This window comes from Stenotrophomonas sp. Steno-Z2 (assembly GCF_056393235.1).
On the sequence record NZ_JBWJOY010000010.1, the window covers coordinates 1 to 57503 of the forward strand.

General features: G+C 70.4%; 46 protein-coding genes (1 of these 46 running past the window's edge). 21 read left to right on the forward strand and 25 right to left on the reverse strand.

Annotated elements, in window-relative coordinates; translation table 11 throughout:
* Positions 1-278: 278 nt before the first annotated feature.
* The gene (gene tyrS, locus AC06FP_RS15390) at positions 279-1490 is read right to left on the reverse strand and encodes a tyrosine--tRNA ligase (RefSeq protein WP_456117839.1); all 1212 of its coding nucleotides are present in this window, start codon (positions 1488-1490) and stop codon (positions 279-281) included.
* 163 nt (positions 1491-1653) lie between these two features.
* Here tyrS and AC06FP_RS15395 point away from each other — a divergent pair, with 163 nt between their 5' ends.
* Entirely contained in the window at positions 1654-3108 is a 1455-nt protein-coding gene (locus tag AC06FP_RS15395; protein ID WP_478076125.1) for a peptidoglycan DD-metalloendopeptidase family protein, read from the forward strand.
* Between the two features lie 75 nt (positions 3109-3183).
* Positions 3184-4308, forward strand: coding sequence for an anhydro-N-acetylmuramic acid kinase (locus AC06FP_RS15400; RefSeq protein ID WP_478076126.1), 1125 nt, complete (start codon positions 3184-3186; stop codon positions 4306-4308).
* Positions 4309-4480: 172 nt separating this feature from the next.
* Here the strand turns inward: AC06FP_RS15400 and AC06FP_RS15405 are convergent, their stop codons facing one another.
* From AC06FP_RS15405 to AC06FP_RS15415, 3 genes are all read right to left on the reverse strand, one after another.
* Entirely contained in the window at positions 4481-4711 is a 231-nt protein-coding gene (locus AC06FP_RS15405) for a hypothetical protein (RefSeq protein WP_478076127.1), read from the reverse strand.
* Positions 4712-4805: 94 nt separating this feature from the next.
* Positions 4806-6137, reverse strand: coding sequence for an AmpG family muropeptide MFS transporter (locus AC06FP_RS15410; RefSeq protein ID WP_478076195.1), 1332 nt, complete (start codon positions 6135-6137; stop codon positions 4806-4808).
* 41 nt (positions 6138-6178) lie between these two features.
* A complete protein-coding gene (locus AC06FP_RS15415; protein ID WP_478076128.1) occupies positions 6179-6979 on the reverse strand; it encodes an exodeoxyribonuclease III in 801 nt (266 codons plus the stop codon).
* Between the two features lie 109 nt (positions 6980-7088).
* On the opposite strand from AC06FP_RS15415, the gene pyrE reads away from it, so the two are divergent.
* The 8 genes from pyrE to AC06FP_RS15455 all read left to right on the forward strand — a co-directional run bounded on the left by pyrE (position 7089) and on the right by AC06FP_RS15455 (position 16678).
* A complete protein-coding gene (gene pyrE / locus AC06FP_RS15420) occupies positions 7089-7748 on the forward strand; it encodes an orotate phosphoribosyltransferase (protein ID WP_456117833.1) in 660 nt (219 codons plus the stop codon).
* Positions 7749-7763: 15 nt separating this feature from the next.
* Positions 7764-8459: a hypothetical protein gene (locus AC06FP_RS15425; protein ID WP_478076129.1), complete on the forward strand. Its 696-nt coding sequence runs from the start codon at positions 7764-7766 to the stop codon at positions 8457-8459.
* 350 nt (positions 8460-8809) lie between these two features.
* Entirely contained in the window at positions 8810-8902 is a 93-nt protein-coding gene (locus tag AC06FP_RS15430) for a potassium-transporting ATPase subunit F (RefSeq protein WP_456117832.1), read from the forward strand.
* Between the two features lie 10 nt (positions 8903-8912).
* Positions 8913-10628, forward strand: a complete 1716-nt coding sequence (kdpA, locus tag AC06FP_RS15435; protein WP_478076130.1) for a potassium-transporting ATPase subunit KdpA — start codon at positions 8913-8915, stop codon at positions 10626-10628.
* Positions 10629-10645: 17 nt separating this feature from the next.
* Positions 10646-12694, forward strand: a complete 2049-nt coding sequence (gene kdpB / locus AC06FP_RS15440) for a potassium-transporting ATPase subunit KdpB (RefSeq protein WP_478076131.1) — start codon at positions 10646-10648, stop codon at positions 12692-12694.
* Positions 12691-13281, forward strand: coding sequence for a potassium-transporting ATPase subunit KdpC (gene kdpC / locus AC06FP_RS15445; RefSeq protein WP_478076132.1), 591 nt, complete (start codon positions 12691-12693; stop codon positions 13279-13281). The genes kdpB and kdpC overlap by 4 nt, the downstream gene beginning before the upstream one ends.
* A 36-nt stretch (positions 13282-13317) precedes the next feature.
* Positions 13318-15978 (forward strand): ATP-binding protein, encoded by a 2661-nt coding sequence (locus AC06FP_RS15450; protein WP_478076133.1) that lies wholly within the window; start codon positions 13318-13320, stop codon positions 15976-15978.
* Positions 15971-16678, forward strand: a complete 708-nt coding sequence (locus AC06FP_RS15455) for a response regulator transcription factor (protein ID WP_478076134.1) — start codon at positions 15971-15973, stop codon at positions 16676-16678. The genes AC06FP_RS15450 and AC06FP_RS15455 overlap by 8 nt, the downstream gene beginning before the upstream one ends.
* 96 nt (positions 16679-16774) lie before the next feature.
* Here AC06FP_RS15455 and AC06FP_RS15460 read toward each other — a convergent pair whose 3' ends face one another.
* The 3 genes from AC06FP_RS15460 to coaBC are packed head-to-tail and all read right to left on the reverse strand — an operon-like array spanning position 16775 to position 20850.
* A complete protein-coding gene (locus AC06FP_RS15460; RefSeq protein WP_478076135.1) occupies positions 16775-19111 on the reverse strand; it encodes a phosphomannomutase/phosphoglucomutase in 2337 nt (778 codons plus the stop codon).
* Between the two features lie 15 nt (positions 19112-19126).
* Positions 19127-19600 carry a dUTP diphosphatase gene (gene dut, locus AC06FP_RS15465; protein WP_456117826.1) on the reverse strand — a complete coding sequence of 158 codons (474 nt, stop codon included), beginning with the start codon at positions 19598-19600 and terminating at the stop codon, positions 19127-19129.
* The gene (gene coaBC, locus AC06FP_RS15470; RefSeq protein ID WP_456117825.1) at positions 19597-20850 is read right to left on the reverse strand and encodes a bifunctional phosphopantothenoylcysteine decarboxylase/phosphopantothenate--cysteine ligase CoaBC; all 1254 of its coding nucleotides are present in this window, start codon (positions 20848-20850) and stop codon (positions 19597-19599) included. The genes dut and coaBC overlap by 4 nt, the downstream gene beginning before the upstream one ends.
* Before the next feature lie 94 nt (positions 20851-20944).
* On the opposite strand from coaBC, the gene radC reads away from it, so the two are divergent.
* The 4 genes from radC to AC06FP_RS15490 all read left to right on the forward strand — a co-directional run bounded on the left by radC (position 20945) and on the right by AC06FP_RS15490 (position 25423).
* Positions 20945-21619, forward strand: a complete 675-nt coding sequence (radC, locus tag AC06FP_RS15475) for a RadC family protein (protein ID WP_456117824.1) — start codon at positions 20945-20947, stop codon at positions 21617-21619.
* Positions 21620-21858: 239 nt separating this feature from the next.
* Positions 21859-23547, forward strand: coding sequence for an arginine--tRNA ligase (gene argS, locus AC06FP_RS15480; RefSeq protein ID WP_456117823.1), 1689 nt, complete (start codon positions 21859-21861; stop codon positions 23545-23547).
* Positions 23548-23566: 19 nt separating this feature from the next.
* On the forward strand, positions 23567-24421 hold the full coding sequence (locus AC06FP_RS15485) for an SPOR domain-containing protein (RefSeq protein WP_478076136.1): 855 nt from the start codon (positions 23567-23569) through the stop codon (positions 24419-24421).
* 249 nt (positions 24422-24670) lie between these two features.
* Positions 24671-25423 (forward strand): SDR family NAD(P)-dependent oxidoreductase, encoded by a 753-nt coding sequence (locus AC06FP_RS15490; RefSeq protein ID WP_478076137.1) that lies wholly within the window; start codon positions 24671-24673, stop codon positions 25421-25423.
* A 12-nt stretch (positions 25424-25435) separates the two neighbouring features.
* Here AC06FP_RS15490 and speA read toward each other — a convergent pair whose 3' ends face one another.
* A complete protein-coding gene (gene speA / locus AC06FP_RS15495) occupies positions 25436-27325 on the reverse strand; it encodes an arginine decarboxylase (protein WP_478076138.1) in 1890 nt (629 codons plus the stop codon).
* 246 nt (positions 27326-27571) lie between these two features.
* Here speA and speE point away from each other — a divergent pair, with 246 nt between their 5' ends.
* Positions 27572-28429, forward strand: coding sequence for a polyamine aminopropyltransferase (gene speE / locus AC06FP_RS15500; protein ID WP_478076139.1), 858 nt, complete (start codon positions 27572-27574; stop codon positions 28427-28429).
* A gap of 238 nt (positions 28430-28667) precedes the next feature.
* Positions 28668-30128 (forward strand): serine hydrolase, encoded by a 1461-nt coding sequence (locus AC06FP_RS15505; RefSeq protein ID WP_478076140.1) that lies wholly within the window; start codon positions 28668-28670, stop codon positions 30126-30128.
* Positions 30129-30467: 339 nt separating this feature from the next.
* Here the strand turns inward: AC06FP_RS15505 and AC06FP_RS15510 are convergent, their stop codons facing one another.
* Both AC06FP_RS15510 and AC06FP_RS15515 read right to left on the reverse strand, forming a co-directional pair.
* On the reverse strand, positions 30468-30827 hold the full coding sequence (locus tag AC06FP_RS15510; RefSeq protein WP_478076141.1) for a DUF6404 family protein: 360 nt from the start codon (positions 30825-30827) through the stop codon (positions 30468-30470).
* Between the two features lie 12 nt (positions 30828-30839).
* Positions 30840-31178: a P-II family nitrogen regulator gene (locus tag AC06FP_RS15515; RefSeq protein WP_054662546.1), complete on the reverse strand. Its 339-nt coding sequence runs from the start codon at positions 31176-31178 to the stop codon at positions 30840-30842.
* A gap of 180 nt (positions 31179-31358) precedes the next feature.
* On the opposite strand from AC06FP_RS15515, the gene ubiK reads away from it, so the two are divergent.
* The 3 genes from ubiK (at position 31359) to AC06FP_RS15530 (ending at position 35040) form a co-directional block, all read left to right on the forward strand.
* Entirely contained in the window at positions 31359-31613 is a 255-nt protein-coding gene (gene ubiK, locus AC06FP_RS15520; RefSeq protein ID WP_456117817.1) for a ubiquinone biosynthesis accessory factor UbiK, read from the forward strand.
* A 10-nt stretch (positions 31614-31623) separates the two neighbouring features.
* Positions 31624-33138, forward strand: coding sequence for a YifB family Mg chelatase-like AAA ATPase (locus AC06FP_RS15525; protein WP_478076142.1), 1515 nt, complete (start codon positions 31624-31626; stop codon positions 33136-33138).
* A 378-nt stretch (positions 33139-33516) separates the two neighbouring features.
* Entirely contained in the window at positions 33517-35040 is a 1524-nt protein-coding gene (locus AC06FP_RS15530) for a lipase family alpha/beta hydrolase (protein ID WP_478076143.1), read from the forward strand.
* Between the two features lie 467 nt (positions 35041-35507).
* Here the strand turns inward: AC06FP_RS15530 and AC06FP_RS15535 are convergent, their stop codons facing one another.
* The 5 genes from AC06FP_RS15535 to AC06FP_RS15555 all read right to left on the reverse strand — a co-directional run bounded on the left by AC06FP_RS15535 (position 35508) and on the right by AC06FP_RS15555 (position 42566).
* A complete protein-coding gene (locus tag AC06FP_RS15535; protein ID WP_478076144.1) occupies positions 35508-38750 on the reverse strand; it encodes an error-prone DNA polymerase in 3243 nt (1080 codons plus the stop codon).
* The gene (locus tag AC06FP_RS15540) at positions 38747-40168 is read right to left on the reverse strand and encodes a Y-family DNA polymerase (RefSeq protein WP_478076145.1); all 1422 of its coding nucleotides are present in this window, start codon (positions 40166-40168) and stop codon (positions 38747-38749) included. The genes AC06FP_RS15535 and AC06FP_RS15540 overlap by 4 nt, the downstream gene beginning before the upstream one ends.
* A 9-nt stretch (positions 40169-40177) precedes the next feature.
* Positions 40178-40801: a translesion DNA synthesis-associated protein ImuA gene (gene imuA, locus AC06FP_RS15545; RefSeq protein WP_478076146.1), complete on the reverse strand. Its 624-nt coding sequence runs from the start codon at positions 40799-40801 to the stop codon at positions 40178-40180.
* Entirely contained in the window at positions 40802-41407 is a 606-nt protein-coding gene (gene lexA, locus AC06FP_RS15550) for a transcriptional repressor LexA (protein WP_478076147.1), read from the reverse strand.
* 106 nt (positions 41408-41513) lie between these two features.
* Positions 41514-42566, reverse strand: a complete 1053-nt coding sequence (locus AC06FP_RS15555) for a YncE family protein (protein ID WP_478076148.1) — start codon at positions 42564-42566, stop codon at positions 41514-41516.
* 210 nt (positions 42567-42776) lie between these two features.
* Here AC06FP_RS15555 and AC06FP_RS15560 point away from each other — a divergent pair, with 210 nt between their 5' ends.
* The gene (locus AC06FP_RS15560) at positions 42777-43826 is read left to right on the forward strand and encodes a PstS family phosphate ABC transporter substrate-binding protein (RefSeq protein ID WP_478076149.1); all 1050 of its coding nucleotides are present in this window, start codon (positions 42777-42779) and stop codon (positions 43824-43826) included.
* A 97-nt stretch (positions 43827-43923) separates the two neighbouring features.
* Here the strand turns inward: AC06FP_RS15560 and AC06FP_RS15565 are convergent, their stop codons facing one another.
* From AC06FP_RS15565 to AC06FP_RS15610, 10 genes are all read right to left on the reverse strand, one after another.
* Positions 43924-44727, reverse strand: coding sequence for a hypothetical protein (locus tag AC06FP_RS15565; protein ID WP_478076150.1), 804 nt, complete (start codon positions 44725-44727; stop codon positions 43924-43926).
* 82 nt (positions 44728-44809) lie between these two features.
* Positions 44810-45529 (reverse strand): hypothetical protein, encoded by a 720-nt coding sequence (locus AC06FP_RS15570; protein WP_478076151.1) that lies wholly within the window; start codon positions 45527-45529, stop codon positions 44810-44812.
* A gap of 93 nt (positions 45530-45622) precedes the next feature.
* Positions 45623-47128, reverse strand: a complete 1506-nt coding sequence (locus tag AC06FP_RS15575; RefSeq protein WP_478076152.1) for a hypothetical protein — start codon at positions 47126-47128, stop codon at positions 45623-45625.
* A 20-nt stretch (positions 47129-47148) separates the two neighbouring features.
* Entirely contained in the window at positions 47149-48111 is a 963-nt protein-coding gene (locus AC06FP_RS15580; protein ID WP_478076153.1) for a YncE family protein, read from the reverse strand.
* Positions 48112-48155: 44 nt separating this feature from the next.
* The gene (locus AC06FP_RS15585; RefSeq protein ID WP_478076154.1) at positions 48156-49304 is read right to left on the reverse strand and encodes a PstS family phosphate ABC transporter substrate-binding protein; all 1149 of its coding nucleotides are present in this window, start codon (positions 49302-49304) and stop codon (positions 48156-48158) included.
* Positions 49301-51541, reverse strand: a complete 2241-nt coding sequence (locus AC06FP_RS15590; protein ID WP_478076196.1) for a TonB-dependent siderophore receptor — start codon at positions 51539-51541, stop codon at positions 49301-49303. Before AC06FP_RS15590 ends, AC06FP_RS15585 begins: the two co-directional genes overlap by 4 nt.
* Positions 51542-51641: 100 nt before the next feature.
* Positions 51642-52958 (reverse strand): CitMHS family transporter, encoded by a 1317-nt coding sequence (locus AC06FP_RS15595; protein ID WP_478076197.1) that lies wholly within the window; start codon positions 52956-52958, stop codon positions 51642-51644.
* A gap of 254 nt (positions 52959-53212) precedes the next feature.
* Positions 53213-54289, reverse strand: coding sequence for an ABC transporter substrate-binding protein (locus tag AC06FP_RS15600; protein ID WP_478076155.1), 1077 nt, complete (start codon positions 54287-54289; stop codon positions 53213-53215).
* On the reverse strand, positions 54286-55692 hold the full coding sequence (locus AC06FP_RS15605; protein ID WP_478076156.1) for a sensor histidine kinase: 1407 nt from the start codon (positions 55690-55692) through the stop codon (positions 54286-54288). Before AC06FP_RS15605 ends, AC06FP_RS15600 begins: the two co-directional genes overlap by 4 nt.
* Complete coding sequence (locus AC06FP_RS15610; protein ID WP_478076157.1) at positions 55685-56362, reverse strand: response regulator transcription factor; 678 nt, start codon at positions 56360-56362, stop codon at positions 55685-55687. Before AC06FP_RS15610 ends, AC06FP_RS15605 begins: the two co-directional genes overlap by 8 nt.
* Positions 56363-56696: 334 nt before the next feature.
* Here AC06FP_RS15610 and AC06FP_RS15615 point away from each other — a divergent pair, with 334 nt between their 5' ends.
* Positions 56697-57503 carry the 5' portion of a putative porin gene (locus AC06FP_RS15615; protein WP_478076158.1) on the forward strand. 525 nt of this gene lie beyond the right edge of the window, so 807 of the gene's 1332 nt are visible here — the first part of the coding sequence; its start codon is at positions 56697-56699; its stop codon lies off the right edge, out of view.

A 57503-nucleotide genomic window follows, 5' to 3' on the forward strand; every position in this document is an offset into this window, starting at 1 on the left:
TTCAACCCGACACCCGAAGGCGTTTCGTCGAAGCGAGCCGCCTATTATGGCAGCCTTTTTGTTGCCGTCAACACCTCGTCGAGGGCGACTTCAACTTCCTTCTTTCCTTCGCTGCCAGCCGCAAGGCCGGCGGCGAAGGAGCGAAAGTATGCGGCCTCTTCACGGTTTTGTGAAGAGGCCGCGAAGGAAATCCGGAAGGCGGACGCCCTCCATCCAGTCGGCCATCCGTCTCACGCCTGCCGACAACTTATGGAGGCGACTTTCTATTAAAGACGGCTTCAGGCTGCGACCAGCAGCACACGCGCGAAGGTGCGCTTGCCCACCTGCAGCAGGCCTTCGAAGCCCGGCTGCAGAACGGTCTGCGCATCCTCGACGACATTGCCGTCCACCTTCACCGCGCGCTCCTTGAGCTTGCGCGAGGCCTCGGAGTTGCTCGGGGTGAGGCCCGCGGCGGTCAGCAGCGCGCCGATGCGCAGCCCCTCGGCCGGCACCGCCACTTCCTGCAGCGGCAGCTGGGTGATGTCGCCCTGCCCGGTCACCGCGGCATTCCAGCCGGCGATGGCCTGCTCGGCGGCGGCGGCATCGTGGAAGCGGGTGGTCAGTTCGCGCGCCAGGCGCAGTTTGATCTCGCGCGGATTGAGGGCGCCGGCCTCGACGTCGGCGCGCAACTGCTTCGCCTCGGCGATGGAGATGTCGAAGCTCAGCAGGTCGATCCAGCGCCACATCAGCGTGTCGTCGATCTTCATGGTCTTGGTGACGATGTCGATCGCCGGCTCGCTGATGCCGATGTAATTGCCCAGCGACTTGGACATCTTGTTGACGCCGTCCAGGCCTTCCAGCAGCGGCATGGTCAGCACGATCTGCGGCTTCTGCCCGTAGTGTTCCTGCAGGCCGCGCCCCATCAGCAGGTTGAACTTCTGGTCGGTGCCGCCGAGCTCGACGTCCGCTTCCAGCGCCACCGAGTCGTAGCCCTGCACCAGCGGGTAGAGGAATTCGTGGATGGCGATGGACTGCTGGGCGGCGTAACGCTTGGCGAAGTCGTCGCGTTCGAGCATGCGCGCCACCGTGTGCTGGCCGGCCAGGCGGATCATGTCGGCCGCCCCCATTTTGCCGAACCATTCGGAATTGAAGCGGACCTCGGTGCGTTCGCGGTCGAGCACCTTGAACACCTGCTCCTCGTAGGTGCGGGCGTTGGCCAGCACGTCCTCGCGCGAGAGCGGCTTGCGGGTGACGTTCTTGCCCGAGGGGTCGCCGATCATGCCGGTGAAGTCGCCGATCAGGAAGATCACCTGGTGCCCGAGGTCCTGGAACTGGCGCAGCTTGTTGAGCAGCACGGTGTGGCCCAGGTGCAGGTCCGGGGCGGTGGGGTCGAAGCCGGCCTTGACCCGCAGCGGACGACCGCTCTCCAGACGCTGGCGCAGTTCGTCCAGCTTGAGGATTTCGTCGGCACCGCGGCCGATCAGGGCAAGGGCTTCATCAATCGAGGACACGCTAGAACTCCCGGCTTCGCCGTCAGACATGGGGGTGTTAAGTGGAGGTTAACCGCCCAATTCATCAAAAAGCCATGCGGCTCAATGGTTTGACGCGGTATTGAAGGGTGACTATGTTACCCGCGTTTGGGCCCGCGATCCGGGCCGGCCAGAGAACCGAGCGATGTCCCAACCCGATCACGGCCAGGCGCGCAAACAGCGCTTCCAGGAAAGACTCCACGTCCTGCACGACACCGCCCTGCATCGGAAGCTCAAGCAACATCTCCCGGCCGCGTTCAACGAACGCTGGACGAGGCGCCACTGGATCCACGCCAGCCTGTTCGCGACCATCGGCGCCCTGGCGGCGACCATCGTGCCGGGCTTCTCCAATGCCATCGACATGCCGCTGCCGTCGGCGCATTCGACCCTGGCCCTGCCACTGCCGCCGCTCTCGCTCGCCCGGCGCAGCGAAACCCCCGGCGACAGCTGGCAGATCCTGCGGGTGGAACGCGGCCAGACGCTGAGCGACCTGTTCGAGATCGCCGGCGTGCCGGCGACGGTGATGCACCAGGTGCTGGACCACCCGGGCACCCGCGAAGCGCTGACCCGGCTCCGCCCGGGCGCCGAGGTCGCCTTCGACCTGCCGGTGAACGGCCAGCTGCGCACCATCCGTTTCGACCGCGATCCCAGCCACCGCGTCGAGCTGTCGCTGCAGGGCGACCAGATCCGCGAGAAGGTGCTCGAGCGCGTCACCACCACCCGCACCGTGGTCGCTAGCGGGGAAATCCGCAGTTCGCTCTACGCGTCGGCGCTCAAGGCCGGCCTGTCGCCCTCGGCCATCAATACGATGACCGACGAGATCTTCAAGTACGACATCGACTTCTCCAAGGACGTGCAGCCGGGCGACCGCTTCAGCGTGGTCATGGACGAGACCTGGCGCGAAGGCGAGCGCATCGACACCAGCAAGATCCTGGCGGCCACCTTCAGTACCGGCGGCAAGACCTACACCGGGTTCCGCTTCGAACGCGGCGGCAAGTTCGAGTACTTCGACCTCAACGGCCGGCCGCTGAAGAAGAGCTTCATCCGCATGCCGATCCCGTTCGCGCGGCTCAGCTCCACCTTCGGTTCGCGCCGCCATCCGATCCTCGGCACCATGCGCATGCACAAGGGCGTGGACTACGCCGCCGGCACCGGCACGCCGATCATGGCCGCCGGCGATGCCCGCGTGCAGTTCGCCGGCACCCAGCGTGGCTATGGCAACGTGGTGATCCTCGACCACGGCCGCGGTTACACCACCCTGTACGGCCACATGTCGCGCTTCGGCAACATCCGCACCGGCCAGCGCGTGAACCAAGGCACGGTGATCGGCTACGTCGGCTCCACCGGCATGGCCACCGGCCCGCACCTGCACTACGAATTCCGGGTCAATGGCCAGCACCGCAACCCGCTGTCGGTGACCATGCCGCCGCCGGAGCCGCTCAAGGGCGCCGAGCTGGCCGCCTTCCGCGCGCAGACCGCGCCGGCGATGGCGCGCATCCAGGGCATGGAAGAACTGATGTACGCCGATGCCGGCAAGGACAAGCCCGCCACCACCACGGCCAGCGCCGCGACGCCTGCCGCCAGGAACAAGCGCGGCTGACCGGCTGCCGGGCGCATTGACGAGCAGGGCAGGGAGCCTTGAAGCTTCCCTGCCCTTCTTCTTTCCGGCCTCCGCATGGCGTCCATCGATCCGCAGCTGCCCCTGTTCGTCGGCCTGATGTCCGGCACCAGCGCCGACGGCATCGACGCCGCGCTGGTGCAGTTCCCGGCCGAAGGCGGCTGCCGGTTCGTGCATGGCCATACCTTCGACTGGAAGGCGGAAACCCGCGCCGCGCTGGTCGCGCTGGGCCAGGGTGCCGAACCCGCATCGCTGGACGCGCTCGGGCAGCTCGATGCCGAGGCCGGCGTGGCGTTCGCCACGGCCGCCAACGCCCTGCTCGCGCAGGCCGGCATCGACCGCGCGCAGGTGCGGGCGATCGGCTCGCATGGGCAGACCATCCGCCACCGCCCCACGTCCAGCCCCGGCTTCACCTGGCAGATCGGCGATGCCAACCGCATCGCCGAACTGACCTGCATCACCACGGTGGCCGACTTCCGCCGCCGCGACGTGGCCGCCGGCGGGCACGGCGCGCCGCTGATGCCGGCGTTCCACCTGGCGATGCTGGGCAGCAGCGGCGAAGACCGGGCGGTACTCAACCTGGGCGGCATCGCCAACCTGAGCCTGCTCGCGCGCGACGGCAGCCTGCGCGGTTTCGACACCGGCCCGGCCAATGCGCTGCTCGATGGCTGGTGCCAGCGCCACCTCGGCACTGCGTTCGATGCCGGCGGTGCGTTCGCCGCCCGCGGCCGGGTGGACGAGGCACTGCTGGCGCGGCTGCTGGACGATGCCTGGTTCGCGCTGCCGCCGCCCAAGAGCACCGGGCGCGAGCAGTTCCACCTGGACTGGGTGGAAGCGCGGATCGGCGGTGCGTCGTTGGCCCCGGCCGACGTGCAGGCCACGCTGCTGGAGCTCACCGCGGCCACCGTGGCGGACGCGCTGCTGGCGCACCTGCCTGGGGTGAAGCGGATGCTGGTCTGCGGCGGCGGCGTGCGCAACCCGCTGTTGCTGCAGCGCATCGCCGCGCGCCTGCCCGGCGTGGAGGTGATCTCCAGCGCCGCGTACGGGCTCGACCCGGATTACATGGAAGCGATGGGCTTCGCCTGGCTGGCGCGCGAGACCCTGGCCGGGCGGCCGGGCAACCTGCCCAGCGTCAGCGGCGCACGCGGGCCGCGGATCCTCGGCGCGATATATCCGGCGTGAGAACGCTGGGGCGCGGCCCTCGCGGCCGCCCACCTGCACGTTGAGGCATCGGCGCGTCGCCCGGGCCGGCTTGCTGCTGTAGATGCCGGGCTCGCCCCGCATCTACGGACGCCAGGCAGACCGCGAGACCGAGGCGTCGGACGCATCGCGGGGACCTGGGCTTGGCGTGCGATCAACCGAATTCGGTTCCGGCCGGCAGCGCCTGCAGGGCATGGATGGCTTCGGACAGCACGTCCACTTCCGGGTGTTCGAAGCCATGGCTCATTTCGTGCTCGCCAGCAAACAGCCCCTGCTCGAGCAGCACCAGGCAGGTGTGCTCACGGGTCCAGCCGCGCGCCACGCCAAGGCGGCGGATGCGTTCAAGCAGCAGCGGGTCGACATCCCGCAAGATCACGTCGGCCATGACATCCCGCCAGCAGTCCGGCGGATCCCCCCGCCGGCATCATCGGCGAGGCGACGGCCGGATTCAACGGCTGGCGGACAGGAACTCCCGCAGTTCAGCCGGATGCAGCCGTCCTGCGCGCCTGCATCGCCGCCAGCGCCAGGCACAGCAGCAGCACCGGAATCGCCAGCAGCGCCGTGCCGATGAAGAACAGCGCATACCCCTCCAGCAGGGTGCGCCCCTGCGCCAGGTACTGCACGGTCATGCCCGAAAAGCCCTTCAACGCCTTGCCCGGCATCGCGTAGAACGAGCTGAGCAGCGCGTACTGGGTGGCGGTGTAGCCGATGCTGGTCAGGCTGGACATGTAGGCGATCAGCGCGGTGCCGGCGAAGCCGCTGGACAGGTTGTCCACCGCCATGGCGATGGCGAACTCCAGCTTGCCCGGGCCGACGTAGGCCATCCATGCGAACGCCAGGTTCGAGCAGGGGCCGAGGATGGCGCCGACCAGCAGCGCGGCCATCACGCCCCAGCGCACCGAAATCACGCCGGCCAGGGCGATGCCGAAGAAGGTCGCGACCAGGCCGACCGAACCGCGCACCGCGCCCACCGTGTCCTCGTCCAGGCCGAGATCGACATAGAACGGGTTGGCCATCGGCCCCATCACGAAGTCGGCCATGCGGTAGATGCTGATCGCCGCCAGGATCAGCAGCGCGCCGCTGCGGTACTCGCGGAAGAACATCACGAACGGGCCGATCACCGCATCGAACAGGCCACGCGGCGTCCACAGCCGGGCCGCCTGGTCCTGCACGGCGATCACCGCCCGCGCCGGTTCGCACGCCAGCACCACTGCCGCCACGCCCAGGCCCATCAGCGCCGCCATGATCTCGTAGGACACCTGCCAGCCCACGCGCGCGGCGATGATCAGGATCAGCGCATCGGTGACCAGCAGCGCGGTGCGGTAGCCCAATGCCGAGGAAGCGGTCAGCAGGCCGAGCTGCTCGCTGCTGCTGGCGCTTTCGATGCGCCAGGCGTCGATGACGATGTCCTGGGTGGCCGAGGCGAAGGCCACCACGGTGGCCAGCACGCCGAACACCAGCAGGTGCTCCATGGACAGGCCCAGCACCACCAGGCTGCCGCCCTTGGGCTGCACCAGCGCCATGCCCACCAGCGCCAGCCCGGCGAACAGCTGCGACAGCAGCATCCAGCCGCGGCGGCGCCCGAACATGCGCCCCAGCACCGGCACGTCGGTCTTGTCGACAATCGGCGCCCACAGGAACTTCATCGAGTACGCCAGGCCGACCCAGGACAGGAAGCCGATGGTGTCCAGCTCGATGCCTTCCTTGCGCATCCAGAAGCCGAGCGTGTTGCCGACCAGGTAGATCGGCAGCCCGGAGCTGAATCCCAGCAGCAGCATCGCCAGCACCTTGCGCTGGCGCAGGTTGCCCATCACCTCCCGCCAGCCCTGGCGGCGCTTCGCGGCGGCCTCGCTCACAGGTCGTAGTCCACGGTGAAGGGGGCGTGGTCGGAGAAGCGCTGGCCGGTGTAGATCGAGCAGCCGCGCAGGCGCTCGCGCAGGCCGGGGGTGACGAGCTGGTAGTCGATGCGCCAGCCGACGTTGTTGGCGCGGGCGGCGCCACGGTTGCTCCACCAGGTGTAGTCCTGCCCTTCCGGATGCAGCACGCGGTAGGCGTCCACCCAGCCGCGGCCGCCGGCCGGGTCGTGCTGCTCGGGCAGGTCGGCGCACAGGCCGTTGAGCCAGTCGCGCTCCTCGGGCAGGCAGCCGGAGTTCTTCTGGTTGGACTTCCAGTTCCTGATGTCCAGGGCGGTGCGCACGATGTTCCAGTCGCCACACAGCACGTAGTCGCGGCCGCTGGCCAGCCACTGCGCCAGGATCGGGCGCAGCCAGTCCATCACCTCGAACTTGAAGCCCTGGCGCAGCTCGCCCGACGAACCGGAGGGAATATAGAAGGACACCACGCTCAGGTTGCCGAAACGCGCCTCGATATAGCGGCCTTCGTCGTCGAACGGCGCCCAGCCCAGCTCGGTGCGCACTTCGTCCGGCTCGCGCCGGCTCCAGATCGCCACCCCGCTGTAGCCCTTCTTGGTGACGGCGTCGCGGTAGAAGCAGTGGTGGCCGTCCGGGCGGAACAGCGGGTCGGACAGCTGCGACTCCTGCGCCTTGGTCTCCTGGATGCACAGCACGTCGGCCTGCTGGCCGGCGAACCATTGGCTGAAACCCTTGGTGGTGGCCGAACGGATGCCGTTGGCATTGAAGCTGATGATGCGCATGGAGAACCGCTGACAGGGCCGGGACGGCACAGCATACCGCCCGCGCCAGCATTCCCCGAAGCCATGCTTTACCCTAGGCGGCTTCTATAGACGACAAGAAAGCGCACCAATGAGTGACCACCGTTCCCGCTTCCTGCAGCTGGCGCTGAACGCCGACGCCCTGCGTTTCGGCCAGTTCACCCTCAAGTCCGGCCGGGTAAGCCCCTATTTCTTCAACGCCGGCCGCTTCGACACCGGCCTGGCGCTGGCCCAGTTGGGCAACTGCTATGCCGACGCCGTCGAATCCTCCGGCATCGCCTTCGACCAGCTGTTCGGCCCGGCCTACAAGGGCATCCCGCTGGCCACCGCCATCGCCTGCGAGTTCTCGCACCGCGGCCGCAACCTGCCGCTGACCTTCAACCGCAAGGAAGCCAAGGACCACGGCGAGGGCGGCACCCTGATCGGCGCCGACATGGCCGGCAAGCGCATCCTGATCGTTGACGACGTGATCACCGCCGGCACCGCCATCCGCGAGGCGCTGGCCATCATCCGCGCGGCCAATGGCATCCCGGCGGGCATCGTGGTGGCACTGGACCGCCAGGAGATCGCCTCGGAAGACGACCCCCGTTCGGCCGCCCAGGCCGTGGCCGCCGAGACCGGCATCCCGGTGATCGCCGTGGCCAACCTCGCCGACCTGCTTGCATTCGCCTCCGGGAACCCGGAACTTGTCGGTTACCGCGAACCGTTGCTGGCCTACCGGGCCCGTTACGGAAGCAATCCAACGGGCTGACCGCAGGGGGCTGTCATGAGGCCGAATCCGTCCACCGCAGGCGCGGGCGTGCTGCTGGTGCTGGCTGCGCTGGCCATGCCGGCGCTGGCGCAGAACAAGTCGGCCGACGCCGGCAAGAAGCTGTACTGCTGGGACAACGCCCGCGGCGAACGGATCTGCTCGGACACCCTGCCGCCGGAAGCGGTCAACAGCGCGCGCCAGGAGTTCAACGCGCGCAGCGGCCTGCGCAGCGCCGAGGTGCAGCGCGCGCTCACCGCCGAAGAGCGCGCCGACGCCGAGCTCGCCGCCGCGCAGGCGCAGGTGGACGCGGCGGCGGCGGAAACCCGCCGGCGCACCGAGCAGGCCATGCTGTCCACCTACGGCAGCGAGGACGCGCTGCGCCGCGTGTTCAACGAACGCGCGGCCATCGTCGACAACAACATCAAGACCGCCATCTACAACGTGGCCAGCCTGCGCGAGGCGCTGGCCACCCAGCTGTCCGTCGCCGGCGACCGCGAACTGGCCGGGCAGAAGGTGAGCGACAAGCAGGCCGGGGACATCCGCCAGCGCCACACCGAACTGCTCGCCCAGTTGCGGCTGCAGGCGGCCTTCGAACAGCAGCGCAAGGCGCTGGACGTGGAGATCGCCGAAACCCTGGCCCGCTACCGCGTGCTCAAGGGCATCGCCGCGCCGGCCGATGCGGGGGGCGCGCCGGTTTCGCCGCCGGGCTGAACGGCGCAACGGCCACCGGGAACATCCAGCGGCCCGCGGGCCGCTTTTTGTTTCCGCCCTTCATGGCGGAAAGCCTGCGCGCCACAGGCAGCCGACGTCGAAAACCACCCTCGAAAACCGCTCCCGGCGGGTTCTCCTGCCGCACTCACTGCCGGTTCCGGGGGCAGGTAGCCGCACCCGCTGTTTTTTATGGCGTTTTTACGCCAGCGCCGGCCCTGCGGCATCGAACGTTTACGCCCCCCGGGAGGACGATACCGCTCCCGATCGGGGCGGCCGCCAAGGCGACACCGCCGTCCCGCCCTTCCACGCGGCGGCGGCCTGCGGGCAGCCGCCCGGACCCGAGGTTTCCCATGCCCGGCTGGCTTTCCCTGTTGTGCGGACTGGTGGCGCTGCTCGCCGCCGCCTACCTGCTGTACGCGGTCCTGCGCCCCGAGGCGTTCTGAGGAGCGCGCCATGACCGAAGCCCTTGTCATCCTGCTGGCCGGCATCGCCCTGGCCTGGCCGCTGGGCCTGTACCTGGCGCGGCTGATGCGCGGTACGCCGATGCGCATCGATCCGTTGTTCCGCTGGATCGAACAGCCGCTGTACCGGCTGCTGGGCGTGGACCCGGACCGCGCCATGTCCTGGCGCGGCTATGCCGGCGCCTTCCTGCTCAGCAACCTGGTGCTGGCCGTGCCCACGCTGGCCGTGTTCATGACCCAGGCCTGGCTGCCGCTCAACCCGGACCATGTTCCCAACCTGCGCTGGGACACCGCGCTGCATACGATGGTGTCGTTCCTGACCAACACCAACCAGCAGCATTACAGCGGCCAGGCGCAGCTGTCCTACCTGTCGCAGATGACCGCCATCACCGGCCTGCAGGTGGTCACGCCGATGATGGGCCTGGCGCTGGCGGTGGCCACGCTGCGGGCGCTGTTCGCCGGGGCGCGGGACACCGCCGACGCCGCGCGCGTCGGTGTCGGTGTCGGTGTCGGCGTCGGCAACTACTACGCCGACGTGGTGCGCCTGTGCCTGCGCTTCCTGCTGCCGCTGTGCCTGGCCTGGACGCTGCTGCTGACCTGGCAGGGCGTGCCTTCGACCCTGGCCGGCGGCCCGCAGGCCGTGCCGATCGATGCCGGTGCCGGCATGCAGGCGCAGAAGATCCCGCTGGGGCCGGTAGCGGCGATGGTCGCGACCAAGCAGCTCGGCGCCAACGGCGGCGGCTGGTACGGGCCCAACAGCAGCTTTCCGCTGGAAAACCCGACGCCGCTGTCCAACGCGCTGGAACTGGTCGGCATCGTGCTGGTCCCGATGGCGGTGGTCTTCATGATCGGCGCGTTCACCGGCCGGCGCCGGTTCGGCGCGCTGGTGTTCGGCTGCATGCTCGGCATGTCGCTGCTGTCCACCTTCGCCACGGTGTGGCTGGAAGGCCATGGCGCCAGCGCCGCCAGCCCGCTGCTGATGGAGGGCAAGGAAGTCCGCTTCGGCGCGGACGGCACCGCGCTGTGGGCCACGCTCACCACCCAGGTGCAGAACGGCTCGGTCAACGGCATGCAGGATTCGATGAGTCCGCTGGCCGGCATGGCGTCGCTGGTCAACATGCTGGTCGGCGCCATCTGGGGCGGCATCGGCTGCGGCCTGCAGCAGTTCCTGGTGTACCTGATGCTGGCGGTGTTCCTGGCCGGGCTGATGACCGGGCGTACCCCCGAGCTGTTCGGCCGCAAGCTGGAGACGCCGCAGGTACGCCTGCTCGCGGTGCTGGTGCTGCTGCAACCCATCACCCTGCTCGGCCTGAGCGCGCTGACGCTGGCCGTGCCCGGCCTGGCCGGCACCTCCAACCCCGGCTTCCACGGCATCACCCAGGTGTTCTACGAGTTCACCTCGGCCTATGCCAACAATGGCTCGGGATTCGAGGGCCTGGCCGACAACACCGTGTGGTGGAACCTGAGCTGCGCGCTGGTGCTGGCGCTGGGCCGCTACCCGGTCCTGCTGGTCCCGCTGGTCATCGCCGCGCAGCTGGCCGGCAAGCGCCAGGCGCCGCAGAGCGCCGGCAGCCTGCAGATCGAAACCCCGACCTTCGCCCTGACCCTGGTCTGCGTGATCGTCGTCCTCACCGTGCTGCAGTTCATGCCGGCCCTGGTCCTTGGCCCGGTGGCCGACCACCTGGGCCTGGCGCTGCAGGGAGCCTGACCGCCATGAATGCTTCCATGACCCCCCGTGTTTCACCGGCCGCCGCGCGCCGCCCCGCCCTGCTCGACGCCGCCGGCTGGCGGCGTGCGCTGCTGGAATCGGTACGCAAGCTTGCGCCGCCGCACCTGCTGCGCAACCCGGTGATGGCCATCGTCATGGCCGGCACCGTGCTGGCGCTGCTGCTTACCCTCGGCGGCAGCGCACCGCTGGGCTTCGGCCTGGCGGTCACCGCGATCCTGCTGTCGACGGTGCTGTTCGGCAATTTCGCCGAAGCCGTGGCCGAGGCGCGTGGCCGCGGCCAGGCCGCCTCGCTGCGGCGCGCACGCAGGGACCTGGTGGCGCGCCGCCTGGAGGCGCCGCGGATCGGCGCCGCCGAAAGCACGGTCGCGGCCGCCGAACTGCGTCCGGGCGACCACGTGATCGTGGCCGCCGGCGAATTCGTGCCGGCCGACGGCGAGATCGTGCAGGGCCTGGCCACCATCAACGAGGCGGCCGTCACCGGCGAGTCGGCACCGGTGCTGCGCGAGGCCGGTACCGACCGCTCCGGCGTGATCGGCGGCACCAAGGTGCTGTCCGACCAGATCGTGGTGCGCGTCACCGCCGAGCCGGGCCACAGCTTCCTGGACCGCATGATCGCGCTGGTGGAAGGCGCCAGCCGGCAGAAGACGCCGAACGAGATCGCGCTGAACCTGCTGCTGGCGGCGATGTCGCTGACCTTCCTGGTGGTGGTGGCGACGCTGCCGGCGATCGCCGGTGCCGTGGGCGTGTACCTGGATCCGCTGCTGCTGATCGCGCTGCTGGTGTGCCTGATCCCGACCACCATCGGCGGGCTGCTGCCGGCCATCGGCATCGCCGGCATGAACCGCGCGTTGCAGGCCAACGTGCTGGCCAAGTCCGGCAAGGCCGTGGAGGTGGCCGGCGACGTGGACGTGCTGCTGCTCGACAAGACCGGCACCATCACCCATGGCGACCGCCAGGCGGCGGCCTTCCATGCGCTGGCCGGCATCAGCGGCGACCAGCTGCGCGAGGCGGCGCTGCTGTCCTCGCTGGCCGACCCGACCCCGGAAGGCAGATCCATCGTGCGGCTGGCGCGCGAGCAGGGCTGCGCCACCGCTGAACCGGAGACGGCCGACTACCTCGCCTTCTCCGCGCAGACCCGCATGTCCGGCGTGGACCTGGCCGGCGGCCGCAGCATCCGCAAGGGCGCGGCCGATGCGATCACCGCGCATGTCCTGGCGCTGGGCGGCAACGTGCCCAACGAGCTGCAGGCGCGCGTGGACCAGGTCGCGCGCAGCGGCGCCACGCCGCTGGTGGTGTGCGAAGGCCGGCACGTGCTGGGCGTGGTCGAGCTGGCCGACGTGGTCAAGCACGGCATGCGCGAGAAGTTCGCGCAGTTGCGGTCGATGGGCATCCGCACGGTGATGATCACCGGCGACAACCCATTGACCGCCGCGGCCATCGCCGCCGAAGCCGGCGTGGACGACTACATCGCCCAGGCCCGGCCCGAGGACAAGCTGGCGCGCATCCGCAGCGAGCAGGCCGGCGGGCGGCTGGTGGCGATGGTCGGCGACGGCACCAACGACGCCCCCGCGCTGGCCCAGGCCGACATCGGCCTGGCGATGAACTCCGGCACGCAGGCGGCCAAGGAGGCCGGCAACATGGTCGACCTGGATTCGGATCCGGCCAAACTGCTGGCGGTGGTGGAAGTGGGCAAGCAGCAGCTGATCACCCGCGGCGCGCTGACCACCTTTTCGCTGGCCAACGATGTCTCCAAGTATTTCGCGATCCTGCCGGCGCTGTTCGCCGCAGCCATCCCGTCGATGGCCACGCTGGACGTGATGCGGCTGTCCAGCCCGCGCAACGCGGTGCTGGCGGCGCTGATCTTCAACGCGCTGGTGATCCCGGCCCTGATCCCGCTGGCGCTGCGCGGCGTGCGCTTCCGTCCAGCCACCGCCACCGCCCTGCTGCGCCGGAACATGCTGGTGTACGGCGTCGGCGGCGTGCTGCTGCCCTTCGCGGCCATCAAGGCCATCGACCTGCTTCTTGCCATGGTGTCCGGCGCATGAAATCCACGACCTCCCCTTCCCTCTGGCGCCCGGCCATCGGGCTGTCGCTGTTCGGCCTGGTCGGCGCCGGGCTGGCCTACGCCATCGTCGCGACCGGCATCGCCGCCGCCCTGTTCCCGGTACAGGCCGAAGGCAGCCTGGTCCGCGACGCCGACGGCACGGTGCGCGGTTCGCTGCTGCTGGCCCAGCCCTTCACCGGCGACGGCTATTTCCAGGCGCGGCCATCGGCCGCCGGTTACGACCCGATGGCCGCCGCCGGCAGCAACCTGGCGCGCAGCAATCGGCAACTGGCCCGGCGCGTGGACGAGGCCACGGCCGCCGTGGCCGCACGCGAACGGGTCGCGCCGGCGCAGGTACCGGGCGAGCTGGTGACCACGTCGGCCAGCGGGCTCGACCCGGAACTCCCGCCGGCGGCGGCGCGGCTGCAGGTGGCCCGCGTGGCGCGGGCGCGTGGCTGGCCGCCGCAGCGCGTGCAGGCGCTGCTGGACAGCCACCTGCAGGAACGCCAATGGGGCGTGTTCGGGCAGCCGCGGGTCAACGTGGTCGCGCTGAACCGCGCCCTGGATGCCGCCGCGCATGCGCCTTGATGCCGCACATGCCGGCCGCGGCGCACAATCGCGGCCATGAACGATTCCCGCAGCCGCCAGGCCGACGCGCTGGCCGAAAGCCTGCAACGCGAAGCCGGCGGCAAGCTGACGGTGTTCCTCGGCGCCGCGCCGGGCGTCGGCAAGACCTTCGCCATGCTCACCCGCGCGCAGGAGCAGTTGCGCCGCGGCGTGGACGTGGTGGCGGCCGTGGTGGAAACGCACGGCCGCGACGACACCGCCGCGCTGTTGCGCGGGCTGCCGGCGACCGCGCTGTGCCAGGTCGACTACCGCGGCCACCACCTGCAGGAGATGGACCTGGACGCGGTGCTGGCGCGGCGCCCGGCGCTGGTCCTGGTCGACGAACTGGCCCACCGCAACGCGCCCGGCAGCCGCCATGAGCGGCGCTGGCAGGACGTGATGGAACTGCTCGATGCCGGCATCGACGTGTGGACGACCCTCAACATCCAGCACCTGGAAAGCCTCAACGACGTGGTGATGCGCATCACCGGCGTGCGCGTGGGCGAGACCGTGCCGGACGTGGTGTTCGACCGCCTGCACGACATCGTGCTGGTCGACCTGCCGCCCCGCGAGCTGATCGAGCGCCTGCGCCAGGGCAAGGTGTACGTGCCCGAACAGGCGGCGCAGGCCCTGCAGGCGTTTTTCTCGCCGGCCAACCTCACCGCGCTGCGCGAGCTGGCGATGCAGGAGGCCGCCGACCGCGTCGACAGCAGCCTGCGCGAGGCCCGCGCGGCGCGCGGCGAAGGCAACCTGCCGCTGCGGCGGCGCGTGCTGGTCGCCATCGACGGCGGCGGCCAGAGCGAATACCTGGTGCGCGTGGCGCGGCGCATCGCCGAACGCCGCGATGCGCCATGGACGGTGGTGACGGTCCAGCACCGCCGCCACGACGAGGCCACCCGCCGCGAGATCGACGCCGCGTTTGCGCTGGCGCGCCGGCTGGGCGGCGACGCCGAACTGCTGCATGGGCCGGGCATCGCCGACGCGCTGCTGGATTACGCCGCGCACAACGCCGTTTCCACCCTGGTGCTGGGCCGCACGCGCGAACGCCCGCTGGCGCGGCTGTTCAACCAGACCCTGACCCAGCAGTTGATCCAGCGCGGCGCGCACTATGAGATCACCATCATCAGCACGCCGCAGGCGCGGGCCAGCGCGCGCCGGGCGCGGTTGTCGCTGGACCCGGGAAACTGGGGCCGGGACGCGGGGCTGGCGCTGCTGGCCACCGCCGTGGCCTGCGCGGCGGCATGGCTGGGCGAGCGCTGGATCGGCCTGAGCGACCTGGCGATGGTGTTCATCGTCGCGGTGGTGCTGGTGGCCGCGCGCACGCGCATGGGCGCGGCGGTGCTGGCGGCCACGTTGTGTTTCCTGGCCTACAACTTCTTCTTCATCGCACCGCGCTTCACCTTCGCCATCAACGCGCGCCAGGGCGTGATCACCGTCTTCCTGTTCCTGGCCGCGGCGCTGGTGGCCGGGCGGCTGGCGTCGCGGCTGCGCATGCAGGTGGTGGCGCTGCGCGCGGCCAACCGCCACGCCAACGTGCGCCAGGCGCTGGGCCGGCGACTGGCCAGCGCGGTCGACAACGCGCAGGTGGCGCATGCCGGCCGGGTCGCGCTGGAGCAGGCGCTCGATGCGCCGGCCTGGGTACGGGTGGCGCACGACACCAGCACCGGCGGCAGCGCGGCGCCGGGCGATACCGACCTGGCCGCGGCCGACTGGGCGCTGCGCCACGGGCAGGCGGCCGGCCGCTTCACCGATACGCTGGCCGGCGCCGACTGGTGGTTCCTGCCGCTGCTGGACGGCGAAGGGCATGGCATCGGCGTGGCCGGCCTGCGCTTCGACCGCCAGTACCCACGGCTGGCGCCGGAGCAGCGGCAACTGGCCGAGGCCATGGCCGACGACATCGCCCAGGCGGCGCTGCGCACGCGGCTGGTCGCCGACCTGGAAACCGCGCACCTGCACAACGAGACCGAGCGCCTGCGCTCGGCCCTGCTGTCGTCGGTATCGCACGACCTGCGTTCGCCGCTGGCGGCGATGATCGGTTCGGCCGGCAGCCTGTCTAGCTATGCCGACGCCATGGACGCCGGCGACCGCCGCGCCCTGCTCGATACCATCGTGGTCGAAGGCGAACGCCTGGACCGCTACATCCAGAACCTGCTGGACATGACCCGGCTCGGCCACGACGGGCTCAAGCTGAGCCGCGACTGGATCGGCGTGGACGAGCTGATCGGTTCGGCGGCGCGGCGCCTGCAGCGCTACCAGCCGGAAACGGTGTTGAAGCTGGACATCCCGCACGACCTGCCGCCGATCTGGGTGCACCCGGCGCTGGTCGAGCAGGCGGTGTTCAACGTGATGGAAAACGCGGCCAGGTTCTCGCCGCCGGGCGTGGCGGTGGAAGTGCGCGCGCGCCTGCACGACGGCGAACTGTGCATCGAGGTGATCGACGAGGGACCGGGCATTCCCGATGCCGAGCGCACCCGCATCTTCGACATGTTCTACAGCGTGGAGCGCGGCGACCGCGGCCGCCAGGGCACCGGCCTGGGCCTGGCCATCTGCCAGGGCATGATCGGCGCGCACGGCGGCCACGTCGAAGCGCTGCCCGGCCGCGACGGACGCGGTACGCTGGTGCGCATGAGCCTGCCCCTGCTCCAGCCCCATCCGGAGAGCCCGCGCGACGATGGCTGATGCGCCCGCCATTCCGCCGGCGCGCGTGCTGGTGATCGACGACGAGGTGCAGATCCGCCGCTTCCTCGACATCTCGCTGCGCGCGCAGGGCTACGCCACCGGCCAGGCCGCCAGCGGCGGCGAGGGGCTGCGCAGGCTGGCCGAGGAAGGCGCCGACCTGGTGATCCTGGACATCGGCCTGCCCGACATGGAGGGCCACCAGGTGCTGGCCGAGCTGCGCCAGTGGAGCCAGATACCGGTGATCATGCTCAGCGTGCGCGCCGGCGAGGCGGAGAAGGTACGGGCGCTGGACAACGGCGCCAACGACTACGTCACCAAGCCGTTCGGCACCCAGGAACTGATGGCGCGCGTGCGCGCCCTGCTGCGCAGCCGCAGCGCCGATGGCGAAGGCCAGGTGCCGCTGTTCGACGACGGCCACCTGCGCATCGACCTGGCGCGCCGCGAGGTGCGCGTGGATGGTGCGGCGGTGGCGCTGACCCGCAAGGAGTACGCGCTGCTGGCGCTGTTGCTGCGCAACGCCGGGCGCGTGGTCACTCAGCCGCAGATCCTGCAGGAGGTCTGGGGCCCGAGCCATCGCCACGACACGCACTACCTGCGCATCCTGGTCGGCCGGCTGCGGCACAAGCTGGGCGACTCGGCGCTGGACTCGCGCTATCTGTTCACCGAACCCGGCGTCGGCCTGCGCTTCCACGCCACGTAGCGCCGGTCCGCGCGGCGGGGAAGCCGCGCCCCATCAAGGCGGAAGGCCGCCCGCGCATCGCACGGACGGCCTTCCACGGTGCGGTCATCGCCGCTGTCAGAAGCCCGGTTCGGTACCCACCGGCAGCACCTGCCGCAGCTGGTCGCGGAACAGGCCCTTGATCCTCTCCAGCGCGGCTTCGTCGTCCGCCTCGAAGCGCAGCACCAGCACCGGCGTGGTGTTGGACGCGCGCACCAGGCCCCAGCCGTCGGGGAAGTCGGCGCGCAGGCCGTCGATGGTGGAGATGCGGGCGCCGGCGAACGGCGAATCCTCGGCCTGCGCCGCGGCCACCACCAGCGCCACCTGCGCGTGCTGGGTGCCCTCGGCCACCGCCACCTTCAGCTCCGGCGTGGAGACCGCGTCGGGCAGTTCGTCGAACACTTCGGACGGGTCTTCCTCGCGCTGGGCCAGGATCTCCAGCAGGCGCGCGGCCGCGTACAGGCCGTCGTCGAAGCCGTACCAGCGTTCCTTGAAGAAGAAGTGGCCGCTCATCTCGCCGGCCAGTTCGGCGTCGGTCTCGCGCATGCGCGCCTTGATCAGCGAATGCCCGGTCTTCCACATCATCGGGCTGCCGCCGTTGCGCAGGATGTAGTCCGAGAGCCTGCCGGTGCACTTGACGTCGTAGATCACCATCGCGCCGGGGTTGCGCGCCAGCACGTCGGCGGCGAACAGCATCAGCAGGCGGTCGGCGAACACGATCCGGCCCTGCTTCGTCACCACGCCAAGGCGGTCGCCGTCGCCGTCGAAGGCGATGCCGAGGTCGGCGTCGAAACGCTGGACCATCTGCACCAGGTCCTCGAGGTTGTGCGGCTCGCTCGGGTCCGGGTGGTGGTTGGGGAACTGCCCGTCCACCTCGCAGTACAGCGGGATCACCTCGGCGCCGATGGCTTCCAGCAGCTGCGGCGCGACCGCGCCCGCCACGCCGTTGCCGGCATCGGCCACCACCTTGAGCGGGCGGTCCAGCTGCACGTCGTCGGCGATGCGCTGCACGTAGTCGGCGATGACCTCGCGCTGCTGCAGGCCGCCCGGCGCATCGGCGCGCTGCAGGCGGCCTTCGGCGATGCGCCGGTACAGGTCGGTGATGGCCTCGCCGGACAGCGTTTCGCCGCCGATGACGATCTTGAAGCCGTTGTAGTCCGGCGGGTTGTGGCTGCCGGTCACCGCCACGCAGCTGCCCGCGCGCAGGTGGTAGGCGGCGAAATACACCACCGGCGTCGGCGCCATGCCGATGTCGATGACGTCGCAGCCGGCGCGGCGCAGGCCGTCGACCAGCCCGGCCGCCAGCTCGGGGCCGGACAGGCGGCCGTCGCGGCCCACCACCACCTCGCGCAGGCCCTGCGCCTGCATCTGGCTGCCGATGGCCTGGCCGATCAGCGCAGCCACGGCCGGGGTCAGCTCGCTGCCCACCACGCCACGGATGTCGTAGGCGCGGAAAATGCCGGGCGCCACCGCGGCGATGTCCACCGCCGGCGCCGCCGGCTCGTCGCCGGCCTCGCGCCCGCGCGCGCTGGCCGCCACCGGCAGCGGTTCCTGCGCCAGCGCCTCGCTCAGGGTGACGCCATCGTCGGCGGCCGGCGCTTCGCCGCCGCGGCGCAGCGCCGGCAGGCGCAGGCGCTTGCGGCCGACCAGCAGCAGCACCGCCGTCGCCAGCATCAGCAGCGCGACGGTGGCGCTGGCCACCGTGCCCAGGCCCAGCGGGCCTTCGGAGGTATCGGGCAGTTCCGCCACCACGCGCAGGCCGGTGTCGGCCACGGGCCGCGCCAGCGCGTCGGCACCGTTGCCCAGCGCGGCGTTGCCGCGGCGCAGAACGGTGAAATTGCCCTGGCGCAGGCCAAGGAAGGCGGCATCGGGCGACTCCAGCGCATCGAACACCGCGCTCAGCCGGGTCAGCGGCTGCCGTACGTAGGCGACCGCCGGCCGGTCCTGCAACCGCACCGGCGCGGCCAGGCCCAGGCGCGGCCCGTTGCCGTCGCGCACCACGCGCGCGACCGGCCTGCCTTCGCTCATCGCCAGCTCCAGCAGCGCCAGCCGCGAATAGCCGAACGCGGCCGGGTCGGCGTAGGCGTCGGACAAGGCGCCGTCATGCACCTGCGCGTCGTCCACGCCGCTCCATTTCTCGCGCAGCGCCGATGCCGCGGCGGTGGCGTCGCCCTGGCCCAGGGCGGCCTTGACCGGTTCCAGCTCGAGCTGGCGGGAAAACTGCGCGGTCTGCGCGGTGATGGCCTTGTGCAGCTCGTCCACCCCCCGGTCGCGCGCCTGCTCCAGGCGGGCGCCGGTGCCGGCCTGCTGCCACTGCGCGAAGGCGCTCCAGCCGAACCAGCCGGCCAGCAGCACCGCCAGCAACGGTGTCGAACGGCCGAACGCCGGGCGCCGGCTTTCGTTCCCTTGGCTCATCGTGCGTTTCCCCTGTCAGCGCACTCCGGTGTGGCCGAATCCACCCGTTCCACGCGCACTGTCGACGAAAGTATCCACCACCTGCAAGCTCACGCGGGCGATGGGCAGGACAACCAGCTGGGCGATGCGGTCGCCCGGTTCGATGGTGAACGGCTCGCGGCCGCGGTTCCACACGCTGATCAGCAGCGGCCCCTGGTAATCGGCGTCGATCAGGCCGGTGCCGTTGCCCAGCACGATGCCGTGGCGGTGGCCCAGCCCGGAGCGCGGCAGCACCACCGCGCACAGGCCGGGGTCGGCGACATGGATGGCGATGCCGCTGGGCAGCAGCGCCGCATCGCCGGGTTCCAGCGTCATCGGCGCCTCGATCGCCGCGCGCAGGTCCATGCCGGCGCTGGCCTCGGTGGCATAGGCCGGCAGCGGCCAGACATCGCCGAAACGCGGGTCCAGCAGCTTCACCTGCAGCGGCTGCAGGGCGGTGTCCGTCTTCATGCGTCCAGTCTCTCCGCGATCAGGTCCAGCAGTTGTTCGGCCAGCTGCGTCTTGGCGGTGCCGGGGAACACGCGGTGGCCGTCGTTCCAGTAGGCGGTGGCCGCGTTCTGGTCGCTCTCGAAACCGCCGCCGGCGATGCCGACCTGGTTGGCGATGATCAGGTCCAGGTGCTTGTCGGCGAGCTTGCCGCGCGCGTACTTCTCCACGTCGTGGGTCTCGGCGGCGAAGCCGACCACCAGCTTCAGCATCTGCTCCTGCGCGGCCACCTCGGCCAGGATGTCCGGGGTGCGCACCAGTTCCAGGGTCAGGGTCTGGCTGCCGGCGGTCTTCTTCAGCTTCTGCTGCGCCACCTGGCGCGGCGTGTAGTCGGCCACCGCGGCGGCGCCGATGTAGATGTCGGCCGGCAGCGCGGCCAGCACCGCCTCGCGCATCTGCGCGGCCGAGCGCACGTCCACCCGCTGCACGCCGGGCGGCGTCGGCAGCTGCACCGGTCCGCTGACCAGCACCACCTGCGCGCCGCGGCGCGCCGCGGCCGCCGCCAGCGAATAGCCCATCTTGCCGCTGGAGCGGTTGCCGACGTAACGCACCGGGTCCAGGTCCTCATAGGTGGGGCCGGCGCTGATCAGCACGCGCATGCCCTGCAGCCGGCCGGGCGCGGCCGGCGCGCCGGGAGCGGCATTGCCGGCCAGCGCGGCGACGATGGCCTCCGGCTCGCTCAGCCGGCCGGGGCCGGATTCGCCCTCGGCCAGCGGGCCGTCCTCCGGCCCGACCACCTGCGCGCCGCGCTCGCGCAGCAACGCGATGTTGGCCTGGGTGGCCGGGTGCAGCCACATGCGGTGGTTCATCGCCGGGCACACGGTCAGCGGCGCGGTCGTGGCCAGGCACAGCGTGCTGACCAGGTCGTCGGCATGGCCGTGCGCCAGCCGCGCCAGCAGGTCGGCGGTGGCCGGCGCGATGACGACACGGTCGGCCCAGCGCGCCAGTTCGATATGGCCCATGGCCTGTTCGGCGGCGCTGTCCCACAGCGTGGTGCGGACCGGCTGGCCGGACAGGGCCTGGAAACTCAGCGGCGTGACGAACTGCTGGGCGCCATCGGTCATCGCCACCTGCACGCTGGCGCCGGCGTCGCGCAGACGGCGCACCAGTTCCAGCGATTTATAGGCGGCGATGCCGCCGCCGACGCACAGCAGCAGCTTCTGTCCGTCCAGCGGCCGGGACGGCGCATGGACACTGTGGGGAAGGCCGGTCACTTGGGAAATCCTAGCTGCACAAGAATCTTTAGCTTACCCGAAGGGTTGGTGACGACTTATTACCTTGCGCACTGTGCGCGGTCACCCTGTGGCCATGCACATCCGCCACTGGCCCCGCTCCGAACGCCCCCGCGAAAAGCTGCTGGCACGTGGTGCCCGCGGTCTTTCCGACGCGGAGTTGCTGGCGATCTTCCTGGGCTCGGGCCTGCGCGGCCACGATGCGATACGGACCGCCCGCGAGATGCTGCACGCACACGGCTCGCTGCGGCAGCTGATGGACCTCGGCCCACGCGAGCTGATGCGGGTGCCGGGGCTGGGCCTGGCCCGCGCCTGCCGGCTGGCCGCAGCGCTGGAACTGGGCCAGCGCCACCTGGCCGCCGACCTGGAACGGGGCACCCCCCTGACCGACCCGGACTCGGCCGGCCGCTATTTCGTCCAGCGGCTGCGGCCCCAGCCCCACGAGGTCTTCGCCGCCCTGTTCCTGGACACCCGGCACCGGGCGCTGGCCTTCGAGGAACTGTTCCACGGCACCATCGACAGCACCGAGGTCTACCCGCGCGAACTGGTGCGCAGGGGGCTGGCCCACAATGCCGCGGCGGTCATCGTGGGCCACAACCACCCTTCGGGCAGCGCCGAGCCCTCGGCGGCCGACCGCGCCGTCACGCTGCGCCTGCGCGATGCGCTGTCCCTGGTGCAGATCCGGCTGCTGGACCATTTCGTCATCGGCGACGGCCTGCCGGTGTCCCTGGCGGCCCGTGGCTGGATGTAGCGGCAGTGCGGCCCGCCTACCCCGGCCGGTCCCTGTCGCGAAGCAGCGGGCTGGGCCGGTGCCGGAGCGCGCCATGGCAGCAGGCGCAGGCCCGCCGACGCGCGCCCGCTTCGCCAGAGCGGCCCGCAGGCCGGTCCTGCACCCCGCGTTGACGTCGCTGACCGGCGCGCCGGCCCTGGAAGCAGCCACCCCGCCGGTCGGGTAAAATGCGCAGTTCCGCGCTCCAAGCAGACAGTCACGTGAAATCCCTACTCCGCGCCCTGATAGGCCAAGGCATCGAAGCCTTGCGCGCCAATGGCACCCTGCCTGCCGACACCCTGCCGCCGGATTTCGTGGTCGAACGGCCCAAGACCCGCGACCATGGCGACTTCGCCACCAACGCCGCGATGCTGCTGGCCAAGGCCGCGCGCAGCAATCCGCGCGCCGTGGCGCAGGCGCTGGTCGCGGCACTGCCGCCCAGCGACGACGTCGCCAGCGTCGAGATCGCCGGCCCGGGCTTCATCAACTTCAAGCTGGCGCCGGTGGCCTTCCAGCGCGAGGTGGCCAGCGTGCTGCGCGAAGGCGCCGACTACGGCCGCAACCTGGGCGGCAACGGCCGCAGCGTCGGCGTGGAATACGTCTCGGCCAACCCGACCGGCCCGCTGCATGTCGGCCACGGCCGCGCCGGCGCCATCGGCGACTGCATCGCCCGCGTGCTGGAAGCCAACGGCTGGAACGCCAAGCGCGAGTTCTACTACAACGACGCCGGCGTGCAGATCGAAAACCTGGCCCGCTCGGTGCAGGCCCGCGCGCGCGGCTTCAAGCCGGGCGACGAGCAGTGGCCCGCCGAGGCCTACAACGGCGAATACATCGCCGACGTCGCCAAGGCCTACCTGCTCGGCCAGACCGTCGAACTGGAAGGCAGCCAGGTGGTCGGTGCCGGCGATGCCGAGGACATCGAGGCCATCCGCCGCTTCGCCGTGGCCTACCTGCGCAACGAGCAGAACCAGGACCTGGCCGCGTTCGGCGTGGATTTCGACATCTACTTCCTGGAAAGCTCGCTGTACAAGGACGGCAAGGTCGCCGAGGCGGTGGACCAGCTGGTCGCCTCCGGCCACACCTACGAGGAAGGCGGCGCGCTGTGGCTGCGCTCGACCGATTTCGGTGACGACAAGGACCGCGTGATGCGCAAGTCCGACGGCACCTACACCTACTTCCTGCCGGACGTCGCCTACCACCTGAGCAAGTGGCAGCGCGGCTACGAACGCGCCATCACCGAACTGGGCGCCGACCACCACGGCTCGCTGGCGCGCGTGCGCGCCGGCCTGCAGGCGCTGGGCGTGGGCATTCCGCAGGGCTGGCCGGAATACGTGCTGCACCAGATGGTGACGGTGATGCGCGGCGGCGAGGAAGTGAAGCTGTCCAAGCGCGCCGGCAGCTACCTGACCCTGCGCGACCTGATCGACGAAGTCGGCAGCGATGCCGTGCGCTGGTTCCTGATCGCGCGCAAGCCCGATTCGCAGCTGACCTTCGACATCGACCTGGCCCGCCAGCAGAGCAACGACAACCCGGTGTTCTACGTGCAGTACGCGCATGCCCGCGTCTGCTCGCTGCTGCGCCAGGCGCAGGAAAAGGGCCTGGATTACGACCAGGCGCAGGGCCTGGCCGCACTGGCGCAGCTGGACGACGCCGCTTCGCTGGAGCTGATGAACGAAATCTCGCGTTACCCGGAAGTGGTCGAAGCCGCCGGCGCGTCGCTGGAACCGCACCTGGTCGCGCAGTACCTGCGTGAATTGGCGCACGCCTTCCACACGTGGTATCACGGGACGCCGGTGCTGGTGGACGATGCCGCCACCCGCAACGCCCGGCTCGCCCTCGCCGGCGCGGCGCGGCAGACGCTCGCCAACGGCCTGGGCCTGTTGGGCGTGAGCGCACCGGAAAAGATGTAAGCAAGGAGACGTTGCAGAAATGGCAGCACGACGCGGCAAGAGCCAGGCCAGGCGCAACAGCGGCAACGGAACGCCCGGCTGGGTATGGCTGGTCGCCGGCGCGGCGATCGCGGCCGTGGTGTTCCTGGCCGCCCCGAACCTGTTCAAGAAGGAGGGCGACGGCTTCCTGCGCGTAGGCCCGCAGCCCAACCCGGACGCGCAGCCGGCGCCGGTCGCCGATGCCGACCTCGATGCCGGCGCGGACCTGCCGCGCCCGGCCGCGCGCGAAGTTGCGCAACCGGCGGAAAAGCCGGCGCCGACCCAGTACGACTTCTACACCCTGCTGCCGGGCAAGGAAGTGCAGATGTCCGACGCCGAACTGGCCGCCAGCGCCCGCGCCGAGGAACAGCGCCGCGCCCAGGCCGCGCGTGCGGCGCAGACCAGCGAAGCCCAGCGCGCGCAGGCCGCCCTGGAAGGGCGCCCGGTTCCGGCCGCCGCCGCGCCGCTGCCCGCGCCGATCAGCGAGGCGCCGCGCCAGGCGGTGGCCGGCGAAAGCGCGCCCGCACGCACGGCTCCGGCCACCACGGCGCCCGCGGCCGCAGCGGACAGCGCGCCGAAGCGGCCGGAAGCGGCGGCACCGGCGACCGCCGCCACCAGCGACAACGTCCGCTACATCCTCCAGGCCGGCGCCTTCGGCGCCTCCGGCGATGCCGAGGCGACCAAGGCCAAGCTGGCGATGATGGGCCTGGCCGCGCGCGTCGAATCGGCGCAGATCAACGGCAACACCGTCTACCGCGTGCGCATGGGCCCCTACGGCACCGCCAGCGAACTGGCCGAGGCCAAGGCCAAGCTCAACGGCAGCGGCCTGCAGGCCATGGCGATCAAGGCGCAGTAACACCGCTTTGGCGGTGTTACCCCAAGGTTTGCGCGGCAAACCTTGGGCCCCATGCCCGTTTTTTCCACAACCCCGCGCCTGTCGGCGCGCCCCCTTGACTCAAGGGGGCTGTGGCTCCGGTTGGAGCATCGTGGTGCGGGCTCGTCCCGCACGGGTTGGGGATGCGTCATGTCGGTCATTCCGCATCCATCGGCGCCCGGGCGCCGCGAAGGTGCGAAAATCGACGGCCCCTTGCCCTGGAAATCCGTCATGTCCAAGACCGCCCTGATCACTGGCGCCACGTCCGGCTTCGGTGCCGCCGCCGTCCGTCGTTTCGCCGGTGCCGGCTGGAAGGTGATCGCCACCGGCCGTCGCGCCGCGCGCCTGCAGCCGCTGGTGGACGAGTTCGGCGCGGACACCGTGCACGCCGCGGCTTTCGACATCCGCGACAACGCGGCGATGGAAGCGGCGCTGGCGGCGTTGCCCGCGCCGTTCCGCGGCATCGACCTGCTGGTCAACAACGCCGGGCTGGCGCAGGGCACCGCCGCCGCGCAGCACGCCAGCCTGGAAGACTGGCGCACGATGATCGACACCAACGTCACCGCCCTGGTCACCCTCACCCACCGCCTGCTGCCGCTGCTGATCGAGCGCCGTGGCGCGATCATCAACATCAGCTCCACCGCGGCGATCTACCCGTATCCGGGCGGCAATGCCTACGGCGGTACCAAGGCCTTCGTCAGCCAGTTCTCGCTGGGCCTGCGCGCCGACCTGCACGGCACCGGCGTGCGCGTGACCGCGATCGAGCCGGGCATGGCCGAAACCGAGTTCACCCTGGTGCGCACCCACGGCAACCAGGCCGCGTCGGACCAGCTCTACAAGGGCGCCAACCCGATGACCGCGCAGGACATCGCCGAGCAGATCTTCTGGGTCGCCACCCTGCCGCCGCACCTCAACGTCAACCGCCTGGAACTGATGCCGGTGAGCCAGTCGTTCGCCGGCTTCCAGGTCGCGCGCGGGAGCTGAGGCCGGCGGCGCTCAGCCCAGCGGTTCGTCCGACAGGTAGGTGTAGCCGGTGAGGCCGGCTTCCAGCGCCGCGTCCAGCTCGGCCGCGCGCCCGGCCGGCAGGCCGGCGGCGGCCACGCGCTGGCGGTAGGCCGCGCGCAGCTCGTCCAGCCGGTAGCCGACGTAGTCGAGCATCACGTCGGTGGTGTCGCCGCGGCGCTGCTGGGCGATGCGGTAGCCGCTGCCGTCGACGGTGACTTCCACCGCGTCGGTGTCGCCGAACAGGTTGTGGATGTCGCCGAGGATCTCCTGGTAGGCGCCGACCAGGAAGAAGCCGATGCGATAGCTCTCGCCGTGGCGCAGCGCGTGCAGCGGCAGCGAGCTGTCCAGGCTCTCGTTCTCGACGTAGGTCTTGACCATGCCGTCCGAGTCGCAGGTCATGTCGGCGATCACGCCGCGGCGCTGCGGGCGCTCGTCCAGGCGCTCGATCGGCACGATCGGGAACACCTGGTCGATCGCCCAGGCATCGGGGATCGATTCGAACACGCTGAAGTTGACGAAGTACTTGTCGACCAGGCGGTCGTTCAGTTCGTCCAGCGCCGGGCGATGGCTCTTCTCGTCGTAGCTCAGGCGCGCGCGCACGCCGTTGGCGATGGCATAGAACAGGTCGTCGATGCGCGCGCGCTGCGGCAGGTCGATCTGGCCCAGCGCGTAGGCGCTCAGGCCTTCGGCATGGAAATGCTGGGCCTCCTGGAACAGTTCCACCGCCGGGCGCTGGTCCAGTTCATCATGGATCTCGCGCAGGTGGCGGATCGCCGCCGGCTCGTCGTCATGCGCTTCCGGCACGCGGCCTTCGGCGGCCTGCTCCACTTCCGACACATTGGCGATCAGCACCGCGTGGTGCGCGGTCATCGCGCGGCCGCACTCGGTGACGATGCGCGGCTGCGGCAGGCCGTGGGCCTCGCAGGCCTCGGCCAGCGGCTGCACGATGTTGCTGGCGTAGGAGTTGAGCCCGTAGTTGATCGAGCAGTAGCTGCGCGAGCGGGTGCCTTCGTAGTCGATGCCCAGGCCGCCGCCGACGTCGACGTGGCTGATCTTCGCGCCCAGACGCGAAAGCTCAATGAAGTAGCGGGTGGCCTCGCGCATGCCGTTGGCGATGTCGCGCACGTTGCTGATCTGGCTGCCCATGTGGAAGTGCAGCAGGTTCAGGCAGTCGGCGTACTCGGTGTCGCGCAGCGACTTCCACAGGTCCAGCAGCTGGCGCGGCGACAGCCCGAACTTGGCCTTGTCGCCGCCGCTGTTCTGCCACTTGCCGGCGCCCAGCGAGGCCAGGCGCATGCGCACGCCGATGCCCGGCTTCACGTCCAGCGCGCGGGATTCCTCCAGCACCAGCTTCAGCTCGGACGGCTTCTCGATGACGATGAAGGTCTGCAGGCCCAGCTTGCGGCCGATCAGCGCCAGGCGGATGTACTCGCGGTCCTTGTAGCCGTTGCAGACGATCAGCCCGCCCGGGCGCGACAGCGCCAGCACGGCCATCAGTTCCGGCTTGGAACCGGCCTCCAGGCCGAAGCCCTCACCGTGGTGGCTGGCCAGGGTGCCGGCCACGCCGCGGTGCTGGTTGACCTTGATCGGGTACACGGCGGTGTAGCCGCCGGTGTAGTCCCAGTCGCGCTGGGCCTGGGCGAAGGCGGCCTGCAGCTTGCCCAGGCGCTGGCCCAGGATGTCCGGGAAGCGCACCAGCAGCGGCAGCTTGGCGCCGGCGGCGCGGGCCGAATCGACGATCTCCGGCAGCGACACGGCCGGGCCCTGCGCGCCGGTGGGGCGCACCACGACGTGCCCGGCGGCATCGACATCGAAATAACCGTCGGACCAGTGCGGGATCGAATAGGTCTTGCGGGCCTGGTCGAGGGACCAATCGCTCATCGGCGTAGCAACTCTCGGCTGTGGATAAGAAAGGCGCGCATTCTAACGCCTGCGGGGCAAGGGTCCGTTACAATCCGCGCCCGCGCCTTCAGGCCCCTCTCCCCGCCGGGAGGGGCTGGGGTGAGGATACGGGCGAAGCCTCGCGGCGTTTGATCGCACCAGGTTTCGCCCGCACCCTCCTCCGGCGCTTCGCGCCACCTTCTCCCGGGGGGAGAAGGAACAGCCCTTCCTCCCAGGAGCATCGCCATGACCAACAACGAAAACTGGTACATCGAACATTTCCAGCCGACCGGCTCGGCCATCGGTTTCCGCATCACCGGCAAGCTGGACGAAGTGCAGTCGCCGTTCCAGAAGATCGAGATCTATGACAGCACCGACTGGGGCAAGCTGATGGTCATCGACGGCGCCATGATGCTGACCACCAGGGACAACTTCTTCTACCACGAGATGATCAGCCACCCGGTGCTGTTCACCCACCCGAACCCGAAGCGCGTGGTCATCATCGGCGGCGGCGACTGCGGCACCCTGCGCGAGGTGCTCAAGCACCCGGGCGTGGAAAGCGCCACCCAGTGCGACATCGACGAGCAGGTCACGCGCATGGCCGAGAAGCACTTCCCCGAACTGTGCGAATCCAACGGCGACGCCCGCGCCGAACTGCTGTTCGACGACGGCGTGGCCTACATGGCCAACTGCGCCCCGGGCAGCGTGGACGTGGTGATCGTGGACTCCACCGACCCGGTCGGCCCGGCCGAGGGCCTGTTCAACAAGGCCTTCTTCGAGAGCTGCTTCCGCGCGCTGAAGGACGACGGCCTGCTGGTGCAGCAGAGCGAATCGCCGCTGGCGCTGCTGGACCTGATCAAGGACATGCGCGCGGAAATGGGCAAGGCCGGCTTCCAGTCGTTCAAGACCCTGCCGTTCCCGCAGCCGTGCTACCCGACCGGCTGGTGGTCGGTGACCGTGGCCAGCAAGCAGGCCGGTTTCGGCTTCGGCTTCCGCCAGCAGGACGCAGCCGCCAAGCCGTTCGACACGCTGTACTACACCGCCCCGCTGCACACCGGCGTGCTGGTCAGCCCGCCGTTCGTGGCCAGGGCGCTGGGCGAGTAAGCCCACGCCACATCGCCGTGCCGTACCCCAACCCCGCGCCGGCTGCCGGCGCGGGGTTTTCATTGTTCCTCCTCGTGCGGTGCGCCCCACCCCCGTCGGGGCCTCCTTCCTGCCGGGTGCAGCCATCTGCACGGCCCGACACCTCGTCCAAAGCAGAGCCCGGGCAACGCCGCACGATTGCTTGACTACAACTGTAGTCAACCGCTAGTTTGGGGCGAATTCCCACTGAGGTCGGTCAATGCGCCCCATTCCCTGGGTGTCTGGTGTCGTCTTGCTGATGTGCAGCGCCGTCGCCCTGGCGAACCCGTCCCTCCCCGCCGATGAACTGCGCCGTCTGGCCGACAGCTACGCGGACCACCGTGGCTTCAATGGCACGGTGCTGGTGGCACGGGGGGACCAGGTGCTGCTGCGCGCCGCCTATGGCCAGGCCAATGTTGAAGGGGCCACGCCCAACCGGGTGGACGGGCGCTATCGGGTCGGTTCACTGAGCAAACCGCTGGTCGCCACGCTCGCCATGCAGTTGATCGAACAGGGCAAGCTGCGGTCGGAGGGGACCCTGGGCGAATACCTGCCGGCGCTCTATGCCGGCACGCCCGCCGCAGGCGTGACGGTGGCCCAGCTGCTCAGCCACACCTCGGGGCTTGCCGACGTTCCCGGGCGCTACACCGACCCGTGGTGGCAGACGGCCGCGCGCCGAAGCTACGCGCCGATGGACTTCGCGCGGGAGTGGATCAAACCGACCCTGCTGGAGAACCCGGGCCAGCAGTGGCGATACAACAACAACGGCTTCTTCCTGCTCGGCCTGCTGATCGAACAGGCAACGGGGAAGCCGCTTGCGGACAACCTGCAGGAGCGGATCTTCGCGCCGGCCGGCATGGCGTCCAGCGGTCTCTTCAACGGCAGGTCGGTGCTGGAGCGGTTCGCCGAAGGCTACGCCCGCACCGAGGAGGGCAGCCTGGTGCACCCGCAGTGGATCGACCCGAGCGTGTCGTTCGCGGCGGCGGGCATCTACACCACGGTCGATGACCTCTACCGCTTCGACCGGGCGCTATACGGCGAGCGCCTGCTGGGCCATGACATGCGACGGCAGATGCTGACGACGCAGGCCTCCAACTATGGATTCGGGTGGAACATCGACAACTGGACCCTGGCCGATGGCAGCAGGCTGCAGGTCGTTTCCCACACCGGCAGCGTGCCGGGCTACCAGAGCTACTACCTGCGGTCCGAGTCGCAGGAGGACTGCGTCATCATCCTGGACAACTTCTGGCAGGGCTCGCTCGTGGTGGCGATGGGCCAGGACCTCATGGAGGTTCTCAACGGCAAGCCGATGCAGCCGGTAAAGCGGAGCCTGGACGACCTGCTGACGCCGATCGCCCATCGCCAGGGGCTCAAGGCCATGACGGCGGCCTACGAAGGCCTGGGCGCGCGCCGCGACGACTACGACCACAGCGAGAGGGCATTGAACGCGCTGGGCTACAAGTTCCTTCGCGCTGGCCGGAAGGACGAGGCGGTCAGGGTATTTGAATGGGGCGTGGCGGCGTATCCCGGCTCGGCCAATACCCACGACAGTCTCGGTGAGGCGTATCGCGCGGCAGGGCGGCTGGATGAAGCGCGCAGAAGCTACCAGACCGCCTTGAAGCTCGATCCGGCCAGCCAGAGCGCCCGCGCGGCGCTGGAAGAAATGGCGACGGTCAAATAACCGGAGACAGCCGCGATCGAAGTGCCGATGCCGCCCGGCATGCCCTCGCCCCGCCCTGTCACTCTCCTTACTGTAAAGACCCACCGCGCCAGCCGCCGTGGCCACGGCATCGGGCTGACAAGCCCGGCCTTCGTCCAGAAAAAACCCCGCGACGGCGGGGTTTCCATTTGCCGCACCCCGCGGCGCCCGCTGGCTTGGCGGACCCAGCGGTTCCAGCGCCGGAGACGGTCACCAGGCCGCCTTGGAGCCCGCTGCGGCGGCAATACCGGCTGCGGGCCGCACGGTCCTGACAGCCATGGCACTGTCCGCGGCTCCCGCGCCGCGGCGGGCAAAACCGGTTCAGCCCTGGAAATCGCGCCAGAGCGGAATGCCGCGCCGGCGCGCATTCCAGCGCCCGTACAGCGCCATCGCCAGGCCGAACAGCACGCCGGCCAACGCCATCGCCAACAGCACCATGCCCACCGGCATCTGCGCGCGGCGCCACAGCATCAACCACATCATCAGGCCCCACACCGGCCCGAAGAACGCGCCGGTCAACAGGGCGGTGGAAGCGAGCCCCGCCATCGGCGGCGGCGGCACGCGGAAGCCGAGCTTCCACAGCAGCCGGTACAACAGCGGCGCGGACGTACCGCGCGGCAGGCCCTTGCCATCCAGCATCGCCAGGGCCCGCTGCAGGCGCTGGCTGAATTCACCGTCCATGGCCGCCATGGCTCAGAGTGCGTCCGCGTCGAGCTCGCCGGTGCGGATGCGCACCACGCTGCCCAGGTCGTACACGAACACCTTGCCATCGCCGATCTTGCCGGTGCCGGCGGCCTTGACGATGGCTTCCACCACCTCGTCGGCCTGGGCGTCGGTCACCGCGACCTCGATCTTCACCTTGGGCAGGAAATCGACCACGTACTCGGCGCCGCGGTACAGCTCGGTATGGCCCTTCTGCCGGCCGAAGCCCTTGACCTCGGTGACGGTGATGCCGGCCACGCCGCGCTCGGCAAGCGCCTCGCGCACGTCGTCCAGCTTGAACGGCTTGACGATGGCCATGATCATTTTCATCGGTCGTTTCCCTGTCGGTGTGCCGGGGAAAGGATAGCCTGCCCGGTGCCGGGCAGGACAAGCACGGTGCGTGTCCGGCAGGCACCAAGGGATTATCCTTACCTCCCTACGCAACAGAGCCCGATGGCCGCGGTTGCGGGTGGCGCCTAACCTGCCAGCCTGCCCCTGCGGAGACTCCCCATGATCGACCTCAACCACATCGATGCGCTGGCCCGCCGCCTGAGCGACCTGGTGCCGCCGGGACTGCGCGAATCGCGCGAGGAACTGCAGGCCACCTTCAAGAGCGCCCTGCAGGCCGGCCTGGCCAGGCTGGACCTGGTCACCCGCGAGGAATTCGAGGTGCAGCGCGCCGTGCTGCTGCGCACCCGCGAGAAGCTGGACGCGCTGGAACAGGCCGTCGCCGCACTGGAAAAGCGCCCCGCCAACGACGCCTGAGGCGCCGGCCATGAGCCTGGCGCTGGTGCACAGCCGTGCCCGCGCCGGCGTGCACGCGCCGCCGGTACGGGTGGAAGTGCACCTGTCCGGCGGGCTGCCCTGCACCCAGATCGTGGGCCTGCCCGAAGCGGCGGTGCGCGAATCCCGCGACCGCGTGCGCGCGGCCATCCTCTGCGCGCAGTTCGAGTTCCCGGCCCGGCGCATCACCATCAACCTGGCGCCGGCCGACCTGCCCAAGGACGGCGGCCGCTTCGACCTGCCCATCGCGCTGGGCATCCTCGCCGCCAGCGGCCAGATCGACCGCCAGGCGCTGTCCGGTCATGAATTCATCGGCGAGCTGGCCTTGACCGGCGAACTGCATGGCGTGGACGGCGCGCTGCCGGCCGCCATCGCGGCGGCGCGCGAACGGCGCACCCTGGTGGTGGCGCCGGACAACGCGGACGAAGCCGCGCTGGCACGGGAGGCGACAGTCAAGGTCGCGCGCACCCTGCTGGAAGTCTGCGCGGCCCTGTCTGGCGAAAAAGCCCTGCCGGATGCGCAGGTCGCCGCCATGGAAGCCATCCCGCCGCCGGATCTGGCCGACGTGCGCGGCCATGCGCAGGCGCGCCGCGCGCTGGAGATCGCCGCGGCCGGAGCCCACCACCTGCTGCTGGTCGGTTCGCCAGGGTGCGGCAAGACCCTGCTGGCCTCGCGGCTGCCTGGCATCCTGCCCGAAGCCAGCGAGGCCGAAGCGCTGGAAACCGCCGCCATCGCCTCGGCCGGCCGCCATGGCGTGGACCCGGCGCGCTGGCGGCAACGGCCGTACCGGTCCCCGCATCACACGGCCAGCGCGGTGGCCCTCATCGGCGGCGGCTCGCTTCCCCGCCCGGGCGAGGTGTCGCTCGCCCACAACGGCGTGCTGTTCCTCGACGAGCTTCCCGAGTGGAAGCGACAGGCCCTGGAAGTGCTGCGCGAGCCGCTGGAGTCCGGCGTGGTCACCATCTCGCGGGCGGCGCGCAGCACCGAGTTTCCGGCCTGCTTCCAGCTCGTCGCGGCCATGAACCCATGCCCGTGCGGATGGGCCGGCGACCGCAGCGGCCGCTGCCGCTGCTCGGGCGACGCGATCGCCCGCTACCGCGCCCGCATTTCCGGCCCGCTGCTGGACCGCATCGACCTGCAGTTGCAGGTTCCGCGGTTGCCGCCGGCCGAGCTGCACGGCACTGCGCCGCCCGGGGAAAGCAGCGCCGCCGTGCGCGCCCGGGTGACGCAGGCGCGTACCCGCCAGCTGCAACGCGCGGGCAGGCCCAATGCCCGGCTGGACCCGGGGCAGACCCTGCGCGACTGCGTGCTGGCCCGCCCGGACCAGGCGCTGCTCGAACAGGCGATGGAGCGCCTGCAGCTGTCGGCGCGTTCGATGCACCGCATCCTGCGCGTGGCCCGCACCATCGCCGACCTGGCCGGCGGCGGCCCCATCGAACGCACGCATCTCGCCGAGGCCATCGGCTACCGCCAGCTGGATCGCGCCTCTCCGGATGGCCCGTCGTAAAACGGGCGACGCCCCCGGACGCCATCCGGAATGCGCCATCGGCGTTGCCGGCGCACTCAGTGCGGCGCGACCTGCGAATACGCCTTCACAACTACCTGTCGATGCGAGGCTCGCCGCGCAGGAGCTTTACCGGCATGGCCCCGGGTGACGCCCGGCGGTGCATCACACCGCCGCCCATTGGACTTTGGCTCCCTCCGCATGCGCCCATGGGGCCGGCAGCCACCTGCCGCTGCCTGCCGATGAACGGGCATCGCTTCGACGCTGCGAGGCACGCCGGCCATCGGGCCTGCCCTCCCCTTCGATCGGCCCATGCCCCCCGGTCGCCCCGGATGCGACGACAATGGCCGAGCATCGCCTTCCCTTCCCGCGGAGCCGGACATGGACAGGATCGAACGCCCCTTCTTCCCGATCATCTACGTGCGCGGTTACGCCATGACCCGCTCGGAGATCGTCGAGACCACCTCCACGCCCTACATGGGCCTGGAGGCCGGCTCCACCAAGATCCGCCAGGCGCAGGACGGCTCGGTGGTGAAGTTCGTGTTCGAGTCGCCGCTGGTGCGGCTGATGAAGGACTATGGCTACCGCGACGTCTACGACGGCGGCGCCGAACTGCGCGGCGGCATTTCGCCACGCAGCATCGTCATCCACCGCTATTACGACGTGGCCGACCCGGCGTTCGGCGACGGCAAGGCGCCATCGATCACCGAGGCCGCCGCCAGCCTGGGCCGGCGCATCCTGGAACTGCGCGACAGCGTGTGCGGCAACAACGCCAGCCAGCGCCGCGACTTCCGCGTGTACCTGGTCGCGCACTCGATGGGCGGGCTGATCTGCCGCTGCCTGCTGCAGAACCCGGAGGTCGCCAGCGCCGAGGCGCGCACGCTGGTGGACAAGGTGTTCACCTACGCCACGCCGCACAACGGCATCGACATCGCCGGCATCAACGTGCCCGACCTGCTGTCGATCAACGACATGAACAACTTCAACCGCGGCAACATGGCGCGCTACCTGAAGGTGCCCAGGGACAAGGTCAATACGCTGGGCGATTCCGGTTTCCCGCCCGAGCGCATGTTCTGCCTGATCGGCACCAACAGCCGCGACTACGCGGTGGCGCGCGGCCTGTCCTCGTTCGCGGTCGGCGCGCTCAGCGATGGCCTGGTGCGCATCGCCAATGCATACGTCGAGGGCGCGCCGCGCGCCTTCGTCAACCGCAGCCACAGCGGCTACTTCGGCATCGTCAATTCCGAGGAGGGCTACCAGAACCTGTCGCGCTTCCTGTTCGGCGACATCTGCGCCACCGCGCAGCTGGACATCACCGCGCTGGCCCTGCCGCCGGAAGTCGAGGCCGCGCGCAGGCGCGGCAGGCAGGTGCGGTCCTCGTATTACATCGAAGCCACGGTGGCGCCGCGCGGCGCCTATACCTACCAGCTCACCGCACGCACCCAGGCCAACGAATGCGCGGTGCGACGCGAATACAGCGACATCTTCGACGCGGACGGCAAGGTACGCCGCGATGCGCGTGCGCCGGTGCTGTTCTCGGTGTTCCTGGACAGCCGCCGCATCACCGCCGGCAGCGAGGTCGCCTTCTCCATCGAGCTGGCGGTGTGCAATGCCGGCTACGAGGTCGATGGCGCGCTGTTCCTGAAGAACCACATCCCCGGCGAATACCTGTTCCGCAACACGCTGGTGCTGTTCGCCAGGCCCGACGGCGACAACTGGCGGCTGCGTTATGTCTGGGGCGACGACCAGTGGGCCGGCGGTCCGAAGACCCAGGCCGAGCTGGACAGCGCCAGGGCCCGGGCCATCGGCATCAGCCAGCAGTCGCCCAACGTGTTCACGGTGCCGCTGTCCTCGGCCAAGGGCTTCGCGGCGGAGCTGAAGATCGCGCTGTCGGACTGGGAGTGAGGCGGGGGAAGGCCGCTGACAGCGGCGTTCTCAGGGCGGATGCCAGACCGGATGAAGCGGCGGAAGTCCGCGTCATACTGGCCTGCGCGATGCCGGCACGCAGACCGGCGAAGTGTTCAAGCTGGAACAGCTTGAAGTAGTAGAGGGCCCCCTGTCGGCGATCCCCGGGCGCCTGGGCGTACACAACCGCACGCAGTCCAGCGTGGCGCTGTGCGCAGACGCGCTGCGGGTCAGTTGCAGGGTGGGCAGACGCTGCTGGTGCTGGCCGAAGGCGAAAAGTTGCAGGTGCTTGCGCCGGGCCCGACGCGTACCGACCGATGCGATGGCGGCCGCCAACCTTGCGGTGTGCAGCGCCACTCCGTACTGGAACCGGGCGGCATGCGGCGCCCGGCGTCGGCCCTGCCGGGCGCCGCGAAGGCAGCGCATCGCCTGCGCCAGCCACGCCGCCGCACTCCCCGCACGTCGCGCTAGTGGAAATCGCGCGAGCGGGTCTGCAGATCGCCCAGCAGGTGGCTGAGGTCGTGCAGGTCGCGGGCGATCAGGTGCTGCACGCCGTCCACCTGTTCCCAGCGCCCGCGCACCGCCATCAGCCGCGCGCCCAGCAGCACCTTGCGCCGGCGCGCGGCCAGGTCCTGCCACACCACCACGTTGAGCGGGCCGTGCTCGTCCTCGAGGGTGACGAATACCGTGCCCTTGGCGGTGCCCGGGCGTTGCCGCTGCACGACGATGCCGGCCACGTGCGCGCCGCGCCCGTGCGGCAGCTGTCGCACCTGGGCGATGTCGAGCACGCGCTCGCGCCGCAGCCGCGCGCGCAGCAGCGACAGCGGATGCTCGCCGAGGGTGAGGCCGAGCGTGCGGTAGTCGGCCAGCGCCTCCTCGCCGGCCGACGGCGCCGGCAGCGCCACGGCGTCCTCGTCGGGGCTGCCGGGCAGCAGCGGCCGCTGCCGCTCGATGCCGGCCACTTCCCAGCGCGCGGCGTGGCGGTGCCCGGCCAGCGCCTGCAGCGCGCCGGCCTCGGCCAGCGCGCGCCGCCCCCGCTCGTCCAGGTTGGCGCGCAGGCACAGGTCGCGCACGTCGGCGAACGGGCGCCGGGCGCGCGCGGCGACGATGGCCTGCGCCACGGTTTCCGACAGCCCGGCCACCTGGCGCAGGCCCAGGCGCAGGGCCGCCTGCCCTTCGTCGTCACCCTCGCCGCGGCGCAGCCGCCCGCCTTCCAGCGTGTTGTCCCATTCACTGCAGGTCACGTCCACCGGCCGCACCTCCACGCCGCGGCGTCCGCCGCGGCCATCGCGGCGCGCGTCCTGCACGATCTCGCTGGGCGAATAGAAGCCCATCGGCTGCGCGTTGAGCAGGGCGCAGGCGAAGGCCGCCGGTTCGTGGCGCTTGAGCCAGCTGCTGACGTAGACCAGCTTGGCGAAGGAGGCGGCATGGCTCTGCGGGAAGCCATAGGAGCCGAAGCCCTTGATCTGCTCGAAGATCTGGTCGATGAACGCGTCGGAGTAGTTCTTCTGCTTCATCAACGCGCGGATCTTCTCGCGGTGCGGCTCCATGTCGCCGCCGCGGCCCCAGGCCGCCATCGAGCGCCGCAGGTGGTCCGCTTCGTGTTCCTCGTAGCCGGCATGCATCACCAGTTCCATCACCTGCTCCTGGAACAGGGGGATGCCCAGGGTGGGTTTCAGGATGTCCCGGATGCCATCGGAGGGATACGTCACCTCCTCCCTGCCCTGCCGCCGCCGCAGATACGGGTGCACCATGTCGCCCTGGATGGGACCGGGGCGCACGATCGCCACCTCGACGACCAGGTCATAGAAACACTCCGGCTTCAGCCGCGGCAGCATGCTCATCTGCGCGCGCGATTCGATCTGGAACACGCCCACGGTATCGGCGGCCTGGATCATGTCGTAGGTGGATTTGTCCTTGGCCGGCGCTGCCAAATCGAAGCGGTAGCCACGATGGCGCTCTACCAGGTCCAGCGCCTTGCGGATGCAGGTGAGCATGCCCAGCGCCAGGCAGTCGACCTTGAGCAGCTTCATCGTCTCCAGGTCGTCCTTGTCCCACTGGATGATGGTGCGCCCGTCCATGGCCGCGTTTTCCACCGGCACCACGCTGGACAGCGGCGCATCGCCGATGACGAAGCCGCCCACGTGCTGCGACAGGTGGCGCGGGTGGCCGCGCAGCTGCGCGGTCACCGCCATCAGCCGCCGGATCAGCGGGTTGTCCGGGTCGAAGCCGGTTTCGCGTAGCCGCTGTGCCATCGGCACCTCGCCATTGCCCCAGCCATGGCAGCCGGCCAGCAGCGCGACCTGGTCCGGTGGCAGGCCGAAGGCGCGGGCCACGTCGCGCACCGCGCTCCTGCCACGGTAGCGGATCACCGTGGCCGCCAGCGCGGCGCGGTGGCGGCCGTATTTGCCGTAGACGTACTGCAGAACTTCCTCGCGCCGCTCGTGCTCGAAATCCACGTCGATGTCCGGCGGCTCGTCACGCTCGCGCGACAGGAAGCGTGCCATCAGCAGCCGGCTCTCGGCAGGATTCACCACGGTGATGCCCAGCGCGAAGCACACCGCGGAGTTGGCCGAGGAGCCACGGCCCTGACACAGGATGTCGCGCTCCTTCGCGAAGCGCACGATGTCCTGCACGGTCAGGAAGAACGCCTCGTACTTTTTGTAGGCGATCAGTTCCAGTTCGCTATCGATCTGCCGGACCACATCGGGCGGCGCGCCTTCCGGCCAGCGCTCGCGCATGCCGCGCTCGGTCAGTTCGCGCAGCCAGCTGGTGGGCGTGTGCCCCTCGGGCACCAGTTCTTTCGGGTAGTGGTACTGCAGCTGGCTCATGTCGAACGTGCAGCGGCGCGCCAGCCGCACCGCGTTTTCCAGCAGCGCGGGCGGATGGATGTTGCCCAGCGCGCGACGGGTGCGCAGGTGGCGCTCGCCGTTGCGGAACAGGTGCGCGCCGCACTCGGCCAGCGGCAGGTTGTGGCGGATGGCGGTCATCGTGTCCTGCAGCATGCGGCGGCGGCGCACGTCCATGTGCACGTCGCCGCTGGCCAGCGGCGTCATGCGCAGCGCATCGGCCAGCGCCAGCAGCGCCTGCAGGCGCGCGTCGTCGTCCTGTTCGCGGTGCAGCTCCACCGCCAGGTGCGCGCGCGCGCCGAACCGCTGCTGCAGCCAGCGGCCCTGTTCCGGCTGCGGTTCCGCGCCCGGCAGCCACAGGGCGAACAGGCCCGAGGCGTCTGGCGCGACGCCGTCCAGCACCGCTTCCACGTCCGTGCGCGCCAGCCGGTAGGCGCCCTTGCCGGCGGCCAGGCGGCCGCGGGTGATCAGCTCGCACAGCCGCGTGTAGCCAGCGGCGGTTTCCACCAGCAGCACGCAGCGCAGGCCGCAGGCCAGGGCGAACTCGCTGCCGACCACCAGCTTCACGCCGCTGGCGCGCGCGGCCTCCCAGGCGCGCACGATGCCGGCCAGCGAGCATTCGTCGGTGATCGCCAGCGCTTCGTAGCCGCAGTCGCGCGCCCGCGCGAACAGTTCCTCGGCGCTGGCCGCGCCGCGCAGGAAGGAAAAGTCGGACAGGCAGTGCAGTTCGGCGTAGGCCGGCAGCGTGTCCTCGCCGGGCGCGCCGTCGTTGGCGGCCGCGCACGCCAGCCGCTGCGCCACTTCCCAGGCGCGCGGCGCGCGGCTGCCGGCATGCGAATCGCGCGCTTCGCGCCGACTCATGCGAACCACCCGTGCAGCATCCAGCCGCCCTGCTCGCCCGGCGGCGCGAACGCCCAGGCGCGCTGGCCCTGCGAGGTTTCCAGCACGTAGTAGTCGCGGCGCGCGTCCTCGCCGTCCCACCAGCCGCTTTCCAGCCGCTCCGGGCCGGACACGATGCGCGGGCGCGGATCGCGCAGCGGCACCGGTTGCGGCAGCAGCCAGGTCGGGCGCGGCGGCAACCCCGGTGCGGCGGCGCCGATGCGGCCCTCGTCGCCCTGCAGCGGTCGCCAGGCGCGTTCCGGGCGCGGGTCGCAGCTGGGCGTGATGCGGTGCACCGCGCCGTCGCCCAGCCGCGCGCGCAGGCGCTCGCGCAGCTGCGGCCACGGCTGCTGCTGGCGCGTGCGCGGATCGAACAGGTCACGCGAGGCCGGCACGAACGGCGGCAGTTCGCGCGCCAGCAGGCGCAGCGCGACCACCGGCCGCTCGATCCGCACCTGCTCCAGGCGGTTGCGCACCAGCTCGAACAGCAGCGCCGGCTCGCGCTCGGCGGCCAGCAGCCCCACCGCCACGTCGCTGTGGCCTTCCTCGTGTTCCAGCCGCAGCACGAAACGCTGCACGCCGCCGTCGCGCACCGACAGGTAGGTGCACAGATCGCCGACCAGGCGGCGCAGCGGGAACAGCAGCGCGGTATGGCTCTCGACCTCGTAACCCAGCTCCAGGCGCGCGTCGAAATGGTCCGGCGGCGCGTAATACGCCAGCGGGTCGTCGGCCTGGCCGTACAGGCGGTCCAGGTGCTCCAGCAGCGGCAGGCCGAAGCGGCGGCGCAGCGCGTCGCGCGGCAGCGCGCGCAGCGTGCGCAGGTCGCCGATGCCCATGTGCCGCAGGCGTTCGCCGGCCTCCTCCGGCAGCCGCGCGCGGCGCACCGGCACGCGGTCCAGCAGGGCCGCCATCGCCGCCGGCTGGGTCACCGCCAGGCCGTCGCGCAGGCCGGCCAGCACCTGCGCGGCGCGCGGTGTCGGCGCCAGCGCGATGCGGTGGCTGAAGCCCAGCAGTTCCAGTTCCTCGCGCAGCCGCGCCTCGATGCGCGGCCAGGGCCCGAGCAGGGCGAAGCTGGCGCGCACCTCCAGCACGATGCAGCCGGGCCACTGCGCGCTGACCAGCGAACTGTGGCGGTAGGCCCACGCGGCGAGGAAACGCTGCCAGCGCTGCTCGGCCTGCGGATCGTGTTCGACCAGAGCCAGCCCGGGCAGCAGCGCGTGCGCGGCGGTCAGGCGCATGCCGGCCTGCACGCCGGCGGCGGCCGCAGCGGCGTTGACCGCATGCAGGCTGCGCAGCTGCGCCGGGCCGCTGACCAGGGCCAGCGGCGCCTGCGCATCAGGGCAACGGCGCAGGACGGCGTCCAGCGCCAGCTGCGGCAGCAGTACACAGGCCCAGAGCATGGCCGGGCCTCACCGCGTGGCCAGGGCGAAGGCGCGCGCCGGCGCCGGGCCGCCACGGCACTTGCGCACCTGCCAGGCACTGCCGCCATGCGCGTCGCGCACCGCCTCCAGGCGCAGCGCGGCCGGCGAGGGATTGGCCGCATGGCGGCGGTCGCGCAGGGCGAAGCCCAGGCATTGCCCGCTGTCGGCCGCCACCTGCAGCCGCCGCAGCGCCTGCGCATCGGCCTGCAGTGGCCAGCCCAGCACGGCGGCGCAGGCGCCGCTGCGCAGGCATTGCTCGAACGCCCACAGCGCATCGCGCGGCGTGGCCTGCACGATCTCCAGCCGTTCCAGCGCCACGCCGGCGGCCTGCCAGGCCGGGGCATAGGGCACATAGGGCGGCGCCACCACCGCCACGGTGGCGCCGGCCCCGCTCAGCCGCGCCAGCGTGGGCAGCAGCAGGGCCAGTTCGCCCACGCCGTCGGCCGGCAGCAGCAGTTCGGTCAGCGCATGTCGCGGCCAGCCGCCCTGCGGCAACAGCGCATCGAGCGCGGCATGGCCGGTGGGCTCCCCCAGCGCCGCGACCGACGCACGCCCGGCATGCCACAGCGTCTGCGCGGCCAGCAGGCTGTCGAGGGCGACCACCGTGCCCATTCAACCCGGGCGTACCAGCCCGCAGTAGACGCCTTCGATGGCGAAGTCCTGGCCCGGCCGCACCTCGATCGGCGCATGCGCGCGGTTGCGCGGCAGCAGGCGGATGCGCTTTGGCCCGCGCTGCAGGCGCTTGATGGTCAGTTCGCCATCGACGCGCGCCACCACGGTCTGGCCGTCGCGCGCCTCGGGCGTGCGCTGCACCCCGACCAGGTCGCCGTCGAGGATGCCGTCGTCGATCATCGAATCGCCCTGCACCCGCAGCAGGTAGTCCGGGCGCAGCGCGAACAGCCGCCGGTCCAGCCAGAACTGCTGGTCCAGGCCGATGTCGGCACCGATCGGCTGGCCCGCGGCCACCCGCCCCAGCACCGGCAACGGCAGCAGGTCGGCCTCGCCGCCGGGCAGGCGCAGGCCGCGCTTGCGCCCCGGCACCTGCTCCAGCAGGCCCTCGGCCAGCAGCGCCTGCACGTGCTTCTGCGCGGCATTGCGCGAGGCGAAGCCGAACGCCTCGGCGATCTCGGCCAGGCTGGGCGCGCGCCCGGCCGCCAGCTCCCCGCGCAGGAAGGCGAGGACGGCGGCGCGTTGCGGTGGCAGGTCGTCGGGGATCATGGGTGTACATTTGTACACCCACCTGCCGCCCCTGACCAGTGCCGGCTTCCGGAAGACCCGCCGGAAGCGCGCGGACCGGGGGGCCGCTACCGGCGCCCGCCGGGCTTCATTGTTGCGGCCTGTAGCCGAGCACCACGAAGCTGCCCGGATGGAACGACGGCGCCGGCGCCTTGCCGTCCGCATCGGGGGCGCCGAAGGTCGCGTCGGCGGTCACCAGGTACACGCGGCCGTCGCGTTCGTCGATCTGCATCGTGCGCGCCTGCGGGCGCGTCTGCACGTTGCCGAGCAGGCGGTAGCTGTCCGGACCGTCCTGGCGGATCACGGTCAGGCTGGCGTCGCCGCCGTTGGAGGTCAGGATCAGGCCGCGCTTTTCGTCGACCGCCATGCCGTCGATGCCCTTGCCGATCGGGAGGCTTGCCAGCTGGCGGCCGGTGCGCGCATCGAGGGCAATGAAGCGCGGCGCATCGCCGCGGCAGCCGATCAGGATGCGGTCGTGGCTGGCCTGGTATTCGACCGCCACCACCTGCACGCAGTCGATCGGCCAGCGCGCCTGCTCGGCGAGCGTGCGCGAGTCGAGCTTGAGCAGGAGGTTGTCGTAGCGCGCCGGCGCATAGAGTGCGCCTTTCCCGTCGGGGGCCGGGTCGTCCATCTTTCTGAACGGGAACACGGTCCTGCCCAGCGGCTTGCCGGTGGCGGCGTCGAGCGTGAACCAGGTCGATTCGGCCGGGCGCGCGCCCACCACGGCGTGGATGCGCCGGGTCGCCGGGTCGAACACCACGCCATTGAGGCCGCCGTCGTCGGCCAGTTTGATTCTGTCGATGACCTTCAGCGACTTCAGCTCGAAACTGAGCAGCGAACCGTCGGTCATCGCGGCGTAGCCGCGGTCGAATTGCGGCAGCAGCAGCGGGCCATTGGCGCCGACCGAGTTCTCGACCGTCGCCAGCACCTTGCGGGTATCGACGTCGAAGACCGTCAGCCCATCCTTGCGGCGCGCCAGGAACAGGCGCGAGCCATGCGGTTCCAGCCGGATGTAATCCCAGTCGGTGTCCGTGCTGGGAAGCAGGGTCGCATTCTCGAGCTGGTACAGGGTGTCGCCGGCGGCGGCGGGGAACGCGGTGCAGGCAGCGAGCAGCAGGGCGAAGCGGGTACGCAGGTGCATGGTCCTTCCCCGATGGATGACGGGCGATGATTGCGCCGCGCGGCTGACAGGCCGCTGTCATCGGTTGCCGTCGCGCAACTGTGCGGCATCCACCGCTGAAGCTGTTGCCGTTGCCCGGCGCGCGGGCCAACGCGCACCGCCGCTGTCAGCCCGGCGACAGCGCGCAGGCCTATCGTGGATGGCGGCCTTCCCTGCCCCGGATACCCGTGCATGGCCCCGATACGCGCCGTCGAACGATCGTCTCCGGACCGCCCCCGTCTCTACCGGACGCTGTTGGCCTGCCTGCTGTCCACGGTGGCTGCAGGCGGCGTCCCGGCGCCTGCGCAGGCAGTCACCTCGTACCCATCCGCGCTGCAGGTGCCGCCCGCGACGGGTTACCTGACGGCCGAAGGAAACATCCGGGTCGTGGGCTACAACGACATGGACGAGATGCTGCCGGCGCTGGGCGCCGTGTTCGAGGCCATGCACCCCGGCATCCGCTTCGAATGGGTGCTCAAGGGCACCCGCACCGCGCCGGAGCCGCTGATCGACGGGACGTCCGCGTTCGCGCCGATGGGCGCGGAACTTGAGGACGGCGACCTCCACGCATGGCGCCGTATGCAGCCGATGCAGCCCCTTGCGGTGGCCATCGCACACGATTCGCTGACGCCCGGCGCGCTGTCGTCGCCGACGGGAATCCTGGTTCATGCCTCCAATCCACTGCAGCGGATTTCCATCGCGGAACTGCGTCGGGTCGTGACTGGAGGCGAAGGGAAGTCGATCCGATGGCGCGAACTGGGCGTCGAAGGAGACGCGGGCGAGCACGGGATCCGCGTCGTCGGTCTGGCGCAGGACACGGCGATAGGCGCCTTGATGCTGCGCCGCCTGGGCGTTGCGCGCTACGCCGAGGACTTCGACGCACGGCGCCAGTCGCGCGATGCCGCCGCCGCCGTGGCGGCGGATCCGCATGCGCTGGGCATCGCCAATCTCAACCATGCCGGGCCGGGACTGCGCGCGCTTGCCATCGTCGACGACGAGGGCCGGGAAATCCGCGGCGACGTGGAAGGCATCCGATCCGGCCTTTACCCCTTCGATCGTCACTTGCTCGTTTACGTCCGCCGCGACCGGCAGGGCCGCGTCGAGCCGGTCGCGCACGCATTCCTCTGCCTGGCGCTGTCGCCGCAGGGCCAGCGCATCGTCGCCTCGGGCTCCCGCGGCTACCTGCCGCTCAATGAGGGCGAGGTCGCGCGCGCGCAGCGCGCGCTCGGCGGCTGTCCCTGATACCGCCCTGCCGCGCATCGGTGCCGGATCGTGGATGCAGAAAGCCCGGCACGTTTCCGTGCCGGGCCGGGGTGCATCGGGGGGGAGGACGCGCCGGTTACGGCGCGGGGCGCGCGTAGGACTCGTTGAAGTCGCGGCGCATGGCCTTCTTCTCGACGTTCAGCCGCGCCCATTCCGGGTACGAACCGCCCAGCAGCAGTGCCTTGTACGCATCCTTGACCGAGGCCTTGCGGTCGAACTCGGCCTGGTTGGCGTATTCGGTCACCAGGAACGCGCGTGGGTTCTTCAGGTCGCCGGTGGCCTGGCGCTCCAGGTACATGGTGTAGCGGGTCATGATGCCGGAGTGGTACTGGTTGTCCATGTTCGGATCGATGTAGTCCTCCGAGTACTCCTTGTAGGCCTGCGGCGACACGAAGGTTTCGTACTGGCTGATGACGTAGACCGACTGGTCAGGATTGTTCTTCCTGCTCACGCGCTCGGTCATGACATCGACGCGGCTGCTGATCACGTCGGGACCGAGGTCGGCGGCCGGGCTGGCCTTCCACTGGTCGTAGGCCGCTTCACTGGGGAATTTCACGATCGCCAACTCGTCGAAGCCGGAACCGTAGCCGGGCTTTTCCTCGAAGCCGTATTCCTTCACCACGCGCACTTCCGAGGCGATGCCTTCGTCCTTCAGCGCGCGCAGCTTCTGCGCGAAACCGGCCGGTGCGGCCTTGCCCGGCGGCGCCCATACGATGACGTTGGCCGGCTCCGCGGCCACGGCGGGAGCGGCGGCCGCCGGCGCGGTGTCCTGGGCCGATGCCGGCGCGGAAGTTTCCTGCTTGCCGCAGGCGACCAGCGCCATGCATGCCAGGGCGATGCCGAACACCTGGGTGGTGCGGGCTTTGACTCGATGGTTCATCGTCTTCTCCATTTGCAACGAGAGGTTCCGGCCCGCCGTGCGGGCGGGACCGGATTCCCGTCCCACGGGACGGGAGCGGGGGTCAGTGCGCCGGCGCGGCCAGCGTCCAGCTCTGGGTGGTGCGCAGCTCTTCCTTCAGCGCGGATTGGCGCGCGTATTCCTTGTCCACGCGGGCGATGTCCTCGCTGAGCCTGGCCTTGATCGGCTCGGCTTCCTGCTCGGTCCTGGCGTCGGTGTACTCGAGCACCAGCAGCGCGCGGCCGCCGGCGTTGCGTTCCAGGTACATCGCGTAGCGGGTGAGGATGCCGTGGTCGACCTGCGCGTCGAGATAGCGGGTCAGGTAGCCGTCCACCCAGGCCTGCATCGCCTCGCGCGGCGAGTTCAGGGTGTAATAGCTGATCTTGTACATCGGCTTGGCGCTGGCCGGCGGCGCCTTGCCGCCCTGGGTCAGCACGTCGGCGATGGACAGCTGCAGCGGCGCGGCCAGCGCGGCCGCGTTGGCCTGCTGCCATGCGGCCATCTGCGCCTGGCCGGGGAAATGCAGCACGGCCATCGAGCCGAAGCCGGAGGGCTTCTCGCGTTTGAGGCTGTCCACCCACACCACGTTGTCCGGGCCCAGCGCCTTGCGCCACGCCTCCACCTGGGTGGAAAGCGCAGCCGGGTGCGCGGTGCCTTCCGGTACCACCACCACCATGTCCGAGGCCACGCGGCCGGGGCCGGCAAAGGCCGACGTGGCGCCAAGCGCCAGGGCAAGCAGGGGCATGCGCAGGTAGCCGATGCCGGGTTTCTTCTTCGCTTTCATCATGGTTTCACCGTTGGTCATGCGGAGGCCCGCCTCGGGAGTGGCGCGATGCCGGACGACGGGCCGGCACCGCGCCTGCGGGGGAGGAATGGCTCAGGGATTGGCCAGCAGCCAGGCGAGCGCGGCGCCGTAGACGCGCTGGCCGTCGTCGGTCAGGTCGGGGAAACGCGGCGCGTCCAGCGGGAACAGCACGCGGCGGGCCGGCGCGACCGCGTCGTTGGCCATCGTCGCGCCCTTCTCGAAGGCGAACATCGTCGCGTGCTCGGGCTGGTTGGGAATGGTGGCGATCACCTGCGCGCCGGCCGGCGGACGCGACCAGGCCAGCACGCCCGGGGTCTTGTAGAGCTTGAACTGGCCGGCCGGCAGGCCGGCGGCGATCGGGTGGTAGGAACGCACCACGCTCACGTAGTTCTCCGGCGGATACAGGCTTTCCTTGTGGTCATTGACGCCGTAGTCGGTGTTGCGGCGGCGGCTGACCATGCCCAGCGCGTCCACCGCCTTGGCTTCCAGCAGCATCACCGGGATCTTCGCGTCGGCGTACTTGATGCCCAGCTTGTACTTGTTGGTGCTGGCCGAGACGATCACCAGGTCCATGCCCTGCGCGCGGCTGTCCGGTTCCATGTGGTCGGCGGTGTGCACCTCGAAGCCCAGCGATTTCAGCCACGCCAGCTGCGCCTGGTCGGACGCCTCGTTCTCCGGCCACGGCAGGTCGTAGCGGCGCACGAACAGCACCTTCTTGCCGCGGGCCAGGTTCTCCAGCGCGGCGCGCTGCTGTGCGGGCGATGCCGATACCGGTGCCTGCGGCGCGCTGACCGCCCAGCGCAGGGCGGCGTCGAACAGGCGGCGGCCGCCGAACCAGGCGAACTCCTTGGGGTCCTGCGCGGCCGGCCCCTGCGCGTCGGACAGGATCGACCAGCTGTTGTTGCCCAGGAACAGGCCGACGCGGCGCGCCGGCGCGACCGCCTCGCCCACCATCAGCGCATTGCGTTCGTAGGAAAACACCGCCGCCTGGTCGAGTTCGCCACCGAACACCACCGCGATGTCGGCGCCGCGGCTCGGCTTGCCCCAGCTCGGGTCGGTGACGCCGCCGCTGAACAGCAGCGGCGCGAACATGCCCTGCGGGATGCGCGCCGCGCGCAGGATCGGGTTGGTCGAACTGGTGGCGTGCGCGTAGTAGTCGGCATGGTTCTCGTTGTGGAACGGCTTCTCGCGCACCACCGAGAAGTCCTCGTGCAGCTTGTCGCCGGTCATGCCCAGCAGCGGGAAGCTGTAGGCGCTCCAGGTGACGATGGGCGTGCGCAGGTCGCGGTAGCGGTTGCCCAGTTCGCGGGCATTGACCGTGGAGGAGATCAACACCAGGTCCTTGCCGTTGGCCACGCTGGCCGGGTCGGTGGCCGACGCCGTCGTCACCTGGGCGCCGAGCGTGCCCAGGTAGTCGCGGATCAGCGGGTCGTCGTTGGGCACATCCTTGGCGGTTTTGCCGATGACGAACAGGATCTGCTTGCCCTTCAGGGCGTCGTCGCGGACCTCCTGCGCCAGTGCCGGCGCGGTGACGAGGAACGCGGTGACCAGGGTGATGCGATGCAGAGTTTTCAACATGGTGGTTTCCCCGTGTGCCGTCACTTGCCGATGACCAGGACGCCATTGGCGCCACTGACGAAGGCGCGCCCGCTCCTGCCGTCGAACGCGGCGGCGCTGCCGCCGCCGATGCCGGCCTGGCTGGCCTCCAGCGACGGGGTGAGCTTGGCGTTCTGCACCACGTCCAGGGTGCCGTCGGCATTGGGCATGAACAGCCGCACCAGCCGCGCCGGCGCGTACTGGATGGCGACGCCGGCCGCGCCCTTGCCGCCGGTCTCGACCACGCCGAGCATCTGGCCCGGATCGGGATCGACCACGATCATCCGGCCGTTGCCGGTGGCGACGTAGATGCGGCGTTCCTTGACGTCGTTGGCCATCGCGGTGGGCGCCTTGCCCGGCCATACCGAGATGGCGCCCAGCGGCGCGAGCTTCGCGGTATCGACCACGTGCAGCACGTCCTTCGCCTCGTCGGCGACGAACAGGTTGCCGCGGCCATCGACCGAGGCGCCGCGCAGGCGCGCGCCCAGCTTCAGCGCACCGCGGCTGGCCCCGTTGCTGGCGTCCAGCGCCACCAGCTGGCCGGCGTTGGAGACATAGACCACGCCGCGCGCCGGGTCGTATTCCAGTTCGCGCGGTTCGCTGCCGCCCGAGCGGACGGTCTGCAGCACCGCCAGGCTCTGCAGGTCGAACACCACCACGCTGCCGCCTTCGACGCTGCTGGCGTAGCCGCGGCCCAGCTCCGGTGCCAGCGCGATGCCGCCGACCGCGCCGTTCACCGCAACCGTGCCCTTGCGCTCGCCGCTGTCGATGTCGAACACATCGATGCCGCCCTGCCGGCCCGCGTACAGGCGGCGCCCGGCCTCGTCGACCTTCAGCGCCTGCGCCGGCGCCGCGGCGTCGCCGGACAGCGTGCCCAGCACCTTGTATGCCTGCGCCTGCGCGGTGGCCGGCGCCAGCGCCGCCGCCAGCAGCAGCGTGCCTAGAACTCCCGTGATCGCTTTCATTCGTTTCCCCGTGGTTTCGATGGGCATGCCGGCGGCACGCGATGTCATTTCCCTTCCAGCGCCGCGCGGCCCTGCGCGGCCTGGAACCCGCGCAGCGGCAGGAAGATGCCCTGCTCGCGCACGACGGCCTGGCCCTCGCGGCTGAGCACGAAGCGCAGGAACTCCTCCAGCGCCGGCGGCAGCGGCTTGCCCGGCGCCTTGTTGACGTTGAAATAGACCAGCCGGCCCAGCGGATAGCGCGCGGTGGCGACGTTCTCGTAGCTGGGCGACACGGCCTGGCCGCCGTTCTCCGCGACCAGCGGCAGCATCCGCACCGGCGCGTCGATGTAGGCCAGGCCCGAGTAGCCCAGCGCGTAACGGTCGGAGGCGACCTGGGTGGCCAGCGGGAACACCAGCTTTTCGTAGTGCAGGTCCTCGCGCCATTCGCCACGTTTGCCGCCGTGGTCGAGGATGCGCTGGCGGACGAACTCCTCGAAGCCGTTCCAGGGCTTGATCGCATGCACGCGGATCGGCTTGTCGGCCCATTCGCCGGTCAGGCCGAGCTGGCCCCAGGTGGTGATCGGCGCGCCGCCGCGGTGGCGGGTGCTGGAGAAGATCGCGTCGATCTGCTCGTAGCTGAGCTGGCTGATGGGGTTGTCCGGGTGCACGAAGAAGCCCATCGCATCCAGGAAGCCGTAGTGCCGGTAGCTGCCGCCGGAGATCGGGATGCTGGTCGGCGCATAGCCGAAGCGCGCGTCGAACTCGCTCAGGTCCTCGGGCTTGAGTTCGCGCGAGACGAACACGAAGTCGGCCGCGTCCTTGATCAGCTCCTTGGTTCCCAGGCTGCCGGCGAACGGCTGCCTGATGCTCAGTTCCACCTTCGGGTGGTACTGGCGGAAGCGCTCGAACCAGCGCCCGACCAGGTCCACCAGCACGTCCGAGGAGCCGCCGCTGAAACTGCCGGTCAGCTCCGCCGTGCCCGGCACGTAGGCCGGCAGCGCCGCGTCCAGCGTCGGCTGCAGCAGCTCCGGCGTCGGCAACCGGCGGCCCTGGCGCCTGCCGGCTTCCTTCTCTTCCTCGGTCTGCGGGACGTTGGTCTTCAGCGGCGCGTCCAGCCATTCCACCGGCCCGGCTGGCGGAGCGGCCTGCGCCGCGCCGCAGATGCCCAGCGCCATCACCAGCAACAACGACCTGTTCATACTGTCGACGGTCACCACAGCGGAATCCTCACGGAGAAGGTGATGTTGCGCGGCATGCCCGGCACCACGCCGTTTTCGTTGAACGTGGAGTTCACGCCTTCGTAGTAGCGCTTGTCGAAGACGTTGCCGAACTTCAGGGTCAGGTCGTAGCGGTCGCGCAGCCGGTAGTAGAGCGCCAGGTCGGCCACGGTGTAGGACGGCAGCATCAGCACGCGCGGGTCGGCCTCGGTCGGCAGGCTGCCGGCCACCGCGCTGCTGTAGCTGGCGCCGGCACCGATCCCGAGGTTGCGCAGTGCGCCCTCCGGGAAGTCGTAGCGCACCCAGAGGTTGGCTGACTTCAGCGCCGAGTTGGTCAGCTGCGCGCCGACCAGCGGCGCGGTCCTGGCGGCGTAGGTCTTCGATACGTAGGCATCGGTATAGGCGATGCCGCCGATCACCTGCAGGTTGTCGGAGGCCTGGAAATTGACCTCCAGTTCCGCGCCCTTCGAGCGTTCGGCGCCCACCTGCTGCGAGCAGGTGCCCCCGACGCCGGCGTTGCACGCAATCGACGCCAGGGTGTTGCTCTTCTCGATGTCGAACAGCGCCAGGGTCGCGGTCAGGCGGTTGTCCAGCAGCTCGGTCTTGGCGCCGACTTCATACTGCCGGCCCTCCTGCGGATCGAAGGGATTGGCGCGGCCGGCCGCGTCCTGCACGCCGGCCGCCTGAGGGACGTAGGAGGTCGCGTAGCTGGCATACAGGGTCCAGGCAGGCGTGGGGTGGAACAGCAGGCCCACCGTCGGCAGCACCGCCGAGGTCGAGGTGGTGTTGACGGTCAGCGGCGGCGTCTTGCGCTCCTCCGCACGCTGGCGTTCGCGGGCGTAGCGCAGGCCGAGGTTGACCTTCCAGCGCTCGGTCAGGCTCACCAGGTCCGAGACGTAGACGCCGGTGGAGGTGTTGCGGGTATGGCGGCGGTTGACCGGTCCGGTCGGGTAGCTGGACAGCGGCGGCGTCACCCCGAATACCGGGTGGTAGACGTTGATGTTGCACGGATGGCTGGCCACCGCCGGGCAGTCGTAGAACTGGATGCGTTCGAAATCGGTGCTGTCCACGCCATGGGTCAGGCCGGCGATGAACTTGTGCTCCACCGTGCCGGTGCTGAACGGCAGCGCGTAGTTGCCGTCGAAGTAGTCGTAGTTGCGCTTGTTGGCCTGCTCGCGTGCGCGGCGACGCAGGGTGACGCCGTCGGCCAGCACGCTGACGTTGTCGAAGCCGCGGGCATGGTCTTCGCCGCGCACGCTGCGCGTGGCCAGGTTGAGCGTGCCGCCGTTGTGGAAGTAGTGCGACAGCGACAGCGTGCTGGACCAGGCCTTCTCGTCGGCGACGTCGCCGGGCTCCTGGTAGCGGGTGCGGATGTCCGCGATCAGCCGCGCGTCCTTGAACGGCGCCACCAACTGGTTGTTGTCGTAGGCGTTGCGGCGGGTGCGGTACTCGAACGCCGCGTTCAGCACGGTCGCGTCGGTCGCGTGCCAGCTCAGGCTGGGCGCGATGTACTTGCCTTCGTCGAAACTGCCGCGGCGGAAGCCGTCCTTGTCCGAATATTCGGCCACCACCCGGTACAGCCAGCGCTGCCCTTCGTCCAGCGGGCCGGTGAAGTCCGCGCCGATGTTGTAGCCGTTGGCGTCGCCGGCATGCAGGCCGGCGCCCTCGAAGGTGCTGGCGCGGATGTCGAGCAGGGCCGCCGACTGCGCCTTGGGCTTCTTGGTGATGATGTTGACGAAGCCGCCGGGCTGCGCCGCGCCGTACAGGATCGAGGCGGGGCCCTTCACCACCTCGACGCCTTCGGCGGCGAAGGTCGGCGGTGAGCCGAAGCGGCCGGCCACGCCGGGCATGCCGTCGACCATGATCGCGTTCTTGTCGGCCTGGGTGGTCTTGAAGCCGCGGATGGAGACGTCGTAGCCGGTGTTGCCGCCACGGCGCACGCCGGTCATGTAGTTGTACAGGTCGGCGATGCTGGTGGTCTCGATCGCCTTCATGAAGGCGTCGCCGTAGCCGGAGACCGAGTACGGCGTCTCCATCACGGTCAACTCCTGCTTCATCGCGCTCTTCGCGCCCTGGGCGACGAACTTGGCGTCCACCGTCACCGCGTCGAGCGTGGTGGCGTCATGGCCGGCCGCGTGCGTGGCGGGCGGTTCGCCCGATTGCGGCGCGGTGGCCTCCTCGGCACCGGCGGTGTGCGCCAGTCCCAGCATGATGGCCATCGCCAGCAGATTCATTCGATTCACGATTCCCCCTCCCAAGGCAATCAATGATGAGTTTTGTCCTTGTTGCCGGAACCGCCGCGACGTGCGTCGGCTTCCACCTTTCACAGCTCCATCAGGAAGCGACGAAGGGGAAGACGCCCCCGACGATCGCGGTGACCATCATCAGCAGGCAGATCAGCACCGCCCACTTCAAGGTGAATTTCTGGTGGTCGCCGAACTCCACCTTCGCCAGCCCGACCAGCAGGTAGGTCGAGGGCACCAGCGGGCTGAGCAGGTGGACCGGCTGGCCGATCAGCGAGGCGCGCGCCATCTGCACCGGCGAGATGCCGTAGCTGCCGGCCGCCTCGGACACTACCGGCAGCACGCCGTAGTAGAAGGCGTCGTTGGAAATGAAGAAGGTGAACGGCATGCTCGCCACCGCGGTGATCGTGGCCAGGTACGGCCCCCACGCATCGGGGATCACCGCCAGGAAGCTGTCGGACATGGCCTTGACCATGCCGGTGCCGGACAGGATGCCGGTGAACACGCCGGCGGCGAAGATCACCGCCACCACCGGCATCGCGTTCTGCGCGTGCTCGGCGATGCGCTCGCGCTGCAGCTTCACGCAGGGGTAGTTGATGACCACCGCGATCGAGAAGGCCACCATGAACAGCACCGACAGCGGCAGCACGTTGAGGATGAGGCAGGTCATCAGCGCGACGGTCAGCAGCGCATTGATCCACAGCAGCCCCGGGCGCTTCAGGCGCTGGGCGCCCTCGTCGGCCGACAGCAGCGCGCCGATGCCGCTTTCCGCCGCGCCGTCCAGGTCGATCACGCCCAGCCGCGCGCGCTCGCGCCGGCCGAGGATCCACGACAGGCCGACGACGCCGGCCACGCCGACCACCATGGCCGGGATCATCGGCACGAACACGTCCGACGCCTCCACCTGCAGCGCGCTGACCGCGCGCGCCAGCGGCCCGCCCCAGGGCGTGAGGTTCATCACGCCGCCGGCCAGCATGGTCACGCAGGTCAGGCTCAGCGCATCCATGCCCAGGCGGCGGTACAGCGGCAGCATCGCCGCGGTGACCAGCATGTAGGTGGTGGAGCCATCGCCGTCCAGCGACACCACCGCGGCGAGGATGGCCGAGCCCATGACCACCTTGAGCGGATCGCCGCCCACCGCCTTGACGATGCGCCGGACCACCGGATCGAACAGGCCGGCATCGATCATGATGCTGAAGTAGAGGATGGCGAACATCAGCATCACGCCGGTCGGCGCCAGCGTCTTGATGCCGTCGAGCATCATCTTGCCCAGCTCGGAGCCGCCGAACCCGCCGGCCAGCGCGAACAGGATCGGCACCGTGACCAGCGCCACCAGCGGCGACAGCCGCTTGGTCATGATCAGCGTCATGAACACGATCACCATTCCGAATCCAAGCAGGGTCAGCACCATCCGCTCCTCATTCCCGACACCGGGTTTTCCGTGATCGCGGCCGTGACGTGCCGCCCCCTGTTGCGTGGCCGTGCGATGCGCGCGGCATCCCGACCGTGGGGCGATACTAGGCAGCGCATGCTGTCGACGACCTGACATTGCGCCGCAGCAAACGGCGCCGGGAAAAGGGGCGGAACGGCGCGCCGGCAACGATGCGCGTGCGCGCCCGCCCGCACCCTGCGGGGAAGGCGAGGAGATTGATGCGGGAAGCGCTAACGGTCGGCGGCGCGGGTATTCCGCCGTTCCAGGACGACCCGCCACGTATCGAGCATCTGCCGCCGCTTCTGCTGGTCCAGGTACACCAGCAGGCCCGGCCCCAGCGCGATGGGACGCAGCACGCCGATCTGCGATTCGTTGACGCCGAGGCGTTCGTACACGCCGTCCAGTTCCTTGCGGATCGGCGGCAGGCCGCAGCGCGCGGCCATCACCTGCTGCCCGCGCACCGACAGCAGGTACTCCAGGAAACGGTGCGCCAGCACCGGGTTGGGCGCGTCGCGGGCGATCATCACCGTGCGCGCCACCACCAGCGTGTGGTCGCGCGGGTACACCAGCAGCAGCTGCCGGCCGGCATCAGGCCGCGCGCGCGCATACGATCCCAGCAGGTTGTAGCCGGCCACCAGTTCGCCCGATTCGATGCGGTCGAGCAGGGTCGCGGTGTGCTCCTCCACCTGCACGCCGACGTCGCCCAGGGCCTCCACCAGCGCGCCGAACTCGCTGCTGTGGCGCACGTCCTGCGAGGCGAGCAGGTAGCCCACGCTGCTGCGCGAGATGTCGTAGGTGCCGATGCGCCCGCGCCAGAATGCCGGGTCGCGGCGGATCTCGTCGACCAGCTCGGCGCGCGATTGCGGGATGCGCCGTCCCTTCATCGCCGCGCGGTTGAACACCATCACCGCCGGCTCGAAGGTGAAGCCGAACGCCTCGTCGCGCCAGCGCGCCCACGACGGCAGCGCACCGGCGCTGGGCGAGCGGTGCGCGGCGGCATAGCCGTCGTTGACCAGCTTGACCTGCAGGTCCATCGCCGTGCTTATCAGCAGGTCCGCGCCGCGTACGCCGGCGTCGGCCTCGCGCACGAAACGCTCGTACTGCGGCGTGGCGTCGATGTTCTCGTAGCGCACGCCGATGCCTGGATGCACGCGCTGGAAATCGACCAGCAACGGCTCGAATACCGCCGTGTCCAGGGTGCTGTAGATCGTGATGCTGCCCTCGGCCTCGCCCGGCGCGGGGTAGTCCTTGGCGTCCGCGCGCGGCAGCAGCGCGGACAGGAACAGCAGCCAGCAAAGACGCCTCATCGCTTTCCCCCGAACTCCAGGCACACGGTCAGGCCACCGCCTTCGCGATCGATCAGTTCGATGGTTCCGCCGTGGCTCCTGACCACGCGCGAGACGATCGCCATGCCCAGGCCGGCGCCCCCGGCCTGGGTGTCGCCGCGCTCGAAGCGGCGGAACAGGCGCGCGCGATCCGCGGGCGCGATGCCCGGACCGTGGTCGGATACCGCCACGCGGTAGCCGTCGTGCGTCTGCCGCAGCACGACGTCCACTTCCGCCTCCGGGCCGCTCATCCCGCGCGTGCCATGGCGGATCGCATTGTCCACCAGGTTCTTGATCGCCTCGCCCAGCAGCACCGCATCGCCACGCATCGGCGCCTGCGTGGTGTCGCTGGTGAAGCCTACCTGCACGTCGTCGGAGACCGGCACCGCATCGCGCAGCGCGCGCTTGATGACCTCCACCAGGTCCAGCGGTTCGAAGTCGCGGGCGTCGGCACGGTGCATCACCATCGCATCGCTGAGCAGCTGGTTCACCAGCCGGGTCAGGCGCGCGGCATTGCGCTCCACCTTCAGCAGGCCATGCCGTATCTGCTCCGGTTCTTCCTCGTCCAGCGCCAGTTGCGCCTGCGCGCGCAGGGCGGCGAGCGGCGTGCGTATCTGGTGGGCGGCATCGCCGATGAAGGCGCGCAGGGTGTCGATGTTCGCTTCCAGCCGGTACATGAAGCCGTTCATCGCATCGACCATCGGCCCCACTTCGGCCGGCACCGGTACACGCACTGGATGCAGGTCGTGCGGCTCGCGCGTGGCCAGGTCGGCGCTGATCGCTTCCAGCGGCCGCAGCGCGCGACCCACGCCCAGCCAGGCCAGGCCGAGCGCGCCCATGGTCAGCAGGGTGATCGGCAGCAGCGCACCCAGCAGCAGGTCGCTGGCCAGTTCCTCGCGCGCGCGCCGGGTCTGGCCGACCTGCACCCATACCCGGCCGCGCAGGCCGGGCTGCGCCAGCTGCCGTCCCAGCACCACGAAACGCACGGTCTCGCCGCGGTAGGCGGCGTCGAAGAAGCGCGGGATCGGCACTTCCGAAGGCTCTTGCTCGGCGGCATGCATCGCCGGTATCCCGGGCAGGTCGCCGTAGCCGGTGATGGTCTTCCCATCGGGACCGAGCACCCGGTAGAAGACGCGGTCTTCCGGCGCGGCCGACAGCATGTCCAGCGCGGCGTAGGGCAGGTCCACGCGCACCTGGGTGCCGTCCACCGACAGGGTCTCGGCGATGGACAACGCAGAGCCGGTAAGCAGGCGGTCGTAGGAAAGGTCCGCCGCACGCAGGCCGTAGACCCGCGCGGCGAAGTACATCACCACCGTACCGGCCAGGAACAACAGCGCCAGGCGCAGCACCAGGCGCGCCTTGAGCGAGCCGGCGCGCTCACGCATGGACGGCGCTGCCGGCTTCTGCCACGTAACCCAGGCCGCGCATGGTGCGGATGGTCAGGTGCCCCCCGAGTTTGCGCCGCAGCCGGCCCACGTAGACTTCAATGGCGTTGGCGCCCGCCTCGTCGTCGAAGTCGAACAGCTGCGAGCAGATGTCCTCCTTGCTGAGCACGCGGCCGAGGTTGCCTATCAGGATCTCCAGCAGGCGGTATTCGCGGCGCGGCAGGTCCAGCAGCGTATCGGCGAGCATCACCGTCTTCGAGCCGCGGTCGAACACCAGCTCGCCCACGGTGGTCACACCCGAGGCGATGCCCTGCGAACGCCGCAGCAGCGCGCGGCAGCGCGCGTCGAACTCGCGGATGTCGAACGGCTTGGACAGGTAGTCGTCGGCGCCGACGTCCAGCGCATCCACCCGGTCCTCGATCTGCGAACGCGCGGTCAGCATCAGCACCGGCGTGCGGTCGCCGCGCGCGCGCAGCCCGCGCAGGATCGCGAACCCGTCGCGCCGCGGCAGGCCGATGTCGAGGATCACCAGTTCGTACCCTTGGTAGCGCAGCACCTCGTCGGCGGTCTGCCCGTCGCGCTGCCAGTCGACCGCGTGGCCTTCGCGCTTGAGCCTGCGCTGGACGGCGTCGCCCAGGTCGCCGTCGTCTTCCACCACCAGTATCCGCATGTCCGCATCTCGATAAAGGCAACACGACCGTCCTTCCCCGTCGCGCGCGCGGACGTCAGCTTCATGACAGGTCCGCTTCTTACCTTGCACGCGTGCATAGCTATGCGGCAGGTGGAACGCGCAAGTCAATCTGCACCGCGCAACCATCTTCGTCAGCGGGATATCAGCGGCGCGCCGTCAGCATCGCCGTCACCGCAGCGGTGCATTCCTCCCGTGCATCCCTGGCGGGAAAAGCGCGCCTGCACGCTTTCCGTCCCGGGGACGACGGTGCCGGCAACGATGGATCACAGCCGCACCGTGCGCGCACGGCGGCGGACGAAACGAGGAAACGCACATGCAGTCGCAGTCGTTCTTCCGTACACCGCAACAACGCCGCCCTGAACTCCGTACGCGGCTCTGCCTGGCCCTGGCCGGTTGCCTGCTGGCGATGGGCGCCATGCCGGCGCTGGCGCAGTCGCTGACTCCGCAGGAACGCGAGGAGATCGTCGAACAGCTGCGCCAGCTGCGCGAGCAGCAGGCGCGCATCCTCGAGGCGCAGCAGAAGCTGGAATCGCGGCTGGGCGTGGCCGGTGTACCGGCGGCGCCAGCACCAGCGCCCGCGGTAGCCGCCGCACCGGCGCCAGCCGCGGCCGCCGGCAGCGCGCTGGACCGGCTGAAGGTGAGCGGCGACCTGCGCCTGCGCAGCCAGCACGACCGCTCCGACAACGACGCCCGCGACCGCACCAGCGCGCAGGTCCGCGCCCGTGTCGGCGCCACCTACGCAGTCAACGACCACCTCACCATCGGCGGCCGCCTGGTCACCGGCGACGCCAAGGACCCCAACAGCACCGACGTGCAGCTGTCCAAGTGGCTGGACGACTTCGAGGTCAGCCTGGACATGGCCTATGCCCAGCTCGACTTCGGCGACCTGAAGCTGTACGGCGGCAAGTTCCCGCAGCCGTTTGCCCGCACCGACCTGGTGTGGGACGGCGACGTCAACCCGCAGGGCGTGGCCGCGACCTGGAAGCACGCGCTGGGCCACGGCGGCGCGTTCCGCGGCAGCGGGCTGTTCTTCGTGGTGAACGAGGACGCGAAGCTGGCCGACAGCACCATGGCCGGCCTGCAGGTGGGCTACGATTCGCCTTCCTACGGCGGCTTCAAG

What these genes read in the sequence shown, in the direction of transcription:
- AC06FP_RS15510 (WP_478076141.1), bottom strand. Translation starts at nt 30,827, where the DNA reads ATGGACGGTGAATTCAGCCAGCGCCTGCAGCGGGCCCTGGCGATGCTG.
- AC06FP_RS15485 (WP_478076136.1), top strand. Translation starts at nt 23,567, where the DNA reads ATGGCAGCACGACGCGGCAAGAGCCAGGCCAGGCGCAACAGCGGCAAC.
- dut (WP_456117826.1), bottom strand. Translation starts at nt 19,600, where the DNA reads ATGAAGACGGACACCGCCCTGCAGCCGCTGCAGGTGAAGCTGCTGGAC.
- AC06FP_RS15530 (WP_478076143.1), top strand. Translation starts at nt 33,517, where the DNA reads ATGGACAGGATCGAACGCCCCTTCTTCCCGATCATCTACGTGCGCGGT.
- pyrE (WP_456117833.1), top strand. Translation starts at nt 7,089, where the DNA reads ATGAGTGACCACCGTTCCCGCTTCCTGCAGCTGGCGCTGAACGCCGAC.
- AC06FP_RS15580 (WP_478076153.1), bottom strand. Translation starts at nt 48,111, where the DNA reads ATGAAAGCGATCACGGGAGTTCTAGGCACGCTGCTGCTGGCGGCGGCG.
- radC (WP_456117824.1), top strand. Translation starts at nt 20,945, where the DNA reads ATGCACATCCGCCACTGGCCCCGCTCCGAACGCCCCCGCGAAAAGCTG.
- AC06FP_RS15560 (WP_478076149.1), top strand. Translation starts at nt 42,777, where the DNA reads ATGGCCCCGATACGCGCCGTCGAACGATCGTCTCCGGACCGCCCCCGT.
- AC06FP_RS15525 (WP_478076142.1), top strand. Translation starts at nt 31,624, where the DNA reads ATGAGCCTGGCGCTGGTGCACAGCCGTGCCCGCGCCGGCGTGCACGCG.
- speE (WP_478076139.1), top strand. Translation starts at nt 27,572, where the DNA reads ATGACCAACAACGAAAACTGGTACATCGAACATTTCCAGCCGACCGGC.
- AC06FP_RS15555 (WP_478076148.1), bottom strand. Translation starts at nt 42,566, where the DNA reads ATGCACCTGCGTACCCGCTTCGCCCTGCTGCTCGCTGCCTGCACCGCG.
- AC06FP_RS15605 (WP_478076156.1), bottom strand. Translation starts at nt 55,692, where the DNA reads ATGCGTGAGCGCGCCGGCTCGCTCAAGGCGCGCCTGGTGCTGCGCCTG.
- speA (WP_478076138.1), bottom strand. Translation starts at nt 27,325, where the DNA reads ATGAGCGATTGGTCCCTCGACCAGGCCCGCAAGACCTATTCGATCCCG.
- AC06FP_RS15575 (WP_478076152.1), bottom strand. Translation starts at nt 47,128, where the DNA reads ATGTTGAAAACTCTGCATCGCATCACCCTGGTCACCGCGTTCCTCGTC.
- AC06FP_RS15490 (WP_478076137.1), top strand. Translation starts at nt 24,671, where the DNA reads ATGTCCAAGACCGCCCTGATCACTGGCGCCACGTCCGGCTTCGGTGCC.
- AC06FP_RS15395 (WP_478076125.1), top strand. Translation starts at nt 1,654, where the DNA reads ATGTCCCAACCCGATCACGGCCAGGCGCGCAAACAGCGCTTCCAGGAA.
- AC06FP_RS15515 (WP_054662546.1), bottom strand. Translation starts at nt 31,178, where the DNA reads ATGAAAATGATCATGGCCATCGTCAAGCCGTTCAAGCTGGACGACGTG.
- AC06FP_RS15505 (WP_478076140.1), top strand. Translation starts at nt 28,668, where the DNA reads ATGCGCCCCATTCCCTGGGTGTCTGGTGTCGTCTTGCTGATGTGCAGC.
- AC06FP_RS15455 (WP_478076134.1), top strand. Translation starts at nt 15,971, where the DNA reads ATGGCTGATGCGCCCGCCATTCCGCCGGCGCGCGTGCTGGTGATCGAC.
- AC06FP_RS15590 (WP_478076196.1), bottom strand. Translation starts at nt 51,541, where the DNA reads ATGAATCTGCTGGCGATGGCCATCATGCTGGGACTGGCGCACACCGCC.
- AC06FP_RS15540 (WP_478076145.1), bottom strand. Translation starts at nt 40,168, where the DNA reads ATGCTCTGGGCCTGTGTACTGCTGCCGCAGCTGGCGCTGGACGCCGTC.
- AC06FP_RS15425 (WP_478076129.1), top strand. Translation starts at nt 7,764, where the DNA reads ATGAGGCCGAATCCGTCCACCGCAGGCGCGGGCGTGCTGCTGGTGCTG.
- AC06FP_RS15570 (WP_478076151.1), bottom strand. Translation starts at nt 45,529, where the DNA reads ATGAAAGCGAAGAAGAAACCCGGCATCGGCTACCTGCGCATGCCCCTG.
- AC06FP_RS15405 (WP_478076127.1), bottom strand. Translation starts at nt 4,711, where the DNA reads ATGGCCGACGTGATCTTGCGGGATGTCGACCCGCTGCTGCTTGAACGC.
- AC06FP_RS15430 (WP_456117832.1), top strand. Translation starts at nt 8,810, where the DNA reads ATGCCCGGCTGGCTTTCCCTGTTGTGCGGACTGGTGGCGCTGCTCGCC.
- AC06FP_RS15400 (WP_478076126.1), top strand. Translation starts at nt 3,184, where the DNA reads ATGGCGTCCATCGATCCGCAGCTGCCCCTGTTCGTCGGCCTGATGTCC.
- kdpC (WP_478076132.1), top strand. Translation starts at nt 12,691, where the DNA reads ATGAAATCCACGACCTCCCCTTCCCTCTGGCGCCCGGCCATCGGGCTG.
- AC06FP_RS15410 (WP_478076195.1), bottom strand. Translation starts at nt 6,137, where the DNA reads ATGGGCAACCTGCGCCAGCGCAAGGTGCTGGCGATGCTGCTGCTGGGA.
- imuA (WP_478076146.1), bottom strand. Translation starts at nt 40,801, where the DNA reads ATGGGCACGGTGGTCGCCCTCGACAGCCTGCTGGCCGCGCAGACGCTG.
- AC06FP_RS15460 (WP_478076135.1), bottom strand. Translation starts at nt 19,111, where the DNA reads ATGAGCCAAGGGAACGAAAGCCGGCGCCCGGCGTTCGGCCGTTCGACA.
- AC06FP_RS15535 (WP_478076144.1), bottom strand. Translation starts at nt 38,750, where the DNA reads ATGAGTCGGCGCGAAGCGCGCGATTCGCATGCCGGCAGCCGCGCGCCG.
- ubiK (WP_456117817.1), top strand. Translation starts at nt 31,359, where the DNA reads ATGATCGACCTCAACCACATCGATGCGCTGGCCCGCCGCCTGAGCGAC.
- kdpA (WP_478076130.1), top strand. Translation starts at nt 8,913, where the DNA reads ATGACCGAAGCCCTTGTCATCCTGCTGGCCGGCATCGCCCTGGCCTGG.
- kdpB (WP_478076131.1), top strand. Translation starts at nt 10,646, where the DNA reads ATGACCCCCCGTGTTTCACCGGCCGCCGCGCGCCGCCCCGCCCTGCTC.
- AC06FP_RS15565 (WP_478076150.1), bottom strand. Translation starts at nt 44,727, where the DNA reads ATGAACCATCGAGTCAAAGCCCGCACCACCCAGGTGTTCGGCATCGCC.
- AC06FP_RS15415 (WP_478076128.1), bottom strand. Translation starts at nt 6,979, where the DNA reads ATGCGCATCATCAGCTTCAATGCCAACGGCATCCGTTCGGCCACCACC.
- AC06FP_RS15610 (WP_478076157.1), bottom strand. Translation starts at nt 56,362, where the DNA reads ATGCGGATACTGGTGGTGGAAGACGACGGCGACCTGGGCGACGCCGTC.
- AC06FP_RS15600 (WP_478076155.1), bottom strand. Translation starts at nt 54,289, where the DNA reads ATGAGGCGTCTTTGCTGGCTGCTGTTCCTGTCCGCGCTGCTGCCGCGC.
- lexA (WP_478076147.1), bottom strand. Translation starts at nt 41,407, where the DNA reads ATGATCCCCGACGACCTGCCACCGCAACGCGCCGCCGTCCTCGCCTTC.
- AC06FP_RS15450 (WP_478076133.1), top strand. Translation starts at nt 13,318, where the DNA reads ATGAACGATTCCCGCAGCCGCCAGGCCGACGCGCTGGCCGAAAGCCTG.